38 protein-coding genes, 1 tRNA gene and 1 riboswitch are annotated in these 41,542 nt (G+C 72.3%); of the genes, 28 read left to right on the top strand and 11 right to left on the bottom strand.

From position 1 onward, the window contains the following. Nucleotides 1-115 precede the first annotated feature (115 nt). Nucleotides 116-925, bottom strand: coding sequence for a hypothetical protein (locus ACFXGA_RS22700; RefSeq protein ID WP_378090823.1), 810 nt, complete (start codon nucleotides 923-925; stop codon nucleotides 116-118). Between the two features lie 219 nt (nucleotides 926-1,144). Between ACFXGA_RS22700 and ACFXGA_RS22695 the strand changes: the two genes are divergently transcribed. From ACFXGA_RS22695 to ACFXGA_RS22660, 8 genes are all read left to right on the top strand, one after another. Beyond that, complete coding sequence (locus ACFXGA_RS22695) at nucleotides 1,145-3,148, top strand: beta-galactosidase (RefSeq protein ID WP_378090822.1); 2,004 nt, start codon at nucleotides 1,145-1,147, stop codon at nucleotides 3,146-3,148. Between the two features lies 1 nt (nucleotide 3,149). Then, nucleotides 3,150-3,947, top strand: a complete 798-nt coding sequence (locus ACFXGA_RS22690; RefSeq protein ID WP_378090821.1) for a DeoR/GlpR family DNA-binding transcription regulator — start codon at nucleotides 3,150-3,152, stop codon at nucleotides 3,945-3,947. After that, on the top strand, nucleotides 3,944-5,032 hold the full coding sequence (gene galT, locus ACFXGA_RS22685) for a galactose-1-phosphate uridylyltransferase (protein WP_378090820.1): 1,089 nt from the start codon (nucleotides 3,944-3,946) through the stop codon (nucleotides 5,030-5,032). The genes ACFXGA_RS22690 and galT overlap by 4 nt, the downstream gene beginning before the upstream one ends. A 90-nt stretch (nucleotides 5,033-5,122) precedes the next feature. Beyond that, the gene (locus tag ACFXGA_RS22680) at nucleotides 5,123-6,961 is read left to right on the top strand and encodes a trypsin-like peptidase domain-containing protein (protein ID WP_378090819.1); all 1,839 of its coding nucleotides are present in this window, start codon (nucleotides 5,123-5,125) and stop codon (nucleotides 6,959-6,961) included. A 150-nt stretch (nucleotides 6,962-7,111) separates the two neighbouring features. Further along, nucleotides 7,112-7,807 (top strand): response regulator transcription factor, encoded by a 696-nt coding sequence (locus ACFXGA_RS22675; protein WP_378090818.1) that lies wholly within the window; start codon nucleotides 7,112-7,114, stop codon nucleotides 7,805-7,807. After that, nucleotides 7,807-8,817: a sensor histidine kinase gene (locus ACFXGA_RS22670; RefSeq protein ID WP_378090824.1), complete on the top strand. Its 1,011-nt coding sequence runs from the start codon at nucleotides 7,807-7,809 to the stop codon at nucleotides 8,815-8,817. Before ACFXGA_RS22675 ends, ACFXGA_RS22670 begins: the two co-directional genes overlap by 1 nt. 316 nt (nucleotides 8,818-9,133) lie before the next feature. After that, nucleotides 9,134-9,634: a molybdenum cofactor biosynthesis protein B gene (locus ACFXGA_RS22665; RefSeq protein ID WP_053719418.1), complete on the top strand. Its 501-nt coding sequence runs from the start codon at nucleotides 9,134-9,136 to the stop codon at nucleotides 9,632-9,634. After that, on the top strand, nucleotides 9,631-9,819 hold the full coding sequence (locus ACFXGA_RS22660) for a hypothetical protein (RefSeq protein WP_378090817.1): 189 nt from the start codon (nucleotides 9,631-9,633) through the stop codon (nucleotides 9,817-9,819). Before ACFXGA_RS22665 ends, ACFXGA_RS22660 begins: the two co-directional genes overlap by 4 nt. Before the next feature lie 354 nt (nucleotides 9,820-10,173). Here the strand turns inward: ACFXGA_RS22660 and mscL are convergent, their stop codons facing one another. The 4 genes from mscL to ACFXGA_RS22640 form a co-directional block, all read right to left on the bottom strand. After that, a complete protein-coding gene (gene mscL / locus ACFXGA_RS22655) occupies nucleotides 10,174-10,572 on the bottom strand; it encodes a large-conductance mechanosensitive channel protein MscL (RefSeq protein ID WP_378090816.1) in 399 nt (132 codons plus the stop codon). Between the two features lie 1,104 nt (nucleotides 10,573-11,676). Then, nucleotides 11,677-12,186 carry an SAF domain-containing protein gene (locus tag ACFXGA_RS22650; protein WP_378090815.1) on the bottom strand — a complete coding sequence of 170 codons (510 nt, stop codon included), beginning with the start codon at nucleotides 12,184-12,186 and terminating at the stop codon, nucleotides 11,677-11,679. An 88-nt stretch (nucleotides 12,187-12,274) separates the two neighbouring features. Next, the gene (locus ACFXGA_RS22645) at nucleotides 12,275-12,556 is read right to left on the bottom strand and encodes an FmdB family zinc ribbon protein (protein ID WP_378090814.1); all 282 of its coding nucleotides are present in this window, start codon (nucleotides 12,554-12,556) and stop codon (nucleotides 12,275-12,277) included. A gap of 101 nt (nucleotides 12,557-12,657) precedes the next feature. Next, nucleotides 12,658-13,221 carry a 5-formyltetrahydrofolate cyclo-ligase gene (locus ACFXGA_RS22640; RefSeq protein WP_378090813.1) on the bottom strand — a complete coding sequence of 188 codons (564 nt, stop codon included), beginning with the start codon at nucleotides 13,219-13,221 and terminating at the stop codon, nucleotides 12,658-12,660. 38 nt (nucleotides 13,222-13,259) lie between these two features. Here ACFXGA_RS22640 and ACFXGA_RS22635 point away from each other — a divergent pair, with 38 nt between their 5' ends. From ACFXGA_RS22635 to ACFXGA_RS22615, 5 genes are all read left to right on the top strand, one after another. Beyond that, nucleotides 13,260-14,141, top strand: coding sequence for a UTP--glucose-1-phosphate uridylyltransferase (locus ACFXGA_RS22635; RefSeq protein WP_378090812.1), 882 nt, complete (start codon nucleotides 13,260-13,262; stop codon nucleotides 14,139-14,141). A gap of 15 nt (nucleotides 14,142-14,156) precedes the next feature. After that, nucleotides 14,157-15,380: a gephyrin-like molybdotransferase Glp gene (gene glp / locus ACFXGA_RS22630; RefSeq protein ID WP_378090811.1), complete on the top strand. Its 1,224-nt coding sequence runs from the start codon at nucleotides 14,157-14,159 to the stop codon at nucleotides 15,378-15,380. 31 nt (nucleotides 15,381-15,411) lie between these two features. Continuing rightward, nucleotides 15,412-16,068 carry a GNAT family N-acetyltransferase gene (locus ACFXGA_RS22625; RefSeq protein ID WP_378090810.1) on the top strand — a complete coding sequence of 219 codons (657 nt, stop codon included), beginning with the start codon at nucleotides 15,412-15,414 and terminating at the stop codon, nucleotides 16,066-16,068. A 161-nt stretch (nucleotides 16,069-16,229) separates the two neighbouring features. Then, nucleotides 16,230-16,904 (top strand): gephyrin-like molybdotransferase receptor GlpR, encoded by a 675-nt coding sequence (gene glpR, locus ACFXGA_RS22620; RefSeq protein WP_378090809.1) that lies wholly within the window; start codon nucleotides 16,230-16,232, stop codon nucleotides 16,902-16,904. Between the two features lie 62 nt (nucleotides 16,905-16,966). Next, nucleotides 16,967-17,042: transfer RNA gene (locus tag ACFXGA_RS22615), tRNA-Ala, on the top strand. A 129-nt stretch (nucleotides 17,043-17,171) separates the two neighbouring features. Here the strand turns inward: ACFXGA_RS22615 and ACFXGA_RS22610 are convergent. Next, nucleotides 17,172-17,495: a hypothetical protein gene (locus ACFXGA_RS22610; protein ID WP_378090808.1), complete on the bottom strand. Its 324-nt coding sequence runs from the start codon at nucleotides 17,493-17,495 to the stop codon at nucleotides 17,172-17,174. After that, on the bottom strand, nucleotides 17,492-18,067 hold the full coding sequence (locus ACFXGA_RS22605; RefSeq protein WP_378090807.1) for a bifunctional DNA primase/polymerase: 576 nt from the start codon (nucleotides 18,065-18,067) through the stop codon (nucleotides 17,492-17,494). Before ACFXGA_RS22605 ends, ACFXGA_RS22610 begins: the two co-directional genes overlap by 4 nt. A 315-nt stretch (nucleotides 18,068-18,382) precedes the next feature. On the opposite strand from ACFXGA_RS22605, the gene ACFXGA_RS22600 reads away from it, so the two are divergent. The 5 genes from ACFXGA_RS22600 to ACFXGA_RS22580 all read left to right on the top strand — a co-directional run bounded on the left by ACFXGA_RS22600 (nucleotide 18,383) and on the right by ACFXGA_RS22580 (nucleotide 27,326). Beyond that, nucleotides 18,383-19,570 (top strand): multiprotein-bridging factor 1 family protein, encoded by a 1,188-nt coding sequence (locus tag ACFXGA_RS22600; RefSeq protein WP_378090806.1) that lies wholly within the window; start codon nucleotides 18,383-18,385, stop codon nucleotides 19,568-19,570. A 51-nt stretch (nucleotides 19,571-19,621) separates the two neighbouring features. Beyond that, on the top strand, nucleotides 19,622-20,494 hold the full coding sequence (locus ACFXGA_RS22595) for a DMT family transporter (RefSeq protein WP_378090805.1): 873 nt from the start codon (nucleotides 19,622-19,624) through the stop codon (nucleotides 20,492-20,494). A 192-nt stretch (nucleotides 20,495-20,686) separates the two neighbouring features. Beyond that, on the top strand, nucleotides 20,687-23,665 hold the full coding sequence (locus ACFXGA_RS22590; RefSeq protein ID WP_378090804.1) for a UvrD-helicase domain-containing protein: 2,979 nt from the start codon (nucleotides 20,687-20,689) through the stop codon (nucleotides 23,663-23,665). A 162-nt stretch (nucleotides 23,666-23,827) separates the two neighbouring features. Continuing rightward, on the top strand, nucleotides 23,828-25,144 hold the full coding sequence (locus tag ACFXGA_RS22585; protein WP_378090803.1) for an alpha-lytic protease prodomain-containing protein: 1,317 nt from the start codon (nucleotides 23,828-23,830) through the stop codon (nucleotides 25,142-25,144). A 268-nt stretch (nucleotides 25,145-25,412) separates the two neighbouring features. Continuing rightward, nucleotides 25,413-27,326 carry a protein kinase gene (locus ACFXGA_RS22580; protein WP_378090802.1) on the top strand — a complete coding sequence of 638 codons (1,914 nt, stop codon included), beginning with the start codon at nucleotides 25,413-25,415 and terminating at the stop codon, nucleotides 27,324-27,326. A 51-nt stretch (nucleotides 27,327-27,377) separates the two neighbouring features. Here the strand turns inward: ACFXGA_RS22580 and ACFXGA_RS22575 are convergent, their stop codons facing one another. Further along, nucleotides 27,378-27,776 (bottom strand): DUF2000 domain-containing protein, encoded by a 399-nt coding sequence (locus tag ACFXGA_RS22575; protein ID WP_378090801.1) that lies wholly within the window; start codon nucleotides 27,774-27,776, stop codon nucleotides 27,378-27,380. 103 nt (nucleotides 27,777-27,879) lie between these two features. Here ACFXGA_RS22575 and ACFXGA_RS22570 point away from each other — a divergent pair, with 103 nt between their 5' ends. Both ACFXGA_RS22570 and ACFXGA_RS22565 read left to right on the top strand, forming a co-directional pair. Beyond that, complete coding sequence (locus ACFXGA_RS22570) at nucleotides 27,880-28,338, top strand: Lrp/AsnC family transcriptional regulator (protein WP_378090800.1); 459 nt, start codon at nucleotides 27,880-27,882, stop codon at nucleotides 28,336-28,338. A 120-nt stretch (nucleotides 28,339-28,458) separates the two neighbouring features. Further along, on the top strand, nucleotides 28,459-29,850 hold the full coding sequence (locus ACFXGA_RS22565; protein WP_378090799.1) for a hypothetical protein: 1,392 nt from the start codon (nucleotides 28,459-28,461) through the stop codon (nucleotides 29,848-29,850). Here ACFXGA_RS22565 and ACFXGA_RS22560 read toward each other — a convergent pair. After that, nucleotides 29,801-31,372, bottom strand: a complete 1,572-nt coding sequence (locus tag ACFXGA_RS22560) for a dolichyl-phosphate-mannose--protein mannosyltransferase (RefSeq protein ID WP_378090798.1) — start codon at nucleotides 31,370-31,372, stop codon at nucleotides 29,801-29,803. The genes ACFXGA_RS22565 and ACFXGA_RS22560 overlap by 50 nt on opposite strands. A gap of 24 nt (nucleotides 31,373-31,396) precedes the next feature. Between ACFXGA_RS22560 and rsmI the strand changes: the two genes are divergently transcribed. Continuing rightward, nucleotides 31,397-32,242, top strand: coding sequence for a 16S rRNA (cytidine(1402)-2'-O)-methyltransferase (gene rsmI, locus ACFXGA_RS22555; protein ID WP_378090797.1), 846 nt, complete (start codon nucleotides 31,397-31,399; stop codon nucleotides 32,240-32,242). On the opposite strand, the gene ACFXGA_RS22550 is transcribed toward rsmI, so the two are convergent. Both ACFXGA_RS22550 and ACFXGA_RS22545 read right to left on the bottom strand, forming a co-directional pair. After that, entirely contained in the window at nucleotides 32,229-32,642 is a 414-nt protein-coding gene (locus tag ACFXGA_RS22550) for a PIN domain-containing protein (protein WP_378090796.1), read from the bottom strand. The two genes, rsmI and ACFXGA_RS22550, sit on opposite strands and share 14 nt — an antisense overlap. Continuing rightward, on the bottom strand, nucleotides 32,630-32,896 hold the full coding sequence (locus tag ACFXGA_RS22545; protein ID WP_378090795.1) for a type II toxin-antitoxin system Phd/YefM family antitoxin: 267 nt from the start codon (nucleotides 32,894-32,896) through the stop codon (nucleotides 32,630-32,632). Before ACFXGA_RS22545 ends, ACFXGA_RS22550 begins: the two co-directional genes overlap by 13 nt. Nucleotides 32,897-32,999: 103 nt before the next feature. On the opposite strand from ACFXGA_RS22545, the gene metG reads away from it, so the two are divergent. The 7 genes from metG to ACFXGA_RS22510 all read left to right on the top strand — a co-directional run bounded on the left by metG (nucleotide 33,000) and on the right by ACFXGA_RS22510 (nucleotide 41,233). Continuing rightward, entirely contained in the window at nucleotides 33,000-34,790 is a 1,791-nt protein-coding gene (gene metG, locus ACFXGA_RS22540) for a methionine--tRNA ligase (protein WP_378090794.1), read from the top strand. A gap of 70 nt (nucleotides 34,791-34,860) precedes the next feature. Continuing rightward, the gene (locus tag ACFXGA_RS22535) at nucleotides 34,861-35,697 is read left to right on the top strand and encodes a TatD family hydrolase (RefSeq protein ID WP_378090793.1); all 837 of its coding nucleotides are present in this window, start codon (nucleotides 34,861-34,863) and stop codon (nucleotides 35,695-35,697) included. Nucleotides 35,698-35,974: 277 nt separating this feature from the next. Continuing rightward, the gene (locus tag ACFXGA_RS22530; protein WP_378090792.1) at nucleotides 35,975-37,408 is read left to right on the top strand and encodes a transglycosylase family protein; all 1,434 of its coding nucleotides are present in this window, start codon (nucleotides 35,975-35,977) and stop codon (nucleotides 37,406-37,408) included. 10 nt (nucleotides 37,409-37,418) lie between these two features. Further along, on the top strand, nucleotides 37,419-38,297 hold the full coding sequence (gene rsmA, locus ACFXGA_RS22525) for a 16S rRNA (adenine(1518)-N(6)/adenine(1519)-N(6))-dimethyltransferase RsmA (RefSeq protein ID WP_378090791.1): 879 nt from the start codon (nucleotides 37,419-37,421) through the stop codon (nucleotides 38,295-38,297). A gap of 86 nt (nucleotides 38,298-38,383) precedes the next feature. Continuing rightward, nucleotides 38,384-38,476, top strand: a riboswitch (SAM riboswitch). 203 nt (nucleotides 38,477-38,679) lie between these two features. Beyond that, the gene (locus tag ACFXGA_RS22520) at nucleotides 38,680-39,690 is read left to right on the top strand and encodes a methionine ABC transporter ATP-binding protein (protein ID WP_378090790.1); all 1,011 of its coding nucleotides are present in this window, start codon (nucleotides 38,680-38,682) and stop codon (nucleotides 39,688-39,690) included. Beyond that, nucleotides 39,687-40,370 (top strand): methionine ABC transporter permease, encoded by a 684-nt coding sequence (locus ACFXGA_RS22515; RefSeq protein ID WP_378090789.1) that lies wholly within the window; start codon nucleotides 39,687-39,689, stop codon nucleotides 40,368-40,370. The genes ACFXGA_RS22520 and ACFXGA_RS22515 overlap by 4 nt, the downstream gene beginning before the upstream one ends. A gap of 56 nt (nucleotides 40,371-40,426) precedes the next feature. Beyond that, complete coding sequence (locus tag ACFXGA_RS22510) at nucleotides 40,427-41,233, top strand: MetQ/NlpA family ABC transporter substrate-binding protein (protein WP_378090788.1); 807 nt, start codon at nucleotides 40,427-40,429, stop codon at nucleotides 41,231-41,233. The last annotated feature ends 309 nt before the right edge of the window (nucleotides 41,234-41,542 follow it).

Raw genomic sequence — 41,542 nt, 5'->3', positions numbered from 1 at the left:
GACAGACGTTCGGAACACCCGAGTTGAACGTTCAGAACAAGGCCGGTCGTCCTGAGCGTTCAACTCGGGGTACGCGAACGTAGGACACGCGCGTTCTCAACGTAGGACACGCGGGTCAGGGGAGGGTGGCGAAGGCCATCGGGCGGGTCGAGGTGGGCTTGTACTGGGTGGTCACGTTCTCGTTCGCGCCCCACCAGTGACCGGTCGGGACGTCGTCGGAGCCGGTGCTGATGAAGATCCAGCCGCGGCCGACGCCGGTGTACTCGGTGGTGCCCGACCGGCGGGTGTCCGGGAACAGGTGCACCGGGGAGCCGGACCACGTGCTCGGCACGCCGTGCGGGTTGCTGGTGCTGTCGATCACCGGCACGGCGTACTCGCGGGTCGACGCGTTGCCGTCGCGGTTGTAGAGCTGCGGTGCGCCGGCGACGATCATCGTGTGCCCGGTCGCGTCGCCGGTGCCGCCCGTGGAGTCGAGGTACTTGACCGCGATGACGTCGCCCGCCACCAGGCTCGGCACCGTCGTCTTGGCCGTGAAGTGGTCGGCGCCCGCCTGCAACCCGTCGTAGTACTGCGCCGAGGTCGGGCTGGTGCTGCCGAACTCGGTGGTCAGGTAGCTGTCGGTGGCCCACGAGAACGTGTGCCTCAGGGCGAGGGTGAGCAGCGGCGCGCACTTGGCCTTGCTCTCGTACGTGGTCGGGCTGCCCGGCGTGCCCCACACGGCGGTCGACGCCCCGTCCGGGTGGCCTAACTCGCCCGGGTAGTGGTTGTAGGTGTCCTGTCCCGGCCACGCCAGGGAGTTCAGCTCATCGGCGAGTTCGGCCAACTCGGCGTACAGCGTGGCCGACGTGGCATGGGCGGGCGGGGCCACCGCGAAACCGACCGCCACGGCGGCGGTGCAGGCGGCCAGGGCACGACGGATGAACATCGGGACGTCCTCTCACGGGTGCGGCCAGTTCTCGGTTTGAGAGAGCGACACCCGCCGCCGCGGATACGAGGCCCACGTCACACGGACGACGCCAAGCGAACACGGAGTCAACAAGACAGCTCACACCTGGAGGGCGGATCCCGTCTTTCACGCGGAAATCCGAGGGTTCTTGTTTGACTGTGTTGACGTTGGCGTGCCAGATCGACCAGTCTTGGCTTCATGACGACTTGGCCCACCGGTGTGCGCGGCCCGGCGTGGGGCGCCGACTACAACCCCGAGCAGTGGCCGGAGGAGGTCTGGGCCGAGGACGTCGCGCTGATGCGGCGCGCCGGCGTGAACCTGGTCAGCGTCGGCATCTTCTCGTGGGCCCTGCTGGAGGTCGAGGACGGCCGCTACGAGTTCGGTTGGCTCGACCGCGTGCTCGACCTGCTGCACGAGGGCGGCATCCGGGTCGACCTGGCCACCGCGACCGCCTCCCCGCCGCCGTGGCTCAGCTCCGCGCACCCCGACACGCTGCCGGTGACGGCCGACGGCGTCCGCCTCGCGCACGGCTCCCGCCAGGCGTACTGCCCCAGCTCGCCGACCTACCGCGCCAAGGCCGTCGCGCTCGCCCGCGCGCTCGCCGAGCGGTACCGTGACCACCCCGCCCTGGCCGCGTGGCACGTCAACAACGAGTACGGCTGCCACGTCTCCCGCTGCTACTGCGACCGCTGCGCGGAGGCGTTCCGGGCCTGGCTGCGCGCCCGCCACGGCACGCTCGACGCGCTGAACGAGGCGTGGGGCACGGCGTTCTGGAGCCAGCGCTACACCGCCTGGGACCAGGTCCTGCCCCCGCGCGCCACGCCCACCCTGGGCAACCCCGGCCAGCTGCTGGACTTCGACCGGTTCGGCTCCGACGCCCTGCTGGAGCTGTTCAAGGCCGAGCGGGACGTGCTGCGCGAGGTCACCCCGGACGTCCCGGTGACCACGAACTTCATGGTGACGTGGAACTTCTCCGCGCTGGACTACTGGCGCTGGGCCGCCGAGGTCGACTTCGTCTCCAACGACCACTACACCCGCGCCGAGGACCCGGAGCGGCACGTCGACCTGGCGTTCTCCGCCGACCTGGTGCGCGGCCTGGCGGGTGGCCGGCCGTGGCTGCTGATGGAGCACTCCACGTCGGCGGTCAACTGGCAGCCGCGCAACGTCGCCAAGCTGCCCGGCGAGCTGCGGCGCAACTCCTACGGGCACCTGGCGCGCGGCGCGGACGGCACGCTGTTCTTCCAGTGGCGGCAGTCCCGCGCGGGCGCGGAGCGCTACCACTCGGCGATGGTGCCGCACGCCGGCCCGGACACGAAGGTGTTCCGCGAGGTCGAGCAGGTCGGCGCGGAGTACGCGCGGATCGCCGGGCTCGTCGGGTCCACCGTGGACGCCTCGGTGGCGATCGTCTTCGACTACGACTCGTGGGCGGCGTTGCGCCAACCCGCGCACCCCACCGCGGACTTCGACTACCAGGCGCACGTCTTCGCCTACTACCGGGCGTTGTGGCGGGCCGGCGTGACGGTCGACTTCGTGCCGCCGAACGCGGACCCGGCGAAGTACCCGCTGGTCGTCGTCCCGGCGCTGTACCTGGTGGACGACGCGAGCCCGTACGAGCGCTACGTCGCCGAAGGCGGCCACCTGCTGGTCACGTACCTCTCCGGCATCACGGACCCGCGCGGCCACGTGCACCTCGGCGGCTACCCCGGCGCGTTCCGCGACCTGCTCGGCGTGCGGACCGAGGAGTTCCACCCGCTGCGCGCGGGCGAGGCGGTGGCGTTGGACGACGGCTCGTCGGCGACCGTCTGGACCGAGCACCTGCACGCCGACGGCGCGGAGGTCGTCGCCTCCTACGTCGACGGCCCGCTGCCCGGCGTCCCGGCCGTGACCCGCACCGGCCGCGGCGCCGGCGTCGCCTGGTACGTGGCGTGCGGCCTGGGCGACGACGGGTTGGACCGGCTGCTGCGGACCGCGCTCGACGGGGCCGGGGTCGCGGTCGGCCCCAGCGGCGGCGAGGTCGAGGTGGTGCGTCGGCGCGGTGGCGCGGCGGGATCCGCCGTATCGTGGCTGGTTGCGATCAACCACGGTGGCCGTGACGCCGAACTGCCCGCGGTGGGGGTCGAGCTGCTGTCCGGCGCACGGGCGTCGGGCCGCGTGGTCGTGCCCGCCGGTGGCGTGGTCGTGGTCCGGGAAGAAGAGGTGTGACGTGCTGGCCCGCCAGAGACAAGCGGTGATCCTGGAAGAGGTCCGCCGCACCGGCGCGGTGCGGGTGAGCGACCTGGTCGTCCGGCTGGGCGTCTCGGACATGACCGTGCGCCGCGACCTGGACGTGCTGGCCGCGCGCGGCCTGGTGGAGAAGGTGTACGGCGGCGCCACGTCCGTGGTCGGCCGCAGCACCGACGAGCCGGGCTTCGAGGCGAAGTCGGTGCGCCAGCTGCCGGAGAAGGAGGCCATCGCCGCGTTCGCCGCGGGCCTGGTGCGCCCCGGCACGGCGATCGGCCTGTCCGCCGGCACGACCACGTGGACGCTGGCCCGGTTCCTCGACGACATCCCGGACCTCACCGTGGTGACGAACTCGATCCGGGTCGCCGACGTGCTCCAGCAGAGCGGGCGCACCGACCGCACGGTCGTGCTGACCGGCGGCGTCCGCACCCCGTCGGACGCGCTGGTCGGACCGGTGGCCGTGCAGGCGCTGCGGTCGCTGCACCTGGACGTGGTGTTCCTGGGCGTGCACGGCATGGCCGAGCGCTCCGGCTTCACCACGCCCAACCTGAACGAGAGCGAGACCGACCGCGCGCTGGTCGACGCGGCCGGCCGCGTGGTCGTGGTCGCCGACCACACGAAGTGGGGCACCGTCGGCATCTCCACCATCGCCGCGCTCGACGAGGCGGACGTGCTGGTGACCGACGAGGGACTGGCCGAGCCCGCCCGCGCGGTGCTCGGCGAGCAGGTGGGAGAGCTAATCCTGGCGCACGTGCCGGGACGCGGAGAGGAACTGGCGTGAGGCGCACGACCGGGAAGCTCGCCGACGGTCGAGAGATCATCTACTTCGACGACACGCCCGACGCGCCCCCGCGCGACGCGGTCGACACCCGCGACCTGCCGCGCGCGCAGCCGCTGTCGGAGGTGCGGCGCGACCCGCTGACCGGCGAGTGGGTGGCGATGGCGGCGCACCGCCAGACCCGCACCTACAAGCCGCCCGCGGACCTGTGCCCGCTGTGCCCGTCGACGCCGGGCAAGCCGACCGAGATCCCCGAGTCGAGCTACGACGTGGTGGTGTTCGAGAACCGGTTCCCGTCGTTCGCCGAGGGCGTGCCCGACCTGCCGTCCACTGTGGACGGGATGCCGATGGTGGCGCGGGCGCCGGGGCGCGGCCGGTGCGAGGTCGTGTGCTTCACGTCCGACCACACCACGTCGTTCGGCTCGCTGCCGGCGTCCCGCGTCCGCACGGTGGTGGACGTGTGGGCCGACCGCACGACGGCGCTGAACGAGGTGCCGGGCGTCGAGCAGGTCTTCCCGTTCGAGAACCGGGGCGAGGAGATCGGCGTCACGCTGCACCACCCGCACGGGCAGATCTACGGCTACCCCTTCGTGACCCCGAAGACGGAGCGGATGCTGGCCGTCGCGGCGGACTACCAAGCGTCACACGGCCGTCCACTGATGGGTGATGTTCTGGCCGCCGAACGTGCGGCCCGCACGCGGGTGGTCGCGGAGGGCGAGCACTGGACGGCGTTCGTGCCGGCCGCGGCCCGCTGGCCGGTCGAGGTGCACCTGGTCCCGCACCGGCAGGTGCCCGACCTGCCCGCCCTGTCCGACGCCGAGCGCGACGACTTCGCGGCCCTCTACCTGACCGTGCTGCACCGCCTCGACGCGCTCTACGACCGCCCGCTGCCCTACATCGCGGCCTGGCACCAGGCCCCCGTGCGCACCGGCCGTGACCTGGCCTGGCTGCACCTGGAGGTGTTCTCGGTGCTGCGCACCGCGGACAAGCTCAAGTACCTCGCGGGCTCCGAGTCGGGCATGGGCGTGTGGATCAACGACGCGACCCCGGAGCAGATCGCCGAGCGGCTGCGCGGGACCGCCGGATGACCCGTCCGGGTCACGCTCGCGCCGCGACTCACAACTGATGCCCAGTTTCGTTTAAGGCTGCTCTCAGGCGGGCACCGCACAGTGGTGGACATGACCGATGACGAGCAGCCGAAGCCGCCTCAGCAGTCGCAGCCGCCGCACTCGCAGCAGTCGCAGCCGCCGAGCCCGTGGGCCCGTGGCGGCGGCGCCGGACTCGGTCAGGACGACGCCGACGACGCGGGTGCCGTGCAGGGCGGCGCCGGCGCGTCGGGGTCCACCGGTGCGCCGGGCGCCTGGCAGGCAGGCCCGTCGCGGTCGGAGGACGTGACCGGCGGGTCGGCGGGCGCTGTGCAGGGCAGCGCCGGCCGGCCCGCCGAGGTCGCCGGGACGGCCGGCGACGACGCGCTCCGGCCCGACAGCGTCACCACGAACGACCCCTCGAACTCCGGCTCGCCGGTCGCTCACCCGAGCGCCGCCGGGCCCGTACCCGGGTCGCCGGCCGCGCACCGCGCCGGTCACCCGGATGACTTCGGCTCGTCGGCCGCCGCCGGCCAGTCGGGAACCGGTCGGGTGGGCGCCGTGCAGGGCGGCGCCGGTCCGACCGGAGCAGGTGTGGCCGGCGCTGTGCAGGGCGGCGCGGGCCAGACCGCAACCGGTGGGTCCGGCGCCGTGCAGGGCGGCGCCGGACTGCCGGGGTCCGGGTCGGAGGGCTGGCACGCCGGCTTCCACCGCCCGGAGCACACCGGTCCGTACGGCGTGCCGCACCAGGGCGTCGGACACGACCACGCCGGCTCGCCGATCCCGACCCCTTCGGGGTCGGCGCAGCCCGGCGGCCCCTACTACGCGCACCCCGGCGCCGCGCCGGCCGCGCCGCCCCGGCCGCGGGGACGCGGCAAGGTCGTCGCCGGCGTCGCGGCGCTCGTGCTCGCCGTCGGCGGTGTCGCGGGCGGTGTCGGCGGCTACGTCGGCTTCCAGGCCGCCGAGGAGGCCCGGCCGGTCACCAACGCGCTCGACCAGGCCCCGCCCGCGCAGCAGAGCGCCGACGCCCCGGCGGGCTCGATCGAGCAGGTGGCCCAGAAGGTGCTGCCGACCGTGGTCCAGGTGCAGGTCAGCGGCGGCGCCGGGTCCGGGTTCACGCTCAGCTCCGACGGCCTGGTGCTCACCAACAACCACGTGGTCGAGACCGCCGCCAACGGCGGCCCGATCCAGGTCAAGCTCCAGGACGGCCGCGCGTTCGACGCGAAGATCGTCGGCCGCGACCCCACGTCCGACCTCGCCGTGGTCAAGATGGAGGACGTCTCCGGCCTGCCCACCGCCGAGCTGGGCAACTCCGGCGACCTGCGGATCGGCCAGCAGGTCGTGGCCGTCGGCTCGCCGTTCGACCTCAACGGCACGGTCACGTCCGGCATCGTCAGCTCGCTGAACCGCCCGGTGCGCGCCGGCGGCCAGCAGGGCGGCGTGGAGACCGTGCTCAACGCGATCCAGACCGACGCCGCGATCAACCCCGGCAACTCGGGCGGCCCGCTGGTGAACATGCGCGGCCAGGTCGTCGGCATCAACTCGGCCATCTACAGCCCAAACTCCAGCCAGTCGTCGCAGGGCGGCTCGGTCGGCATCGGCTTCGCGATCCCGATCGACCAGGCCCGCCGCACGGCCAAGGAGCTGTCGGAGACCGGCAAGGCCACCCAGACCGTGCTCGGCGTCCAGGTGGTGGACGCGCGGGAGGGCGGCGCGGAGATCCGGGCCGTGACCGGCGGCGGCGCGGCCGAGGCGGCCGGCATCAAGGCCGGCGACGTGATCACCAAGTTCGGCGACCGGCCCATCGACACCTCCGACGCCCTGGTGGCCGCCGTGCGGTCCCGCGCGCCGGGCGACAAGGTGCAGCTCACCATCGGCGGGAACCGCACGGTCGAGGTGACGCTCGGCAGCCAGCCCGTGGAGATCCGCTAGGCCCGCAAGCCCCGGCTCACGTGCCCGAGCCGGTCGTGGAGGCCGCATACCGGCGGGGTGCCCTCACCCGTCGGCGTGCGGCCTCTTGCCGTGCGTCGCCCGTGCGGGCGGCACACTGCGGTCGACTGCCGACCGACTGTGGGGCGTGACGTGGGTGAGACAACCGGACGGGTGCTCGTCGTGGACGACGACGTGACCGTGCGCGACGTGGTGCGCCGGTACCTGGAGCTGGCCGGGCACGAGGTGGAGCTGGTCGGCGACGGCGAGAGCGCGTTGCGGCGGGTCGCGGAGCGCGAGCCGGACCTGGTCGTGCTGGACCTCATGCTGCCCGGCGTGGACGGGCTGGAGGTGTGCCGGCGGCTGCGGGCACGCAGCGCGGTGCCGGTGGTGATGCTGACCGCGCTGGGCGAGGAGGAGGACCGGATCGCCGGGCTGCGGCTCGGCGCGGACGACTACGTGACCAAGCCGTTCAGCCCGCGTGAGCTGGCGTTGCGGGTGACGTCGGTGCTGCGGCGGTCGCGGGTGGCGCCGGCGCGGTCGGCGTCGGTGCTGACCGACGGCGGGCTGCGGGTGGACGTCGGCGCGCGGGCGGCGTGGCTGGACGGCCGGGAGCTGTCGCTGACCACGCGGGAGTTCGACCTGCTGGTGTTCTTCCTGACCCACCGCGGCACGGCGTTCGGCCGGACCGAGCTGCTGTCGCGGGTGTGGGGCTGGGAGTTCGGCGACCGGTCCACCGTGACCGTCCACGTGCGACGGTTGAGGGAGAAGGTGGAGGCCGACCCGGCGCGGCCGGTGCGGATCGCCACCGTGTGGGGCGTCGGCTACCGGTACGACGGCGGCGCGTGATGCTGACCGAGATCTACCACGTCCTGCCGTACGCGGTGCTGTTCTCGCTGCCGCTCGCGCTGGTCGGGGCGGTGGTGCTGCGGCGGTCGTCGAACGGGTCGCTGGCCACCGCGCTGACCGTGCTGGCGCTCGTGCCGGTGGTGGCGACCCTCGGCGGGGTGCTCGCGGTGAGCGGGTTCATGTTCACCCCGATCCTCACCACGGCCCTGCTGGTGTGCCTGCTGGTGGCGTTGGTGACCGTGCCGACGGCGGTCCTGCTCGGGCGGGCGGTGGCGCGGCGCAGCGTGTGGGAGAGCGAGGCGCGGGAGCGGGAACGGGCCGCCGAGGCGTCGCGGCGCGAGCTGGTGGCGTGGATCAGCCACGACCTGCGCACGCCGCTGGCCGGGATCCGGGCGATGGCCGAGGCGCTGGCCGACGGCGTGGTGGCGCGGCGCGACGAGGTCGCCGAGTACGCGGGGCGGATCTCGGGCGAGGCCGAGGCGTTGTCGCGGATGGTCGACGACCTGTTCGAGCTGTCCCGGATCACCGCCGGCGCGCTGCGCCTGACGTTCGCGGACGTGCCGCTGGCGGACGTGGTGAGCGAGGTCGTGGCGGCGGAGCGCCCGGTCGCCGCGCGCAAGGGCGTGCGGCTGCGGGGCGACGCGGTGACGTGGCCGGTGGTGCCGGGCAGCGACCCGGAGCTGGCGCGCGTCGTGCGCAACCTGCTGTCCAACGCGATCCGCCACACCCCGCCGGAGGGCGTGGTGGAGGTGCGGGTGGAGGTGGAGGGCTCGTCGGCGGTGCTGCGCGTGGACGACGGGTGCGGCGGCATCCCGGACGCCGACCTGCCGCGGGTGTTCGACGTGGCGTTCCGCGGCACGCCGCACCGGCAGCCGGTCGGCGGCGGGCTGGGGCTGGCCATCGCGCGCGGCCTGGTGGAGGCCCACCACGGCACCATCACCGCCCGCAACCACGGCCCCGGCTGCCGGTTCGAGGTGCGGCTGCCGCTGAGCGCACCACGCACCGCTTGACCGGCAACCGCTTGCCACCCGCGGTGCGCCGCACCCGCCGGGCCGCCTCGTGCCGCTCGGGTGCCTGCTGCTCGACGCGGGCATGTGGTGTTCGGCACGCGGACGTGTCGTGTTCGGCGCGTGAGGGCGTGTGGCCTTCGGCGGTGGCCGTTTGCCGCCCGGAAGACGCGAGCCTTCACCTCGGCGGGGGTCCCCCGGCGTGGCGGACGTGCCGCCGGGGAGAACCCGCACGTCACCGGAGGCGGGACGGCCGCGCGGTCGCGGCAGCGTGACGTCACGGAACCGCCGGGTCCGCCGATTGGTTACGGTGACGCGCATGGAACGCAGCGCGCAGCGCCTGGGACGCGCCCTCGTCGTGATCGTGGACGACCGGGTGGCGCACGGTGAGCACGACGACAGCACTGGCCCGCTGGTCACGGAGTTGCTGGAGGAAGCAGGGTTCATCGTCGACGGCACGGTCGCGGTGGAGGGTGAGGTCGTGGGCATCCGCGCCGCACTGAACACCGCGGTCATCGGTGGGGTCGACCTGGTCGTCACCGTAGGCGGCACGGGCGTGTCGCCGCGCGACGTCACGCCGGACGCCACGCAGGGCGTGCTCGACCGGCCGATCAGCGGCATCGCGGAGGCGTTGCGGGCCTCGGGCCTGGCGGCGGGGGCCGTGGACGCGGGCATCTCGCGGGGGCTCGTCGGCGTGTCCGGCAGCACCCTCGTGGTGAACCTGGCCGGGTCGCGGTCGGCGGTGCGCGACGGCATGGCGACGCTGTCCGCCCTCGTGCCCTACGTGATCGAGCAGTTGTCGGGGCTGGACGAGTCGTGACCGAGCCGGCTGACGACGCCGACGCCGCCACGGCCGCCGCTGCCGCGGAGGAGGCGGCACGGCGTCGTCGGCTGGCCGAGGTCTTCGGTGACGTGCTGCCGGAGGGCTCGTCGGACGAACCCCGCCCGACCGGGCGCGACGACCGGTGGTACGAGGACAACCGACCTCCGCACCACGGCGGCTGACCCGCGACCGACGCTTCCGTCCCCAGCCGCGGATCAACCGCCGACGCTGACCGTCGGCGTGCCCGTGGTGCACCTGCACGATCGACGTGCCGAAGCGGCGTGGCCGAGCCGCGCCGCCGAAGCAACAGCACCCTCCCGCCGACGAGGACCGCGTGTGCGGCGGCGAACTTCACCCCGGTCGTCGGGCGCATCTGCTCGTGCGATCAGGGGCCTCCGGTTCCCTCACCTCCGGTCTCGTCGGCGGGTGACCGGGCGATGCTAGGCAAGCCCGGCCGTGTCCCGTGTCGGTCGGACGACCCCTTCCGCGGTCAGTCCTGGCGCTGGCGCGCGATCAGCCTTGGTGTCGGCGCGCGGTCAGTCCTGGCGCTGGCGCTGGGCGGCGAGCAGGTCGCGGATCTCCTTGAGCAGCTCGACGTCGGTCGGCTCGGCGGGGCCCGGCTCCTGGCCGCGCTTGCGCCGTTCCTTCAGCTTGTTCATCGGCAGCACGAAGATGAAGTAGACGATCGCCGCCACGATCAGGAAGTTGATCACCGCGGTGATGATCGCGCCGAAGTCGACGATCGTCTTGTCGCTGCTGCCGAGCTGCACGGCCAGGCCGTTGACGTTGCTGCCGCCGAACAACGCGATGATCGGGTTGATCAGGTTCGTCGTGAACGCGGTGACGATCGCGGTGAACGCGGCACCGATGACCACCGCCACGGCGAGATCAATCACGTTGCCGCGCATCAGGAAGTCCTTGAAGCCCTTGATCACGGTCTGGTTCCTCCGTTCGGGGTACGGGTTGGGGGCTAGCGGAGGGTAACGCCCAGAAGCCGATCGGTGACGTTGCCGGCCTGTGTGTCGCGGCGCGGTCAACCGGTCAGCGGCCGCCCGACCACGCGGGGCCCGACCACGCGGGGGCCACTTCCCACCCGGCCACCGAACCACCGCCGACCCGACCACCACTGGCCACTGGCCACTGGCCACCCACGGCCACGCCACCGCCGACCCCGCCACAGACTCACGGCCGAACCACCGCCAAGCCGCCTTCCACCTGCGGCCAAGCCACCGCCTATCCGCCGTCGGTCACCCGCGGGGTCGCGGCCGAGCCTCCGCCGAGCCCGCCACCGGTTGCCACCGGTTGCCACCACCCGCTGCCGGTCACCCGCCGAGGCGCGGCCGGACTGCCGCCGAGCTGCCGACCGACCGCTGGCTGGTGGCCAGGCCGCTGGCTCGCCCGTCGGGCCACTGTCGGGCTGCTCGGCCGCCCCTGGGCAGCTGACGGGCTGCGTCGAACGGGAGGCCGTGCCACCGCCTACCCACCGCCGGGCTGCCGATCGAGCTGCCGACGACCGGCCGTTGGTCGCCCGTCGGGCCGCTGTTGGGCTGCCGGCGAGTCGACCTCGGGTCCCGGCCGGGGCCGCCCCTGGGTGCCGCCAACCTGCCCCCCGACCGCTCTTGGCGGCTGCTGGGTCGCCCGTGGAGCCGCCGTTGAGTGGTGCGGTGACCCCTGGGAGGTCGAGGCGGCGGCCGCTGGGGTGATGGGCGGCTCGGTGTTCAGGGCGTGCGGGGGGTGGTGGTCGGGCTGACCGGCGGTTCGGTGGTTGGTGGGCAGGTGTGCGGTTGGTGGTGCGGCCCGTGCCGTTCGTGCGGCCCGATGCACGGCGGTGCGGGCTGGGCGGTGGCAGTGCGGCCGGCGGGTGGCAGCGGCAGACGGCGGCTGGTGGGTGGTTCGGGTCGGGGATAGGGCGGACCCGCCGTGGTGGTGCTGCGTGGACGGGCGGGGCTGCGTGGACGGGCGGTGGTGGGCGGATGGGCGGTGGTGGGCGGATGGGCGGTGGTGGGCGGATGGGCGGTGGTGGGTGGGTGGGCGGTGTGTCAGCGCAGGACCAGGGCGACCGGGCCGGCCAGGGTTTCGGCGGCCAGGCGGCGGGCTGCGGTGTGGGTGGCGGACAGGACGACCACCTCGCCGTCGCGCACGGCGACCACCGAGGCGTCCGAGGCCAGCACGGTGGACTCCGCCCCCACCACGTCCACCCGGCTGCCCGGTCGCAGCAGGCCCGCCACGCCCGCGTCGGCCAGCCGCACGGCCACCGACGACACGCCCGGATTAGCTGGCGTCAGCCGCGCGTCCGTCAGCGGCTCGCCCGACCTGGCACCGCCCACCAGCGCCCGGCCTAACGCCTCCTCCCGCGACACCGCCCCCGCGGGCGCGAACGCGGTCGGGACGGCGACCACCCGCACGTCCTCCCCGCCCAGCGGCACGCCGGGCGGCAGGTCGCGCGCGGTCACCGCGACGTCGACGGCACCTCGGTCCGGCATCAGGGCCACACCGACGGCTACCAGGGCCAACAGGCCCGCCAGGATCCTTCTGAGGTGGAGGAGCACGGTCTCGACGTTACGAAGGGATTCGCCGGTCGGACAGTGCGAACCCCCGAGCTGTGGACAACTCGGGGGCCTGTGGACAACCAGCCGGTCAGGAGGCGGCGGCAGCCGGGGTCGAAGAGGACGAAGACGTGGACGACTCGCTCTTCGACGAAGACGAAGACGACGACGAAGAAGAGGAGGACGAAGACGACGACGAACGGCTGTCGGTCCGGTAGAAGCCGCTGCCCTTGAACACGACACCGACCGCGCCGTAGAGCTTGCGCAGCTTGCCGGAGCACTCGGGGCACGCGGTCAACGCGGAGTCCGAGAAGGACTGCACCGCCTCGAACCGGTGGTCGCACTCGGTGCAGGCGTACTGGTAGGTCGGCACGGTGAACCCTCCACGAGTCCTGGTTGGCACTCCTGCGTCGCGAGTGCCAACACCGATGATGCGCCACCCGGCACAGGTGGCGCAAACATCACAGGTCAACGTCACAGCGGCAGCCGCACCAGCCCACGCCCAGGGGTCAGCACGGCGTCCACCCGAACGTCGTGCGGCTCCGCCGGCAACGACGGCACGAACTCCTCGTCCCGCACCACCGCCACCACCGGACCTGTGGACAACTCCAACGCCCGGTCGTAGTACCCGCCGCCCTGGCCCAGCCGCACCCCGCCGTGGTCCACCGCCAACGCCGGCACCAGCACGAGTGCCGCCTCCCCGACCGCCGCCGCCCCCAGCAACAGCCCCACCGGCTCCCGCAACCCGAACGCGCCCACGCGCAACCGGCCGTCGTAGGCGGCCCAGTCCAACGCCTCCCCGACCACCACCGGCAGCAGCACCCGCAGCCCGTGCGACCGCAGCGCCTCCACCATCGCCAACGACCCCGGCTCGACCGCCGAAGCGACGTAAGCGCACACCGTCCCACCAGCGGGAACGTCGTAAGCGGCGACGGCGAGCAGCGCCTCGGCCGACATCGGCGGCATGGTCGCGCCCCGCCGTGCCGCCCGCAGCCGTGTGCGCAGCGTCGCCTTCCGGTCACGTTCACGGGACGTCATGGCAGGTCACCCTAAGCGCGCCGTTACGCTCGCAGGCCATGAGCGCCTTCCAGACAGCAATCGTGCCGGCGGCGGGACTCGGCACGCGCTTCCTGCCCACCACCAAAGCGGTGCCCAAGGAGTTGCTGCCGGTCGTCGACACCCCTGGCATCGAACTCGTCGCCACCGAGGCCGCCGAAGCCGGCGCGACGAAGCTCGTGATCGTGACCTCCCCCGGCAAGGACGCGGTCGCGGAGTACTTCCGCGCGCAGCCCGAGCTGGAGGCGACGCTCGAGGAACGCGGCAAGCACGACCTGGTCGCCAAGGTCCGCCGCGCGCCGAACCTGCTCGCCGTCGAGACCGCCCTCCAGGAGAAGGCCCTCGGCCTCGGCCACGCGGTCGCCTGCGCGGAACCGAACCTGACCGGCGAGGACGAGGCCGTCGCGGTCCTCCTGCCGGACGACCTCGTGCTGCCCACCGGCGTGCTGAAGAAGATGGCCGCGGTCCGCGAGAAGCTCGGCGGCAGCGTGCTGTGCGCGTTCGACATCCCCAAGGACCAGATCTCCGCCTACGGCGTCTTCGACGTCAAGGACACCGGGGACGACGACGTCAAGCAGGTCGTCGGCATGGTCGAGAAGCCCAAGCCCGAGGACGCCCCCTCGACGTTCGCCGCGGCCGGCCGCTACCTGCTCGACCGGGCGATCTTCGACGCCCTCAAGCGCATCACGCCCGGCGCGGGCGGCGAGCTGCAGCTCACCGACGCCATCGCGCTGCTGATCAACGAGGGCCACCCGGTGCACGTCGTCGTCCACCGCGGTGGGCGACACGACCTGGGCAATCCGGGGGGATTCCTCAAAGCTGCGGTTGACTTCGCACTGGAACACCCGGACTACGGGCCCGAGCTGGGGGAGTGGTTGCGGGCGCGCCTCGCCGACGCCTAGATCGAGGTTCAACACATGAGGTCAGTGGACGAGCAGCTCGCCAGGGTCGTCGCCGCCGCGGTGCGGCCCGCCCCGGTGCGGGTGGCGATCTCCGAGTCGCAGGGCCTGCTCTGCGCCGAGGAGGTCGTCGCCGAGCGCGCCTTGCCCGGTTTCGACCAGGCGGCGGTCGACGGCTACGCGGTGCGCAGCGTCGACGTGCAGGCCGCCAACGAGGAACCGGTCACGCTCCCGGTGGTGGGCGAGATCCCCGCGGGGTCGCGCCAGCCCAGGCGGCTGCAACCCGGCCAGGCGGTCCGGGTCGCGACCGGCGCGCCCCTGCCCACGCTGGCCGACGCCGTGGTGCCCGTCGGCTACACCGACGGGCACGCGGCGAAGGTGACCGTGCGGCGACCGGTGCCGTCCGCGGCGTTCGTCCGGCGCACCGGCGAGGACGTGCAGACCGGTGACGTCGCGGTGCGCCGCGGCGCGTCCATCGGCGCGGCCCAGGTCGGCCTGCTCGCCGCCGTCGGCCGCAACAAGGTGCTGGTCCACCCCCGGCCGCGGGTGTCGGTGATCTCGGTCGGCGAGGAGCTGGTGGACGTCGACCGCACCCCCGGCCAGGGGCAGGTCTACGACGTCAACTCCTACGCGCTGGCCGCCGCCGCGCGGGACGCCGGGGCCGAGGTCAGCCGGGTCGGCATCCAGTCGTCCGACCCGCGCCGGCTGCGCGAGGTCGTCGAGGGCAGGCTGCTGCTGTCGGAGATCGTGGTCGTGTCGGGCGGTGTGGGCGGGGCCGTCGGCGACGAGGTGCGGGCCGCGCTGGCCGACCTCGGCGACGTGGACGTGACGCGGGTCGCCATGCACCCGGGCTCGGTGCAGGGCTTCGGCCGGCTCGGGCCGGACGCGGTGCCGACGTTCCTGCTGCCGGCGAACCCGATGAGCGCCCTGGTGGTGTTCGAGGTGCTGGTCCGGCCGCTGATCCGGGCCGCGCTGGGCAAGCGCAACCCCTACCGGCGGGTGGTGAGCGCGCGGCTGCTGTCGCCGCTGACCTCGACCAAGGGGCGGCGCGGCTACCTGCGCGGCCAGCTGCTGCGCGACGCCGACAACGGCGAGTACCTGGTGCAGCCGCTGGGTACCTCCGGGTCGCACCTCCTCGCGTCGCTGGCCGAGGCGAACTGCCTCATCGTGGTCGACGAGGACGTGACGGACGTGGCGGTCGGCGAAGAGGTCCTGGTCAGCTTCCTCGCCCAGCGGGGATGACGCCCGGCGAGATGAGCACTGTGGGGACAGGGTGAGCCACGCGTGGGAAGGCGGTCGGCACCCCGGCTGGCCCGCCCGGCTCGGCCCGCTGCGGGTCGACGCCGGTCTGGTGGCGCTGCGCCCGCCGAAGCTGTTCGACGCCTCGGCGTGGTCGCGGGCCCGCCTGCGCGACCGGGCGTACCTGGAGGACTGGGAGCCCACCGCGGTCGAGGGCTGGCACGAGCGGAACTCGGCCCTGGCGTGGCCGCCGCAGTGGTCGTCGCTCAAGTCGCTGGCCCGGCGCGGCCAGGCGTTCCCGTTCGTGATCACGGTGGACGGCGAGCTGGCCGGGCAGATCACGGTGGGCAACATCGTGCGCGGCTCGCTGCGCTCGGCGTGGGTCGGGTACTGGGTGGCGGCGGACCGGGCGCGCGGCGGCGTGGCCACGGCGGCGCTGGCGCTCGTCGTGGACCACTGCTTCGGCGAGGGCGGCCTGCACCGGCTGGAGGCGACCGTCCGCCCGGAGAACCGGGCCAGCCTGCGCGTGCTCGCCAAGGCCGGCTTCCGCGAGGAGGGGCTGTTCCTGAGGTACCTCGACGTGGCGGGCGACTGGCGTGACCACCTGTGCTTCGCGATGACGGCCGAAGAGACCTCACCGGAGGGATTGGTACGCCGGATGGTCGCACAGGGGTACGCCCGAATCGCCTGATCTTCCGGCCGAGCGGCTTATTCGGATCACCCGAAAGTGGGTGATACACCACACTTTGGTACGTACGCCGGTCGGCGTGCCTCCGACACAGGTGTGACTGTTGTGACTAGCGTGGCAAGCGCACCACCGAGCGCGCCGCGAGGTAGGGGGAGGTGACGGGGATGCCGAGCTCGCTGATCGTCGTGGGACTGGTCGTGGCCTGGTTGGTCGTCCTCGTGCCGATGGTCGCGCGCAAGCGCGCCGACGCGTCGCGTGGCAGCGTGGAGGAGGAGTACGACGCCATGCCCGAGATCGACGCGGAGTTCGACGACTACGACTACTACGACGAGCCGGACGACTTCGTCGACCACCGGCCGTTCCGGCCGGGCCGGGGCGGCTACGACCCGGAGACCGCGGCGATCGTCGCCCAGGCGAAGTACGCGTTCCGCCGCCGCGTGGTCGGGACGCTGCTGCTGCTCGCGCTGGTCACGGGCCTCGTCGCGGGCCTGCTCTACCCGCTGGCCTGGTGGGGCCACGCGGCGGTGGACGTGACGCTCGTCTCCTACCTCGCGTACCTGCGCCGGCAGGTGCGGATCGAGGAGGACATCCGCGCGCGCCGCCAGGCCAGGCTGGGCCAGTCCCGCCGCCGGGTCGCCCGCCCCGCCGGCGCCAAGCCGGCCGCGGCCGACGCGTCCGCCGACACCACCCGCGACCAGCCCGGCCTGCCCCCGCAGCCGAGGTTCCAGCACGAGGTCCGGCCCGGCACGGTCGTCGTGGACCCGGACGACGAGGACCCGCTGTTCGTCGAGCTGGAGGGCCCGGAAGCCCTCCCGTACCGGCGGGCGGCGGGCGAGTAGAGGGGGGTGGCAAAACCACCCCCCGACTACTGATATGCTTCCCCCGCACGACAACAGAACACGGGGCTGTAGCGCAGTTGGTAGCGCGACTCGTTCGCATCGAGTAGGTCAGGGGTTCGATTCCCCTCAGCTCCACCACAACAGGACAGTCAAGAACCAGGGTCGGAGCCACCGTCGCCGTCAGGCGTGGTGGCTCTTTCCGTTGCGATCAATCCTCGACGGCTGTAGCTCCGGCCTCTCCTCCAGGCTGTGCTGCCTGAGCGTCGCTCAGCCCTCTTGGGCCGCAGTGGTTGTCTCCAGCCACACCACGTGCACCCGCCGCACGCCCGACGATCGCGACGAGATTTCGAACAGCGTCCGGACGCGCTCCACGTCCTCGGACTTCAAGGGGAAGTCGCCTTCGACCGAGTTGGCCTGTACGTGGGTGTCGTACGCCAGGCCGTAGCCTGCGACGCGAACGTCTTCCCGATCGCCGTACTCCTCCACTACGGCGAAGGGCCGTGGTGCCCCCTCTAGCGCCACCTCGTGCAGCAAGGCCGTGAAGACGTCGTCCAGGTCGGTGGGCTGCTCGACTTCGGCCAACTCGTTCACGCGCTCTTCCTCTTCTCGTAGCTATGGATCAGGTCGGCGAGCGCGTCATCGGGCACAAGGACGTTGCCTGCTCGCTCAGGGGTGACGAGCCAGAGCACCGGCGTCTCCAGCACACTGGGAGGTAGGGGCATCGGCATCCCGGCGTCCATCACCCGCGCATGGTCGCTCATGATCACCGAAGGCAGTGGTGGTCGAACCAGGAAGTACGCGATCGGCATGTTCGGGAACGCCAGAACCGGTGTCGGGAAGGTCGCGAACCACGGATTGTCGGCGAGCGCCATGACCAGCGACTCGGCGACGGCGATGGCCCCCGGCTCCGGACCGGTCGTGGTGAAGACGTTCGGCTGATGCAGCCCAGGCGTCGACCACCACTCCTGCACCAGATCGGCGTCGGTGGTCGATGCCTCGATGGAACGGAGACACGGGCTGGTGACAGGTTGCTCGGTGGCCGGGTCGACGAAGTGTCCGTCCTTCCAGATCGCTCCCGGTACGACGGGCCAGCCCAGTTCGGCGTAGCGCAGGGCGGCGTGCAGGGTCGCGGGTGGTTCGATGTCCTGCGTGCTGGTCGGCACTGCCTTGCCTTTCTGCTGGGGGATCTTCCGGGGAGGTGGAAGCGGGCAGAACCTCGAAGAGGTCTTCGAACTGCACGGGTCCAGAGCGACGAGGGCACCGCTGATGGATGCGGGACCGGTCGGGAGGCAGTTCCACCGAACGGCTCGTCGGGCGCTCGGGCCGTGACCAAGAGTGGAATCCCGGCAGGGCGGCCGAACAGCGCCGCCACGAGGCGCGGGCATCGCCCGAACGTGGCCGGCGTGCGTCACCGCTACGCTTGACCAGCGGGAATGTTCGCCCGACGATCCGGCTGACAAATGCCTGGAGGCCACCCGATGGCAGCACGACGCAGCGGCTTCATCCGCGCCCGGAAGGCTGCTGGCTTCACCCAGGAGTCCTTCGCGGAGGCCATGCACGTCGACCGTTCCACGGTGGCGCGCTGGGAGCAGGGAGCACGTGAGCCACTGCCGTACCAGCGGCCGAAGCTCGCCCGGCTGCTGAAGATCACGATGGGCGAGGTGGACCAGCTGCTGCGCGAGGAGGTGGGAAGCGTTGCGGCGAAGCAACAGGCAAACCCACCCGCAGTCGTGGTACCCGCACCGCGGGTGCTCGGTGCCGAGCTGCTGACGCAGTACGAGACTCTGACCAGCGCCTACCGCCAGATCGACTACCAAACCGGTTCATCAGCGGTGTACGAACAGACCGTCTCGCAGCTCAACCGCCTGATGGCCTTGGCCGACAACGTGCCCTCAGCCCACTACAAACGGTTCGCCTTGGTGCTCGGCGACACGGCGCAGCTTGCAGCCTGGCTGGCCATCGACCACCAGGACTACGGCGCAGCGCGGCGCTACGCCTCGCTGGCCTTGTCCAGTGCGCAGGAAGGCGAGGATCCCCAGCTGCACGCCTACGTGCTGGGGATCATGAGCTACATCCACCTGCACGCGGGTCGAGGGCCGGACGCGGTGCGCCTACTGCTCGCTGCCTTGCACCTGGCTGAGAACCCGCGCTTCGGCATCAGCCAAGCTGTCCACTCCTGGCTGTCGGAAGCCATCGGAGAGGCGTACGCCCTGGCCGGAGACCACCGGGCGGGAGCGGCAGCGCTGGCGAAGGCCGAGCGGCTGTTCGATGGCGTCGACCAGGCCGACGTACCGGCGTGGCTCGGCTTCTACAACGGCGCTGAACACATCATGCGGCTGAAGGGCCGCTGCCTCGTGCGGCTGGGTGATGGTGCCGCTGCGGTGTCTGCCCTGGAGGAAGCGGTCCAGGCGTTGCCTTTGTACTACGTCCGGGAGCGCTCCGGCACGCTCATCGACTTGGCCATCGCTCGCCTGATGCTGTCGCGCAACGGTCAGACGTCAGCCGTCGAACCGGAGGCTGCCGCCACCGCTGCCCTCGAAGCGTGGGAGCTGGCCGTCCAAACCGTCTCCGGCCGCAACCAACGCCGGGTACGCGAGCTGCTGCCCCAGCTCAAGCCCTACCGGCACCTCGGCGCTGTACGGGCTTTGCTGGAAGCCGCCCCGTAGCATCGGCTCCGTGTCGACTGGGAATGAAGAGCGCACCGGAAGCGCCGGGTAATGAACAGGAGGAACTGGCTCCTGCTCGGGGCACTGTCCTTCCTGTGGGGTGCGGCCTATCTCGTAATCGCGGTCGCGCTGCGTGGGTTTCCGCCGGTGGTTGTGGTGTTCGGGAGGGCCTTCCTCGCCGTGCTGTTTCTAGTACCACTGGCCGTCCGGCGCGACGTTTTGACGCCGCTGTTGAAGCACCCGTGGTGGGTGCTCCTAACCGTCCTCGTGCAGTCCACTGCACCCTTGTTGCTCCTGACCTACGGGCAGCAATGGCTGTCTGCCGGTCTTACGGGGATTCTCATCGGAGCGCAGCCGCTTTTCGTGGCAGCCCTTGCCGCCTGGTTTGCGCCAGATGAGAAGCCGGAGGGTGTCGGAGGAACCCTCGGGCTCGTCGTGGGCTTCGCCGGCATCGCACTGCTGTTCGGGGTGGACATCGGCGGAAGTGCACACCTGCTGTTTGGTGGAATCCTGGTCACCGCGGCTGCCTCGTGTTACGCCGCCGGTTCCATCCTGATCCATCGCAAGCTTGGTTTTGCCCAACCGCTGGGCATCGCCACTTCGGCCATGCTGGTGACCGGCGCGGCAACCGCCATTCCGGCTGTATTGCTGTTTCCGGAGGATGTGCCGTCGGTGAGTAGCGCGATTGCCCTGGTGGCATTGGGCGTGGTGTTCACGGCGCTGACGCTCACCGTGTTCTACGGCCTGATCGCACGAGCCGGGCCGAGCAAGGCGACCTTGGCGTTCTACCTGTCGCCGGGCGTAACAGTCGTGCTCGGGTGGTTGTTGCTCGATGAGCGGGTGCGATGGTCTACGGTGGTTGGACTGGCTGCCATCATTGTGGGGTCGGTGCTGGCAGCGGGTAGGGCAGAGGTCGGCGGGTAGATCCGGAAGCATGATGCAAGCTTGCGGCGTCGCTCTCCCGACGACTCCGCCTCGCGTCCCCGTCGAGAACTGCACCCCGGCAAGCGGGCGGCGTTGCAGCGCATCCTGCGGCAGGCGCACCGGATGCGGGTGGCGGCCTGAGCGGGCGAGGTGGTGGCGCAGGGCAGTGGATCAGTCACTACGATCTGGCCGGTGCGCTTTGTGGCCGATCTCCACATCCACTCCAAGTACTCGCGGGCGTGCAGTCGGGACTGCGACCTCGAACACCTCACCTGGTGGGCCCGGCGCAAGGGGATCTCGCTGGTCGGCACCGGCGACTTCACCCACCCCGCCTGGTACGACCACCTGACGTCCACCCTGGTGGAGGCGTCGCCGGGGCTGTACCGGCTGCGGGACGACCTCGATCGCGACATCGACCGCACGCTGCCGCCGTCCCTGGCCGGCGCGCCGGTGCGGTTCATGCTGTCGGTGGAGATCTCCACGATCTACAAGCGCGGCGACCGCACGCGCAAGGTGCACCACCTCGTGTACGTGCCGGACCTGGCGTCGGCGGCGCGGTTCAACGCCCGGCTCGCGAAGATCGGCAACCTCGGCTCGGACGGGCGGCCGATCCTCGGGCTCGACTCGCGCGACCTGCTGGAGATCACGCTGGAGTGCGGCGGCTACCTCGTGCCCGCGCACGTCTGGACGCCGTGGTTCGCGGTGCTCGGGTCGAAGTCCGGGTTCGACGCGATCGAGGACTGCTACGCCGACCTCGCGCCGCACGTCTTCGCGATCGAGACCGGGCTGTCGTCCGACCCGGACATGAACTGGCGGGTGTCCGGGCTCGACCGGTACCGGCTGGTCAGCAACTCGGACGCGCACTCGCCGCCCGTGCTGGGCCGCGAGGCGACCGTGTTCGACACGGAGTTGGACTACTACTCGGTCCGGTCGGCGCTGGAGACCGGCGACGGGTTCGCCGGCACGCTGGAGTTCTTCCCCGAGGAGGGCAAGTACCACGTCGACGGGCACCGCAAGTGCGGCGTGCGGATGGAGCCCGAGGAGACGTTGGCGCACAAGGGGATCTGCCCCGGGTGCGGCAAGCCGTTGACGGTCGGGGTGCTCAGCCGGGTCGAGGAGCTGGCCGATCGGCCGCACGGCGCCCGGCCCGCCGGCGCGGCCGGGTTCACCAGCCTGGTGCCGCTGCCGGAGATCGTGAGCGAGATCGTCGGCACCGGGCCGAAGAGCAAGAAGGTGCTGACCGAGATCGACAAGCTGACCGCGGCGCTCGGGCCCGAGCTGGTGATCCTGCAGGACGTCCCGGTGGACGACATCGCCGCGCACTCGCCGTTGCTGGGCGAGGCGGTGGGGCGGCTGCGGCGCGGCGAGGTGGTGCGCGACCCGGGGTACGACGGCGAGTACGGCGTGATCCGGGTGTTCGAGCCGGGCGAGCTGGAACGGCGGCGGTCGGCGTTCGCGCTCTTCGACTACGCGGCCCCGGCCCCGTCCACTGTGGAACGGCCGCGCCCCGCCCCGGCGGTCGCCCCCGTCGCGGACCCGGTGGCCGCGCCGGCGGAGCACCGCGGCACGTCGCTGCTGGACGGCCTCGACCCCGAGCAGCGGGCGGCGGCCGAGGTGGCCGGCGGGCCGCTGCTGATCATCGCCGGACCGGGCACGGGCAAGACGCGCACGCTGACGCACCGGATCGCGGACCTGGTGACGTCCCGCGGCGTGCCGCCGTCGCAGTGCCTGGCCATCACGTTCACCCGGCGCGCGGCGGAGGAGATGGCGGAACGGCTCGCCGCGCTCGCGCCCGACGCCGTGGACGGGTTGACCATCGCGACGTTCCACTCGCTCGGCGTGCTGCTCCTGCGCGAGCACGGCGCGGTGTTCGGGCTGTCGCCGTCCTTCGGCGTCGCGGACCCGGACCGGCAGGTGGCGGTGGCCTCGACCGTCGTCGCGGACGAGAAGGAGGCGCGGGACCTCGTCGCGGCCGGGGACGACCGGTACAAGAAGGCGTTGCGGGCGCAGGACCTGGTGGACTTCGACGACCTGGTCACGCTGCCGCTGGCGTTGCTGGAGGGGTCGCCGGACCTCGTCGCCGCCTACCGCGACCGGTGGCGGTGGGTGTCCGTGGACGAGTACCAGGACGTGGACGAGCAGCAGTACCGGCTGCTGCGGCTGCTCGTGCCGCCGGACGGCAACCTGACCGCGATCGGCGACCCGGACCAGGCGATCTACCGGTTCCGCGGCGCGGACGTCGGGTTCTTCCTGCGGTTCCGAGAGGACTTCCCCGGCGCCCGGACCGTGCACCTGACCAGGAACTACCGGTCGTCGTCGGCGGTGGTGACGGGCGCGCTGGAGGTGATCGCGCCGTCGTCCCTCGTGCCCGGCCGGGAGCTGCGGCCGATGGCGGACCACGGGTCCGCGCCGATCGGCGTGCACCACGCGTCGTCGGAGGCGGCGGAGGCGGCGTTCGTGGCGCGCACGATCGAGCAGGTGCTGGGCGGCGCGTCGTTCCACGCGCTCGACAGCGGGCGCGTGGTCGGCGACGGCACGCAGGGGCTGGGGTTCTCCGACTTCGCCGTGCTGTACCGGACGGACCGGCAGTCGCGGGCGCTCGTGGAGGCGTTGACGCAGTCCGGTCTGCCGTTCCAGAAGCGGTCGCACGACCGGTTGGCGGACCGGCCCGGCGTGGCCCGGATCGCGCACGACGTCGCGTACGCCGCCGGCGGGACGGTGCTGGAGCGCGTCCGCGCCGTGGCGGGCGAGGACCACACGGCGTACGAGCTGCTGAAGCCGTTGGCGGCCGAGTGCGGGACGGACTTCGAGCGCTTCCACACCGCGCTCGCGCTGGGCGTGGAGGTGGACACCTGGGACCCGCGGGCCGACCGGATCTCGCTGCTCACCCTGCACGCGTCGAAGGGCCTGGAGTTCCCGGTGGTGTTCATCGTCGGGTGCGAGGACGGCGTGCTGCCGATGCGGTGGCCGGGCGAGGACGACCCGGAGGCGGTGGACGAGGAGCGCCGGCTGCTGTTCGTCGGCATGACGCGGGCGCAGCGGCACCTGTTCCTGAGCCACTCGGCCGGGCGACCGCGGTCGCCGTTCCTGGCGTCGCTGAAGGCGTACGAGCAGTGGGGCGACCCGCAGCCCCGGCGCAAGCGGAAGGGCACCCAGCTCAGCCTGCTGTGATCGTCGACGCCGCGGACAACCGCGCGGTGAACAAGATCGGAAGTGGACTGGACCATACCGTCGCGGTATGACCGGACTGGCATATCCGCCGCGCCGGTCGGCCGGCTAGCGTCGGGTCACGGCCCCGCATCCCGTGTCACCACCCCTGCAAGGAGACAGCGGATGACTCGACGTAGCGTCGCCGCGCTCGCCGTGGCGGTCCTGAGCGCTGCCGGACTGGCAGCCGCGCTGACCACCACCGCGACCGCCGGTCCACCCCCACCCGGGACCGCCGACGGCGGTCTGGTCGCGGCCTTGGCGCGCGACCTCCACCTCACCCCCGACCAGGCCCGCGCCCGCCTCCAGCGGGAGGCGGACGCCGCCCGCACCGAGTCCACCCTGAAGGCGCGGCTCGGCCCCGGGTTCGCGGGCGCGTGGCTGAACGCCGACGCCACCGACCTCGTCGTCGGCGTCACGGCCGCGTCGCAGATCCAGGCGGTCGAGGCGGAGGGCGCGACCGCGAAGCTCGTGACCCGGTCCCTGGCCGAGCTGGACGCGCTCAAGACCAGGCTCGACGCCAACGCCCGCAACGCGCCGAAGGCGGTGCCCGGCTGGTACGTCGACCCGCCGACCAACACCGTGGTGGTGCTGGCCCGCGACGTCCCGGCGGCGAAAGCGTTTGCGCGCGCCAGCGGCCTGCGTGACGCGGACGTCCGGGTCGAACCGTCCACCGAGGACCCGCGCCCGCTGGTCGACGTGATCGGCGGCAACGCCTACTACATCGGCAGCGGCTCGCGGTGCTCGGTCGGGTTCGCGGTCGACGGCGGGTTCGTCACGGCCGGCCACTGCGGCCGCACGGGCGCGACCACCACGCAGCCCAGCGGCACGTTCGCGGGCTCCAGCTTCCCCGGCAACGACTACGCCTGGGTCCGCACGGCCGCCGGCAACCCCGGCCGGGCGCTGGTCAACCGCTACCCCGGCACGGTGCCGGTGGCGGGCTCGACCGAGGCGCCGGTCGGCGCGTCGATCTGCCGCTCCGGCTCCACCACGGGCTGGCGCTGCGGCACGGTCCAGCAGAAGAACGCCTCCGTCACCTACCCCGAAGGCACGATCACCGGTCTGACCCGCACGAACGCCTGCGCCGAACCCGGCGACTCCGGCGGCTCGTGGCTGGCGGGCGACCAGGCGCAGGGCGTCACCTCCGGTGGCTCCGGGAACTGCACGTCCGGCGGGACGACCTACTTCCAGCCGGTCAACGAGATCCTCCAGGTCTACGGCCTCAAGTTGGTCGTCAGTGGCGGCACGCCGACGAACACCACCTCGCCGACCACGACGACCACCACGAACCCGGGCCAGACCACCTGGCAGCCAGGCGTCGCGTACGCGATCGGCTCCCTCGTGACGTACGACGGCGTCGGGTACCGGTGCTTGCAGGGGCACACGTCCCAACCGGGCTGGGATCCGCCGGCGGTGCCCGCCTTGTGGGAGCGCGTGAGCTAGCGGCGAGCGCACGCGCGGGGCCCGGCCCACCCCCGTGGGCCGGGCCCTCTTCCGGGCCGGTGGCTGTGCGCGAGCAAACGATCACGCGCGGCGGGCGGGGAGGGCCGCGGTCGGCGTCCCCCGGTCGCACCACCTCCGCGACCAGCCGTGACGGCCGCCGGTCGGGCCGGCCGGGCCGGCGCCGCCACCCGGGCCGATCGGCGCGACGTTGACCGGAGGGCGCTGTCGGCGTGGCCCGCACCCGTACCCTGAGAGGCGACGAGAAGGGGTGGTGCGGGTCGTGGAGCTGGCCGAGTCCCTGCTGGCGTGGCTGCACGGCTGGACCGCCGTGCCCCTCTGCCCGGGCGACTGGGCCTGGACCGTCACCGCGTTCGGCGCCCTGATCGGCGTGCTGCCCACGGTCGCCGCGCTGCTCTCGATCACCGTCCGGCGCGTGGTCGGCAACTCCTACGGCCCGGTCACCGGCGCGATCTTCGCCGTGCTGGGCGTGGCGAGCACGCTGGTGCTGCCGTGGATGGCGTTCACCGCCACCTTCAAGCTGCTGCGCGGTCGGGCGCTGGCCGGCACGGAGTCGCTGGACCAGGCCCCCTGCGGGGTGTTCACCCAGTACGAGTACCTGCTGGGCCGCGGCTCGTTCGTCAGCGCGATCACCGGCCGGACCGGGGTCGTGGACGTCGTCGTGGCGGGCGCCACGGCCCTGCTGGCGCTGCTGTGCCTGCTGTTCGTGATGCTCCAGGCGGGCTCGGCGTTCCGGCTCGGCCCGAACTGGCCGCGCCGGGTGTTCTGGCCGCCGTTCCTGGTCCTGCTGCTGTCGACGTCGGCCATGCCGGTCGCGCTGGTGGGGCACCTGCTGCTCGGGTTCTTCCCGATCGCGCTGCTGGGCTCCCTCGTGGTGCGGGTTTTCGGGTTGACTACCGCCATGCTGAACCGCCCCGGTCGCGATCGCGGGAACCCGAGCCCGCAACCCGCGGTGTCGAGAACGCCGCCGCAGCCACCCCGACAACCCCCGAGCCAACCCGTGCCGACCCCGCAGCCCGCCCAGGGGCAGCACCAGCAGACGCCGAAGCCACCGCCGTACCAGGTGGAGAAGCCGCCGCCGTACCAGCCCGCGAAGATCCCGCCGTACCAGCCGGCGCCGCTGCCGCCCTACCGGCCGACGCCGCCCCAGCGGCACTACCCGCCCACGCGGGTCGCCGACGTGCCGCCGGAGCCGGTGAAGCCCGCGCAGCTCGCCGACACGCCCGGACCGCTGCCGTTCGGCCCGGGGAGCGGCGGCACGGGCAGCGCGCCCACGCCGACGCCCGACTCGGGCAAGGTGTGGAACCCGGCCGGCGGCCGGTTCCGGCGGATCCGCCAGCTCGGCCGGGGCGGGTTCGGCACGGTGTGGCTCGCGGTGGACGAGCAGTTGGCGCGCACGGTCGCGGTCAAGCTCGCGCACGCGCCGGACAACGACACCGAGCAGCGCATGCTGCGCGAAGCCCGCGCGCTGGCCGCCGTGCGGCACCCGAACTGCGTGCGCGTGTTCGACATCGTGCAGGACCCGGACGGCCTGGCCATCGTCATGGAGTACATCGACGGCCAACCGCTGTCGGACGTCGTGCTCAACAACGGCCTGCTGGCCGACACGCTCGCCGCCCGGCTCTGGGTGAACATGGCCGACGCGCTGGCCGCCGCCCACGAGCAGGGCGTGCTGCACCGGGACGTGAAGCCGTCCAACGTCATCGTGGACACCCACGGCACCGCGCACCTGATCGACTTCGGCATCGCCCGGTCGAAGGGCGACAGCACGCTCACCGCCACCGGGATGATGGTCGGCACGCCGGACTTCCTCGCCCCGGAGACCGCCCGCGGCGAGGCGGCGAGCCCCGCGTCGGACGCCTGGCAGCTGGCCGCGACGGTCAGCTACGCGCTCACCGGCCACCCGCCGCGCGGCACCCGGGAGAACCCGATCTCGTCGCTGATGGCGGCCGCGCAGGGCGAGCCGTGCGTGAAGCTGCCCCAGCACAGCGCGCACCACCGGCTGCTGACCAGCGCCCTCGACTCCGACCCGGCCAGGCGGCCGTCCCTGACGGCCATCCGGTCCGAGCTGAGCACGTGGCTGTCGCAGGCCGGGCTGAGCAAGGAGGGCCCGGTCACGAGGATGATCGACCGGCCGGAGCCGCCGACCCGGCCGGTGCGCTGAGCCGCGTCCGGCGGGAGCCCGACGGCGGCGGCCGGTCCGCCGCCGTCGCCCTCAGGCCATCAGCGGCAGCCTGCGGGTCAGCCGGTTGACGTCGGTGCGCGGCCCGTACAGGGCGACCGCGACGAACTCGGGGTCGGTCGTCCGCGCGAGCGCCTCGACGTACTCGGGGTAGCTGCGGGACCGGCGGGCGACCTCGGTGAAGCCGATCCGGAGCACGTCGTCCCCGGCGGCGCGGTGCAGGGCGCGCAGGACGTCGGCGGACGCGGTCAGCACCGGCACCGGGTGGGTGTTGAGCCCGGGGTGGACGCCGCCGTCGGCGTCCTCGGCGTCCTCGCCGAGCAGGTCGGGCAGGCGGGAGCCGAGGGTGAGGCCCAGGTTCACGGCGGCGTTGGCGGCGAGGTTGGGCGGCAGGTCGTCACGGAGGACCAGGGCGAGTCGCGTGGGCAGCACGGAGGTTCCATTCGTTCGGTCGGATGCCGTCACACTCGCGCATCACACGGCGTGGATCCAGCGCCGCCGAACTTCGTTCGCCCGGCTCTGCGATCATCGGGACGTGGACGAACTTGATTCGGCGATCATCGCGAACCTGCAGCTGGATGCGCGGCTGACCAACCGGGAGCTGGCCCGGCGGCTCGGCGTCGCGCCGTCGACGTGCCTGGAGCGCGTGCGGGCGCTGCGCGAGCGCGGGGTGATCAAGGGCTACCACGCGGACGTGGACCTGTCCGCCCTCAACCGCCCGGTGCAGGCGTTCGTCGCCGCCCGCCTGCGCCCCATGAGCCGGGCCGTGATCGCCCACTTCAAGGCGTCGATCGGCGCGCTGCCGGAGGTGACCGCGATGTACGTGGTGGCGGGCGACGACGACTTCCTCATCCACGTCGCCGTGCCCGACCTGGAGCACCTGCACGCGTTCCTCATCGACCGGCTGAGCGAGCGGCGCGAGGTGATCAGCTTCCGCAGCTCGGTGATCTACGAGAGCATCCGCAACCCGGTGCTCACCGAACTGCCGCGCTGACCCGGGGACGCGGCCCGGCTGGGGCGAACGGGTGAACGGGCGACGTCCCGGTAACGGACGCACCGCCCACCCCGAACCAGACGGTGATCCGTCCGAGCGGAACAGTCAGCGAGGTGGCTCGTGTCGTCCGAGGAGAGCTGGCACACCGCACGGTTGATCCCCACCTCCGGGATCAACGGTGCCGATGAGCAGGAACGACGGGCGACTTCCGCACTGCTCGCGGTGATGTCCGCGGTGCGGGAATTCGGGCGCGCGCTGACCCAACCCCTGGGCGCGCCGGCCGCCGCCGTGCAGACGTTCATCGAGGTGCCGTTCCAGCTCGGGGACCGCAAGGTGGTCCCCGACGGGCTGATCCGCGTGGTGCGCGGACAGCGTTCGTGGACCGCGCTCGTCGAGGTGAAGACCGGCGCGAACGAATTGCGGGCCGAGCAGCTCGAGAACTACCTGGACGTCGCGCGCGACCGCGGTTTCGACGCGGTGATCACGATTTCCAACGAAATCCCCCCGTTACCCGGCGGGCACCCCACGGCGGTCGACCGGCGCAAGCTCAAGAAGGTCGCGCTGCACCACTGGTCGTGGACGGAGGTGCTGTGCCAGGCCGTGGTGCAGAAGGAGCACCGCGGCGTCGCGGACGCCGATCAGGCGTGGATCCTCGGTGAGCTGATCCGGTACCTGGAGCACCCGCGATCAGGCGCGATGGCCTTCGAGGACATGGGTCCGGCCTGGGTTCCGCTGAGGGAGGCCGTGCAGGCGGGGACCCTGCGCACGACCGACGAGAGCGCGCCCGAGATCGCGTTGCGCTTCGACGCGCTGGTGCGGTTCGCGTGCCTCCAACTCGGCCGCAGGCTGGGCACGGACGTCACCCCGGCGCTGACCCGCAAGGAGTTGGCCGAGCCGCGGACGCGGGTCGCCAGGCAGGTCGGTCAACTCGTCGCCGAAGGGCGGTTGACCGCGGGGATCGCCATTCCCGGCACGGTCGGCACGCTGCACGTGACGGCGGACCTGCGAGCCGGGCGCGTGTCCTGCCACATCGACCTGGACGCCCCCCGGGAAGGCCGTCCCACGACCCGGGTCAACTGGCTCCTCAGGCAGTTGAAGAACGCGCCCGACGGAATTCGGCTGGAGGCTTTCGCGTTGCACGCGCGCGGGCCGGGCGCGTCGGAGTTGTTGAAGGCCGTGAAGGACGACCCGGCGGTCCTGGTGGTGGACCCGGCGAAAGAGATCCGCGGGTTCCGCGTCGCCAACTCGGTCCCGATGGGCGGCAAGCGCGGCACCGGCCGGAATTCGTTCATCGATTCCGTGCTGACCGCCGTCACGGGTTTCTACGAGGACGTGGTGCAGAACCTCAAGCCGTGGGCCGCCGCGCCGCCGCGGATCCGGCCGGAGGAAGCGTTCGCGCCGCCCGTGGACGTTCCTCCGGCCCTCGTGTCCACCGCCCCGTCCTCGCAGGACGGCCCGGAGGTCAGTTCCAGGACGGAAGCCACTTCTGGGCGTCCCAGATCTCCGGAGTGATCGGTATGCCGTTGAGGATCGGCCACAGCCACACGAAGTTGGCCACCACCAGCCCGACGTACAGGGCCACGGCGAGCAGGCCGGTGCCCCGGCGCTCCTTGCCGTCGGTCCGCTTGCCCAGCACCTCGCCGAGCGCGAGCGCGATGCCCAGCACCAGGAACGGGGCCATCGGCATGGCGTAGAAGTAGTACATCTGCCGGTCGATGTTGATGAACCACGGCAGGTAGCCCGCGCCGTACCCGACCAGCACGGCCGCGTACCGCCAGTCCAGCCGGGAGATCGACTGCCACAGCGCCCAGGCCAGCACCGGGAACGCGAGCCACCACATCGCGGGCGTGCCGATCAGCATGATCGCGCCCACGCAGCTCGCCGCGCCGCAGCCCTGCACCGAGCCCTCGAAGTAGTAGAGCATCGGCCGCAGGCCCATCGGCCACGTCCACGGCTTCGACTCCCACGGGTGCCGGTTCGTGTCCGACGTGACGAGCTTGGTGTGGAAGTCCAGCACGTTGCCGCTGTAGTACCAGAGCGCCCGCAGCGGCGCCGGGATCCAGCCGTCCTCGGGGATCTTGGTGCCCGCGATGTGCCGGTCGATGGCCGTCTCCGACCCGAACCACGCCCACCACGTCGCCAGGTAGGTCAGGATCGGCACGACGAGCAGCGCGAACAGCGACGGCAGCAGGTCCTTGGCGAACGAGCCCAGCCACGGCCGCTCCACGCCCGCCGCACGCCGGGCCAGCGCGCTCCACACCACCGACAGCACGCCGTAGAACGCGATGTACCAGACGCCGGACCACTTCACGCCGCACGCGAGGCCCAGCGAGATCCCGCCCGCGAACCGCCACCAGCGGAAACCCAGCCACGGGCCGAACGGCGAGTGCGTCGCCCAGCCCTCGCGCACCGCCACGGCCAGCCGCGACCGCACCTGGTCCCGGTCCGCCACCAGGCACGCGAACGCGGCCACCACGAAGAACGTGAGGAAGCCGTCCAGCATCCCCATCCGCGACTGCACGTGGCTCATGCCGTCGGCGATGAGCAGCACGCCCGCGATCGCCGCGATCAGGTCCGACCGGGTCAGCCGCCGGGCGATCCGCACCACCAGCAGGATCGTCAGCGTGCCCGCGAGCGCCGAGGCGAACCGCCAGCCCACGCCGTCGTAGCCGAACAGCCACTCGCCGATCGCGATGAGCTGCTTGCCCAGCGGCGGGTGCACGATCAGCTCGTAGCCCGGGTTGTCCTCGTACCCGCCGTTGCGCAGCACCTGCGCGCCCTGCGGCACGTAGTGCTTCTCGTCGAAGACCGGGGTGCCCTTGTCGGTCGGGAACCCGAGGTTCCAGAACCGGACCACACCGCCGATCAGGGCCACGGTCAACGTGACCAGCCAGCCCCTCAGGGCGTCGCTCATGGGGCCGGGTTCGAGCTGGCGGGCCCGCTGTTCGCGGTCGTTGCCCGGTGGCGGGCTCGCCGGCGGGACCTCGCCGGCCTCGACCACGTCGTCTGCGGACTGCGGTGCGATCAGGCTCACGGGGCCGATCGTAGGGTGAGAGGCGTGAGACCTGTATCTGGATCAGGCCGTTTGGTGCTGGCCGCTACTCCGCTCGGCGACGTCCGGGACGCCTCGCCGCGGCTGGTCGACGCACTGGCCACGGCCGAGGTGATCGCGGCCGAGGACACCCGGCGGCTGCGGTCGCTGGCGGCGGCGCTCGACGTGACGCCGGCCGGACGGGTCGTGAGCTTCTACGACCAGGTCGAGGCGGCCCGGCTGCCCGGCCTGCTGGAGGCGCTGCGGGACGGCCGCACGGTGCTGCTGGTGACCGACGCGGGCATGCCGAGCGTGTCGGACCCCGGTTACCGGCTGGTGGCGGCGTGCGTGGCGGAGGACATCGTGGTCACGTGCCTGCCCGGCCCGTCCGCGGTGACCACGGCGCTGGCCGTGTCGGGCCTGCCGTCGGACCGCTTCTGCTTCGACGGCTTCCCGCCGCGCAAGCCGGGCGAGCGGCAGCGGTGGTTCGCGGGCCTCCTGGACGAGCCCCGGACCTGCGTCTTCTTCGAATCACCCCATCGGCTGGCGGACACCCTGGCCGACGCCGCGCGGGTGCTGGGCCCCGACCGGCGGGCCGCCGTGTGCCGGGAGCTGACCAAGACCTACGAGGAGGTCCGGCGCGGCGGCCTCGGTGAGCTGGCCGACTGGGCCGCGGCGGGGGTGCGCGGCGAGATCACCGTCGTGCTGGCGCCCGCCGAGGCCCGCGAGGCCCCGCCGATGGAGGCGCTGGTCGCCGAGGTGCGCCAACGCGTGGCCGCCGGCGAACGGACCAAGACGGCGGCGGCCGAGGTCGCCGAGGCGGCGGGGGTGAGCAAGAAGGCCCTGTACGACGCCGTGATCAGCGGCTCCTGACCTGCACGAGCCGGACCTCGACACCGGGCAGCTCGCCGAACCGGGCACGTTCGTCGGTGGTCACCAACGTCCGGTGGGTCGCCCGCGCAATGGCGGCGATGATCAGGTCATGCGCGCCGCGCGGCGAACCGGAACGCCTGAGGTGCGCCAAGAGCGCCGCGTGGTGCTCCGCGACCGCGGGTGTGTAGTCCTCGACCGGCACCGTCGTCAGCACGTCGTCCAGGAACGCGCGTTGCGCGGCGCTCCGCGCCTGGTCGCCGTCGAGCAGCAGGCCGGTCAGGTATCCGGCCAGCGCGACGGCGGGCAGCGCCACGTCGTCCTCGTCGGAGATGGCCGCCGGGTCGAGGACCCCGCGGGCGCCGGCGACCAGCACACCGGTGTCGAGGATCAGTCGTGCCACGGGTCCGAGTCCAGGTCGCCCGAGACCACTTCGCGAGCCGCGGTCACGTCGGCCGCGAACCGCTCGTCCAGTCCCTCACGACCGTGCCAGCGGCGGAAGACCTCGTGCAGCGCCCGACCGTTCGCCCTGGGGGCGGGCGTGATCAAGGCGACGCGGCGGCCGTTGCGGGTCACCACGATCGTCTCGCCGTGCTCGGCTTCGTCCAGCACGGCGGAGAAGTTGCGCGACGCTTCGGACGCCGTCATTTCCTTCATGTGTTCATACTATCAGAATCAGAAGGTCAGAACAGCGAGGCGTCGGTGCCTCGGTGTCCCGACCCGCGGAAAAGCGCTGGAAGGACCTCCGTAGGCTTGGACCATGAGTGCCTCCGTGCTGACCGCGGTGGCGTGGCCCTACGCCAACGGCCCCCGCCACATCGGTCACGTCTCCGGTTTCGGTGTCCCCTCCGACGTGTTCTCCCGCTACATGCGCATGTCGGGCAACCGGGTGCTGATGGTCTCCGGCTCGGACGAGCACGGCACGCCGATCTCGGTGCAGGCGGAGAAGGAGGGGCTGTCCACGCGCGAGCTCGTGGACAAGTACCACCGCGTCATCGCCAACGACCTGCACGGCCTCGGCCTGTCCTACGACCTGTTCACCCGCACGACCACCGGCAACCACTACCGGGTGGTGCAGGAGCTGTTCCTCGCCCTCTGGCGCAACGGCTACGTCGTCCCGAAGACGGAGATGGGCGCGATCAGCCCCTCCACCGGCCGCACCCTGCCCGACCGCTACATCGAGGGCACCTGCCCGATCTGCGGCTACGACGGCGCGCGCGGCGACCAGTGCGACAACTGCGGCAACCAGCTCGACCCCGTCGACCTGAAGAACCCGCGCAGCCGGATCAACGGCGAGACGCCGAAGTTCGTCGAGACCGAGCACCTGTTCCTCGACCTCCCGCAGTTCATCGACGCCCTCGGCGGCTGGCTCCAGACCCGCACCGAGTGGCGGCCGAACGTGCTCAAGTTCAGCCAGAACCTGCTCGGCGACCTGCGCCCCCGCGCCATCACCCGCGACCTGGACTGGGGCATCCCGATCCCGCTCGACGGGTGGCGCGACCAGCCGATGAAGCGGTTCTACGTGTGGTTCGACGCCGTGATCGGCTACCTCAGCGCGTCCGTGGAGTGGGCCCGGCGCTCCGGGGACGACGACGCCTGGCGGGAGTTCTGGACCGGCGACGCCCAGGGCTACTACTTCATGGGCAAGGACAACATCGTCTTCCACTCGCTGATCTGGCCCTCCCTGCTGCTCGGCCAGAACGGCCAGGGCGCGAAGGGCGGCGAGCCGGGCGCGTTCGGCACGCTGAACCTGCCCACCGAGGTGGTCAGCTCCGAGTTCCTGACCATGAGCGGCTCGAAGTTCTCCACCTCCCGCGGCACGGTCATCTACGTGACCGACTTCCTCAAGGAGTTCGGCCCGGACGCGCTGCGCTACTTCATCTCCGTGGCCGGCCCCGAGAACCAGGACACCGACTTCACCTGGGAGGAGTTCGTCCGGCGGACCAACTTCGAGCTGGCCAACGAGTGGGGCAACCTGGTCAACCGGTCGATCTCGATGGCGCACAAGAACGTCGGCGCGGTGCCGAGGCCGACCAGCCCCACGCAGGCCGACCACGAGTTGCTGGCGCTGTCGCGCGCCGCGTTCGACGTGGTCGGCGGGCACCTGCGCCGCTCCCGGTTCAAGCAGGCGTCCACCGAGGCGATGAAGGTCGTCGGCGCGGCCAACCGCTACCTGTCCGACCAGGAGCCGTGGAAGCTCAAGGACGACCCGGAGCGCCGCGACACCGTGCTGCACACCGCGTTGCAGGTCGTGCAGGACGCCAACGCCCTGCTGACGCCGTTCCTGCCGCACTCGGCGCAGAAGGTGCACGAGGCGCTGGGCGGCACGGGCGTGTGGGCGGCCCAGCCGGAGCTGACCGACGTGGCCGACCTGGACGTGCCGGACCGCCACTACCCGGTGCTCACCGGCGACTACGCGGCCGAGCAGGCGACGTGGGCGTCCACCCCGATCGAGGTGGGCCGCCCGCTGGCCAAGCCCGCGCCGCTGTTCGCGAAGCTCGACCCCGAGCTGGGCGAGACCGGGCCCGAGTGGGCCCCGATCGTCCGGTGACGCGGCCGGCGACCCGTCGGGTGACGCGTCGGGCGACCCGTCCGGTGACGCGCGCGACGCGGCGGCGGACGTGACCAAGCGCCGCGGCGAACGGCCACCGGTGCCGGAGGCGCTGCCGGCGCCGGTGGTCGACGCCCACACCCACCTGGACGCGTGCGGCGCGAAGACGCCCGAGCAGGTCCGCGAGGTGGTCGACCGGGCCGTCCAGGCGGGCGTGGACCGCGTGATCACCGTCGCCGACGACCTCGACGCCGCCCGCTGGGCCGCCGAAGCCGCCACGTGGGACGACCGGGTGTTCGCCGCCGTCGCCCTGCACCCCACCCGCACGTCGGTGTTCGGCGAGGCGGAGCGCGCGGAGCTGGAACGGCTCGCCGCGCTGCCGCGGGTCGTCGCGATCGGCGAGACCGGTTTGGACTACTACTGGGACTACGCGCCAAAATCCGCCCAGCACGAGGCGTTCCGGTGGCACATCGACCTCGCCAAGCGGGTCGGCAAGCCGCTGATGATCCACGACCGGGACGCGCACGACGACATCCTGGCGGTGCTCGACGCCGAGGGCGCGCCGTCCACAGTGGTCTTCCACTGCTTCTCCGGCGACCTCTCCTTCGCGCGCGCGTGCGTGGAGCGGGGGTTCGTGCTGTCCTTCGCCGGCACGGCGACGTTCCGCAACGCCCACGCGCTGCGGGAGGCCGCGCGGTGGGCGCCCGACGAGCACCTGTTGGTGGAGACCGACGCGCCGTTCCTCACGCCCCACCCGTACCGAGGTCGCCCGAACGAGCCCTATTGCGCCAACTACACCCTGCGCGACCTGGCGACGTTGCGTGAGATCGACCCGGGGGAGCTGGCCACCAAGATCACCCGGAACGCCGAACGTGTCTTCGATCTTGGTGACCGGGTGGAGTCGTAGTGCTCCTTACGACAAATGGCGGACGGACTTGCTCCCCTAACGGAGTGACTGAACTCACAAGGGTTGTCGGGGTGTTGGCACAACCCCCGCGCACCCGTTACGGTCCCGTGACCGTGCCCCGAGTCGCACTCCGGGGCGCACCCGCAGTCGGGGCGGGTCACGTTGACACCAGAAGCGAGAAGCCGACGAGCGCAGGAGATGCCGGAGATCACCAGCTGACCACCGACACGACCGTGCGTGCGGCCGGACTTCGCGCCTTCAGGAGGTATGGCAACCCGTGAACTCGTTCAACGAGGACACCGACTGGTTCACCCCCGTGCAGCCGACACCCGTGACCGGGGTCGGCGTCCTGGACAGACCGGGGCCGCCGTCCGAGTGGGACACCGCGGTGTTCACCATCACCCCGGACGACGTCCTCGAAGTGCTCGGGCCGGACGCCGACGAGCTGCTGGCGAACGCGAACGTCGACGTCGACGAGCTGATCCGGCTCATCAACGCCGAGACCACGCTCCTCCCCCCGATCATCCTCCCCGACGAGGTCTCCCAGGACCGGGTCGCGGGCGGTCTGGCCGCCGAGCGGCCGAGCGCCCCGCCGGCCGCCCTGGTCGAGGCCGCCGGGAAGTGGAAGCGGCGCTTCCTGAAGGCCGCGGTCGCCACCGTGCTGGTGACCATCTCCGGCGGCGGCGCCACCGCGATCGCGATGGACAAGTCCGTCACGGTCGACATCGACGGCGAGGCCAAGACCGTCCGCACCTACGAGTCCACCGTCGGCGAGATCCTGGCCGACGAGGGCATCACGATCGGCGAGCACGACGCGCTCTCCCCGTCCCCCCAGGCGAAGGTCGGCGACGGCGGGAAGATCTCGCTGGACCGCGGCCGCCTGGTGAAGGCGACGGTCGACGGCGAGCAGCGCGAGGGCTGGGTCCGGTCCGTGACCGTGGACGAGGCGCTGGAGCAGCTGCGGATCGAGGACGAGGGCGCGTGGCTCTCCCACGACCGCAACATGGACGTCCCCCTCGACGGCCTCTCGCTCGAGGTCAAGAGCCTCAAGACGATCACGCTCTACGACGGCGGCAACGAGCCCCGGCAGCTGCGCACGACGGCCGTGACCGTGGACGAGCTGATGAAGGCCGAGAACCTGACCCTCGGCCCCGAGGACAGGCTCGAGACCGCCGCGGACCTGCGCATCACCAACGGCGCCGAGGTGCACATCACCCGCACCGGCGTGTCCGTGATCAACGCGACGGAGGCCATCCAGCCGCCCGTCGAGGAGGTCAAGGACGACACGTTGATGAAGGGCCAGAAGGAGGTCCTGGACCCGGGCGAGGCCGGCGAGCAGATCGTCACCTACCGCGTCACGGTGAAGAACGGGGCCGAGGTCGGCCGCGAGAAGCTGGGCGCGAAGGTCACCAAGGAGCCGAAGCCGAAGAAGGTCAAGGTCGGCACCAAGCTCCCGCCCGACGGCGAGATCTGGGACCGGCTGGCCTACTGCGAGGCGACCGGCAACTGGGCCATCAACACCGGCAACGGCTACTACGGCGGCCTGCAGTTCAACAAGGGCACCTGGGACGCCTACGGCGGCAGCCAGTACGCCGCGTACCCGCACCAGGCGACCCGCGAGCAGCAGATCGCGGTGGCCACCAAGCTGCGCGACGCGCGCGGCGGCTACTCGGCGTGGCCCCACTGCCAGCAGAAGCTGGGCCTGCCGTAAGAATGCACGGGTGACTGAGGACCCGACGTCGGCCGGGCCGGGGAGCCACCTCCTCGGCCCGGCCGACGTCCGTCGGCTGGCCGCCGAGCTGGACGTGCGCCCCACCAAGAAGCTGGGGCAGAACTTCGTGCACGACCCGAACACGGTGCGGCGCATCGTGGCGGCGGCCGACCTGCGCCCCGACGACGTGGTGCTGGAGGTCGGGCCCGGCCTCGGCTCGCTGACGCTGGCGCTGCTGCCCTCCTGCCGCGCGCTGGTGGCCGTGGAGATCGACGGGGTGCTGGCGGAGCGGCTGCCGGTGACCGTCGCGGAACGCGCCCCCGGCCTGGCCGACCGGCTGTCGGTGGTGCACGAGGACGCGATGCGGGTCACCGCGGACCGGTTGCCGGTGGAGCCGACGGCCCTGGTGGCGAACCTGCCCTACAACGTGGCCGTGCCCGTGGTGCTGCACCTGCTGGCCGTGCTGCCGTCGCTGCGCACCGGCCTGGTGATGGTGCAGTCGGAGGTGGCCGACCGGATGGCCGCCCCGCCGGGCAGCAAGGTCTACGGCGTGCCCAGCGTGAAGCTCGCCTGGTACGCCGACGCCCGCCGCGCGGGCGCGGTGCCGCGCTCGGTCTTCTGGCCCGTGCCCAACGTGGACTCGGCGCTGGTCGCGTTCGACCGCCGCGCGCCGCGGTCCGCCGTGGACCCGAAGCGGCTGTTCGCGTTGGTGGACGCGGCCTTCGCCCAGCGGCGCAAGATGCTGCGCGGCGCGCTGTCCGGGTGGGCCGGTTCGGCGGCCGAGGCGGAGCGGCTGCTCGTCGCCGCCGGGGTGGACCCGGCGGTGCGCGGCGAACAATTGGACGTCAGCGACTTCATCCGGATAGCCGAAGCCGCGTCCCATAGCTAGTCGATGATCTTTCGGCCGAAAGTGTGATTTGCCGGACGATCCTGTTTCGGGCTTGCGTCAGCCGGTCCTCGTCGGGTCTACTCGTGGTGCCATCCCGAGCGGCCGAGAGACCTGGCTCCACGACGCCGCAGCAACCACCCCCCCATGGGGGCAGGTGCTTCAGCCAGGATCGATGGAGGATCACGTGCCCAGGATGCGAATGCTCACCCGACGTCGGGTCGTCGACCACGGCCGCCGCACGTCCTCGGGCTGTCGCAGCTGCCGCTGAGCACCTAGGCGCCTTCGAATCCTCGCGTCCTTCTTCAGGACACCTTCTGAGCTGAGCCGCCGGTCGCGCACGCCCCGAGCCGTGCGCCGCCGCATGCAGTCGTGGAGCGAAAACGTGATCACTGTCGAGAACCTCACCAAGACCTTCCCCGGGAGTACCGGCCAGGTTCGCGCGCTGGACGGCGTGAACCTGGACGTCGCCGCGGGCACCGTCCTCGGCGTCGTCGGACCCAGCGGCGCGGGCAAGTCGACGCTGGCCCGCTGCGTCGCGCTCCTGGAGCGCCCCGACAGCGGCGCGATCCGGGTCGACGGCACCGACCTCGTGTCCCTCGACGGCACCGCCCTGCGCGCCGCCCGGCGGCAGATCGGCGTGGTGCCGCAAGGGGATTCGCTGCTGCGCCAGCGCACCGCGGCGGGCAACGTCGCGCTGCCGCTGGAGGCCGCGGGCGTGGCCGGCCCGCAGCGCCGCACCCGCGTGGCCGAGCTGCTGGACCTGGTCGGCCTGACCGACAAGGCCGGCTCGTACCCCGACCAGCTCTCCGGCGGCCAGCGGCAGCGGATCGCGGTCGCGCGGGCGCTCGCCGCGTCGCCGTCGGTGCTGCTGGCCGACGAGCCGACGTCCGCCCTGGACCCCGACACCACCGGCTCGGTGCTCACCGTGCTGGACCGGGCGCGGGCCGAGCTGGGCGTGACGGTGCTCGTGGTGACGCACGACATGGGCGTGGTCCGGCGGATCTGCGACGACGTCGCGGTGCTGGAGGACGGCCGCGTGGTGGAGCACGGCAAGGTGCTCGACCTGGTGTCGGACGCGACGAGCCGCACGGCCGCGTCGCTGCTGCCCGCCGTGGACCAGAACCCGGCGCAGGAGGGCGCGTTCGACCGGGTCGCGGACGTCGTGCTGGTCGGGTTCGCCGCGGTCGGCGCGTTGCTGCCCGAGGCCACCGGCCGGTTCGGCGTCGAGCTGAACCTGCTCGGCGGCGGCCTCACCCGGCTCGGCGAGACGCCGGTGGCGCGGTTCCGCGTCGGCCTGAAGGGCGAGCGCGCGGACTCGGCGCTGGAGTGGATCTCGGAAGCGGGCGGCTCCGTGCGCCGGACCCTGTCGGGTCCGCAGGGAGTAGCTGCGTGAGGTCTGCAACACCCTGGTCCACCGTGTTCGACGACGTGCTGGTCGCCACCGGCGAGACGTTGTACATGGTGGTCGTCTCCACCCTGATCGCTGTTCTGCTCGGCGCGCCGGTCGGCATCTGGCTCCAGCTCACCGCTCCCGGTGGGCTGAAGCCCCGGCCGGTGCTCCACAAAGTGCTCGGGTTCGTCGTGGACCTGGGCCGCTCCATGCCGTTCCTGGTCCTGCTGGTGGTGCTCACCTCGCTGACCAGGCTGCTGCTCGGCAGCACCATCGGACCCACGGCGGCCATCGTGCCGCTGGCCGTCGGCGCGATCCCGTTCGTCGGCAGGCTGGTCCAGAACGTGCTGGCCGAGGTGCACGTGGCGGTGGTCGAGGCCGCCGTCACGACCGGGTCGTCCACGCTGCGGATCGTGCGCAGCGTGCTGCTCCGCGAGTCGTTGCCCGCGCTGGTCAACGCCGTCGGCGTGACCGCGATCGCGCTGCTGGGGTACTCGGCGATGGCCGGGGTGGTCGGCGGGGGCGGGCTCGGCGACCTCGCCGTGCGCATGGGGTACCAGCGGTTCAACGACCGCTACCTGTGGAGCACGGTGGTCGTGCTGGCGGTCATCGCGACCGCGATCCAGTTCCTGACCAACCGCGTGGCGCGTGGGGTGGACCGGCGGCGGACGGCGTCCGTCTGAGTTTCTTGTTTTTCGGTTGGTTTGCTCACCCGTTTTGCTGACCCATAAGGAATGAAATGCGTATTCGTGCTGCCCTGCTGGCCGTGCTGCTGACCGCAGTGGGCTGCGGTAGTGGCGACACCGGCGCCGCCTCGGACCCGAACGCGGCGCTGAAGGTCGGCGTGAGCCCCGTGCCGCACGCCCAGGTGCTGCGGTACGTCGCGGAGAACCTGGCCGAGTCGAAGGGCCTGAAGATCGAGGTCGTCGAGTTCACCGACTACGTGCAGCCGAACACGGCGCTGGTGGACGGGTCGCTGGACGCGAACTACTTCCAGACCGTGCCGTACCTGGACACGTTCAAGGCGGAGAGCGGCGCGTCGCTGGAGTGGATCGGGCCGGTGCACCTCGAGCCGCTCGGCGTGTACTCGAAGAAGCACAAGTCGCTGGCCGACCTGCCGAACGGCGCGAAGGTGGCGGTGGCGAACGACGCGACGAACGAGGCGCGCGGGCTGAAGCTGCTCCAGGACAACGGGCTGATCAAGATCAAGGCGGGCGCGGAGAAGACGGCGACCATCCGGGACGTCGAGGACAACCCGCGCGGGCTGGAGTTCGTCGAGCTGGAGGCCGCGCAGCTGCCCCGGTCGCTGGACGACACGGACGCGTCCGTGGTCAACGGCAACTACGCCATCGACGCCGGCCTCAAGCCCGCGTCCGACGCGTTGGTGCTGGAGAAGGCCGAGGGCAACCCGAACGCGAACGGGCTCGTCACGCGGGCCGAGCTGAAGGACGACCAGCGGATCAAGGACCTGCTCGCGCTGCTGCAGTCGCAGCAGGTCAAGGACTACATCAAGGAGACCTTCGCGGGCTCGGTCCTCCCCGTCTGACCCGAGAGCCGTCCCTCCACACCCGCGTGAGTCCTACGTTCGCGTCGCGTGAGTCCTACGTTCAGGTCGTGCGTGTCCTACGTTCGCGTCGGGTGTGTCCTACGTTCGCGTCGTGCGTGTCCTACTTCAGGTACCCCGAGTTGAACGTTCAGGATGAGGGAGAAGGGCGAAAGCGTCCTCGCCGGACGGGCAGATCAGCAGGATGACGGGGTTCGGTGGTTCGGTGCGGTTGCGTCGTTGGTCGGGTTTCGTGTCATCCCGCCGACCTCCACGAGGGCTACCGCACGTGTCAAGGGGGCGGTTCCAGCG

Origin of the sequence: Actinosynnema sp. NPDC059335 (assembly GCF_042752395.1) — a bacterium.
In the GTDB taxonomy this organism is placed as follows: Bacteria; Actinomycetota; Actinomycetes; order Mycobacteriales; family Pseudonocardiaceae; genus Actinosynnema.
The sequence above is the reverse complement of the archived record's forward strand: the minus strand, read 5'-3'. Positions and strand labels throughout refer to the sequence as shown.

What these genes read in the sequence shown, in the direction of transcription:
- ACFXGA_RS22700 (WP_378090823.1), bottom strand. Translation starts at nt 925, where the DNA reads ATGTTCATCCGTCGTGCCCTGGCCGCCTGCACCGCCGCCGTGGCGGTC.
- ACFXGA_RS22695 (WP_378090822.1), top strand. Translation starts at nt 1,145, where the DNA reads ATGACGACTTGGCCCACCGGTGTGCGCGGCCCGGCGTGGGGCGCCGAC.
- ACFXGA_RS22680 (WP_378090819.1), top strand. Translation starts at nt 5,123, where the DNA reads ATGACCGATGACGAGCAGCCGAAGCCGCCTCAGCAGTCGCAGCCGCCG.
- ACFXGA_RS22670 (WP_378090824.1), top strand. Translation starts at nt 7,807, where the DNA reads ATGCTGACCGAGATCTACCACGTCCTGCCGTACGCGGTGCTGTTCTCG.
- ACFXGA_RS22665 (WP_053719418.1), top strand. Translation starts at nt 9,134, where the DNA reads ATGGAACGCAGCGCGCAGCGCCTGGGACGCGCCCTCGTCGTGATCGTG.
- ACFXGA_RS22640 (WP_378090813.1), bottom strand. Translation starts at nt 13,221, where the DNA reads ATGACGTCCCGTGAACGTGACCGGAAGGCGACGCTGCGCACACGGCTG.
- ACFXGA_RS22635 (WP_378090812.1), top strand. Translation starts at nt 13,260, where the DNA reads ATGAGCGCCTTCCAGACAGCAATCGTGCCGGCGGCGGGACTCGGCACG.
- glp (WP_378090811.1), top strand. Translation starts at nt 14,157, where the DNA reads ATGAGGTCAGTGGACGAGCAGCTCGCCAGGGTCGTCGCCGCCGCGGTG.
- glpR (WP_378090809.1), top strand. Translation starts at nt 16,230, where the DNA reads ATGCCGAGCTCGCTGATCGTCGTGGGACTGGTCGTGGCCTGGTTGGTC.
- ACFXGA_RS22600 (WP_378090806.1), top strand. Translation starts at nt 18,383, where the DNA reads ATGGCAGCACGACGCAGCGGCTTCATCCGCGCCCGGAAGGCTGCTGGC.
- ACFXGA_RS22595 (WP_378090805.1), top strand. Translation starts at nt 19,622, where the DNA reads ATGAACAGGAGGAACTGGCTCCTGCTCGGGGCACTGTCCTTCCTGTGG.
- ACFXGA_RS22585 (WP_378090803.1), top strand. Translation starts at nt 23,828, where the DNA reads ATGACTCGACGTAGCGTCGCCGCGCTCGCCGTGGCGGTCCTGAGCGCT.
- ACFXGA_RS22545 (WP_378090795.1), bottom strand. Translation starts at nt 32,896, where the DNA reads ATGAAGGAAATGACGGCGTCCGAAGCGTCGCGCAACTTCTCCGCCGTG.
- metG (WP_378090794.1), top strand. Translation starts at nt 33,000, where the DNA reads ATGAGTGCCTCCGTGCTGACCGCGGTGGCGTGGCCCTACGCCAACGGC.
- ACFXGA_RS22510 (WP_378090788.1), top strand. Translation starts at nt 40,427, where the DNA reads ATGCGTATTCGTGCTGCCCTGCTGGCCGTGCTGCTGACCGCAGTGGGC.